Source organism: Micromonospora carbonacea (assembly GCF_014205165.1).
Classification (GTDB): domain Bacteria; phylum Actinomycetota; class Actinomycetes; order Mycobacteriales; family Micromonosporaceae; genus Micromonospora; species Micromonospora carbonacea.
Genome location: NZ_JACHMZ010000001.1, coordinates 2,192,501 through 2,250,171, shown reverse-complemented (window position 1 = coordinate 2,250,171; position 57,671 = coordinate 2,192,501). Strand labels below are relative to the sequence as shown.

The 57,671-nt window shown below is 72.1% G+C and carries 46 protein-coding genes, 1 tRNA gene, 2 rRNA genes and 4 pseudogenes (1 of these 53 cut by a window edge); 17 read left to right on the top strand and 36 right to left on the bottom strand.

The window, feature by feature from the left end:
• Positions 1-97: 97 nt before the first annotated feature.
• Entirely contained in the window at positions 98-1,045 is a 948-nt protein-coding gene (locus HDA31_RS09990) for a DMT family transporter (RefSeq protein ID WP_178064821.1), read from the bottom strand.
• Between the two features lie 34 nt (positions 1,046-1,079).
• The gene (locus HDA31_RS09985; protein ID WP_178064820.1) at positions 1,080-2,417 is read right to left on the bottom strand and encodes a helix-turn-helix transcriptional regulator; all 1,338 of its coding nucleotides are present in this window, start codon (positions 2,415-2,417) and stop codon (positions 1,080-1,082) included.
• A 334-nt stretch (positions 2,418-2,751) separates the two neighbouring features.
• Here HDA31_RS09985 and HDA31_RS09980 point away from each other — a divergent pair, with 334 nt between their 5' ends.
• The 8 genes and pseudogenes from HDA31_RS09980 to HDA31_RS32095 form a co-directional block, all read left to right on the top strand.
• Positions 2,752-4,158, top strand: a complete 1,407-nt coding sequence (locus tag HDA31_RS09980; protein ID WP_178064819.1) for an APC family permease — start codon at positions 2,752-2,754, stop codon at positions 4,156-4,158.
• A complete protein-coding gene (locus HDA31_RS09975) occupies positions 4,155-5,168 on the top strand; it encodes an acetamidase/formamidase family protein (protein WP_178064818.1) in 1,014 nt (337 codons plus the stop codon). Before HDA31_RS09980 ends, HDA31_RS09975 begins: the two co-directional genes overlap by 4 nt.
• A 52-nt stretch (positions 5,169-5,220) precedes the next feature.
• Positions 5,221-5,859: a GOLPH3/VPS74 family protein gene (locus HDA31_RS09970; RefSeq protein WP_178067417.1), complete on the top strand. Its 639-nt coding sequence runs from the start codon at positions 5,221-5,223 to the stop codon at positions 5,857-5,859.
• Positions 5,860-6,064: 205 nt separating this feature from the next.
• Complete coding sequence (locus tag HDA31_RS09965) at positions 6,065-7,276, top strand: FAD-binding oxidoreductase (RefSeq protein ID WP_178064817.1); 1,212 nt, start codon at positions 6,065-6,067, stop codon at positions 7,274-7,276.
• 300 nt (positions 7,277-7,576) lie between these two features.
• Positions 7,577-9,979 carry a DEAD/DEAH box helicase gene (locus HDA31_RS09960; protein ID WP_178064816.1) on the top strand — a complete coding sequence of 801 codons (2,403 nt, stop codon included), beginning with the start codon at positions 7,577-7,579 and terminating at the stop codon, positions 9,977-9,979.
• Positions 9,976-10,980 carry an exonuclease/endonuclease/phosphatase family protein gene (locus HDA31_RS09955; RefSeq protein WP_178064815.1) on the top strand — a complete coding sequence of 335 codons (1,005 nt, stop codon included), beginning with the start codon at positions 9,976-9,978 and terminating at the stop codon, positions 10,978-10,980. The genes HDA31_RS09960 and HDA31_RS09955 overlap by 4 nt, the downstream gene beginning before the upstream one ends.
• A gap of 744 nt (positions 10,981-11,724) precedes the next feature.
• Positions 11,725-12,015, top strand: a complete 291-nt coding sequence (locus HDA31_RS09950; RefSeq protein ID WP_178064814.1) for a hypothetical protein — start codon at positions 11,725-11,727, stop codon at positions 12,013-12,015.
• A 408-nt stretch (positions 12,016-12,423) separates the two neighbouring features.
• Positions 12,424-13,833: pseudogene (locus tag HDA31_RS32095) on the top strand (DUF6244 family protein); the annotation flags it as partial.
• Here HDA31_RS32095 and HDA31_RS09940 read toward each other — a convergent pair.
• The 4 genes and pseudogenes from HDA31_RS09940 to HDA31_RS09925 all read right to left on the bottom strand — a co-directional run bounded on the left by HDA31_RS09940 (position 13,805) and on the right by HDA31_RS09925 (position 16,641).
• Complete coding sequence (locus HDA31_RS09940) at positions 13,805-14,050, bottom strand: hypothetical protein (RefSeq protein WP_178064812.1); 246 nt, start codon at positions 14,048-14,050, stop codon at positions 13,805-13,807. The pseudogene HDA31_RS32095 and the gene HDA31_RS09940 overlap by 29 nt on opposite strands.
• A gap of 469 nt (positions 14,051-14,519) precedes the next feature.
• Positions 14,520-15,218 (bottom strand): annotated as a pseudogene (locus HDA31_RS09935) (transposase); the annotation flags it as partial.
• Between the two features lie 15 nt (positions 15,219-15,233).
• Positions 15,234-15,497, bottom strand: coding sequence for an IS3 family transposase (locus HDA31_RS09930; RefSeq protein ID WP_184871947.1), 264 nt, complete (start codon positions 15,495-15,497; stop codon positions 15,234-15,236).
• 553 nt (positions 15,498-16,050) lie between these two features.
• Positions 16,051-16,641 (bottom strand): TetR/AcrR family transcriptional regulator, encoded by a 591-nt coding sequence (locus tag HDA31_RS09925; protein ID WP_178064809.1) that lies wholly within the window; start codon positions 16,639-16,641, stop codon positions 16,051-16,053.
• 131 nt (positions 16,642-16,772) lie between these two features.
• Here HDA31_RS09925 and HDA31_RS09920 point away from each other — a divergent pair, with 131 nt between their 5' ends.
• From HDA31_RS09920 to HDA31_RS33325, 6 genes and pseudogenes are all read left to right on the top strand, one after another.
• Positions 16,773-17,480, top strand: a complete 708-nt coding sequence (locus HDA31_RS09920) for a DUF998 domain-containing protein (RefSeq protein ID WP_178064808.1) — start codon at positions 16,773-16,775, stop codon at positions 17,478-17,480.
• Positions 17,389-17,949 (top strand): NUDIX hydrolase, encoded by a 561-nt coding sequence (locus HDA31_RS09915; protein ID WP_311774384.1) that lies wholly within the window; start codon positions 17,389-17,391, stop codon positions 17,947-17,949. Before HDA31_RS09920 ends, HDA31_RS09915 begins: the two co-directional genes overlap by 92 nt.
• Positions 17,950-18,084: 135 nt before the next feature.
• Positions 18,085-18,282: pseudogene (locus HDA31_RS09910) on the top strand (transposase); the annotation flags it as partial.
• Between the two features lie 117 nt (positions 18,283-18,399).
• Positions 18,400-19,644, top strand: a complete 1,245-nt coding sequence (locus tag HDA31_RS09905; protein ID WP_178062888.1) for an IS256 family transposase — start codon at positions 18,400-18,402, stop codon at positions 19,642-19,644.
• A 43-nt stretch (positions 19,645-19,687) separates the two neighbouring features.
• Positions 19,688-20,455 (top strand): annotated as a pseudogene (locus HDA31_RS09900) (IS5 family transposase); the annotation flags it as partial.
• Positions 20,395-20,727 (top strand): pentapeptide repeat-containing protein, encoded by a 333-nt coding sequence (locus tag HDA31_RS33325; protein ID WP_178064807.1) that lies wholly within the window; start codon positions 20,395-20,397, stop codon positions 20,725-20,727. The pseudogene HDA31_RS09900 and the gene HDA31_RS33325, both read left to right, overlap by 61 nt.
• Positions 20,728-20,786: 59 nt before the next feature.
• Here HDA31_RS33325 and HDA31_RS32090 read toward each other — a convergent pair whose 3' ends face one another.
• The 3 genes from HDA31_RS32090 to HDA31_RS09875 all read right to left on the bottom strand — a co-directional run bounded on the left by HDA31_RS32090 (position 20,787) and on the right by HDA31_RS09875 (position 24,935).
• Positions 20,787-21,437, bottom strand: coding sequence for a hypothetical protein (locus tag HDA31_RS32090; RefSeq protein ID WP_246384628.1), 651 nt, complete (start codon positions 21,435-21,437; stop codon positions 20,787-20,789).
• A gap of 248 nt (positions 21,438-21,685) precedes the next feature.
• Entirely contained in the window at positions 21,686-24,412 is a 2,727-nt protein-coding gene (locus HDA31_RS09880; RefSeq protein WP_246384627.1) for a M14 family zinc carboxypeptidase, read from the bottom strand.
• 319 nt (positions 24,413-24,731) lie between these two features.
• Positions 24,732-24,935 carry a hypothetical protein gene (locus HDA31_RS09875; protein ID WP_219825061.1) on the bottom strand — a complete coding sequence of 68 codons (204 nt, stop codon included), beginning with the start codon at positions 24,933-24,935 and terminating at the stop codon, positions 24,732-24,734.
• 9 nt (positions 24,936-24,944) lie between these two features.
• On the opposite strand from HDA31_RS09875, the gene HDA31_RS09870 reads away from it, so the two are divergent.
• Positions 24,945-25,502, top strand: coding sequence for a tyrosine-type recombinase/integrase (locus HDA31_RS09870; protein WP_246384626.1), 558 nt, complete (start codon positions 24,945-24,947; stop codon positions 25,500-25,502).
• 114 nt (positions 25,503-25,616) lie between these two features.
• Here HDA31_RS09870 and HDA31_RS09865 read toward each other — a convergent pair.
• From HDA31_RS09865 to ald, 9 genes are all read right to left on the bottom strand, one after another.
• Positions 25,617-25,690 (bottom strand) — tRNA-Pro (locus HDA31_RS09865).
• 713 nt (positions 25,691-26,403) lie between these two features.
• Positions 26,404-27,807, bottom strand: coding sequence for a ribosome biogenesis GTPase Der (der, locus tag HDA31_RS09860; protein WP_178064805.1), 1,404 nt, complete (start codon positions 27,805-27,807; stop codon positions 26,404-26,406).
• Positions 27,804-28,484: a (d)CMP kinase gene (gene cmk / locus HDA31_RS09855; RefSeq protein WP_178064804.1), complete on the bottom strand. Its 681-nt coding sequence runs from the start codon at positions 28,482-28,484 to the stop codon at positions 27,804-27,806. Before cmk ends, der begins: the two co-directional genes overlap by 4 nt.
• 189 nt (positions 28,485-28,673) lie before the next feature.
• On the bottom strand, positions 28,674-29,444 hold the full coding sequence (locus HDA31_RS09850) for a pseudouridine synthase (RefSeq protein ID WP_178064803.1): 771 nt from the start codon (positions 29,442-29,444) through the stop codon (positions 28,674-28,676).
• Positions 29,431-30,384: an SMC-Scp complex subunit ScpB gene (gene scpB / locus HDA31_RS09845; protein WP_178064802.1), complete on the bottom strand. Its 954-nt coding sequence runs from the start codon at positions 30,382-30,384 to the stop codon at positions 29,431-29,433. The genes HDA31_RS09850 and scpB overlap by 14 nt, the downstream gene beginning before the upstream one ends.
• Complete coding sequence (locus HDA31_RS09840; protein WP_376701373.1) at positions 30,377-31,366, bottom strand: segregation and condensation protein A; 990 nt, start codon at positions 31,364-31,366, stop codon at positions 30,377-30,379. The genes scpB and HDA31_RS09840 overlap by 8 nt, the downstream gene beginning before the upstream one ends.
• Before the next feature lie 160 nt (positions 31,367-31,526).
• The gene (locus HDA31_RS09835; RefSeq protein WP_043968099.1) at positions 31,527-32,450 is read right to left on the bottom strand and encodes a ParA family protein; all 924 of its coding nucleotides are present in this window, start codon (positions 32,448-32,450) and stop codon (positions 31,527-31,529) included.
• A 209-nt stretch (positions 32,451-32,659) separates the two neighbouring features.
• Entirely contained in the window at positions 32,660-33,637 is a 978-nt protein-coding gene (locus HDA31_RS09830) for a site-specific tyrosine recombinase XerD (RefSeq protein WP_178064801.1), read from the bottom strand.
• A 29-nt stretch (positions 33,638-33,666) separates the two neighbouring features.
• Positions 33,667-34,782, bottom strand: coding sequence for an alanine dehydrogenase (gene ald, locus HDA31_RS09825; protein WP_178064800.1), 1,116 nt, complete (start codon positions 34,780-34,782; stop codon positions 33,667-33,669).
• A gap of 224 nt (positions 34,783-35,006) precedes the next feature.
• Here ald and HDA31_RS09820 point away from each other — a divergent pair, with 224 nt between their 5' ends.
• Positions 35,007-35,321 carry a TM2 domain-containing protein gene (locus HDA31_RS09820; protein WP_043968096.1) on the top strand — a complete coding sequence of 105 codons (315 nt, stop codon included), beginning with the start codon at positions 35,007-35,009 and terminating at the stop codon, positions 35,319-35,321.
• A gap of 149 nt (positions 35,322-35,470) precedes the next feature.
• Here the strand turns inward: HDA31_RS09820 and HDA31_RS09815 are convergent, their stop codons facing one another.
• The 13 genes from HDA31_RS09815 to HDA31_RS09755 all read right to left on the bottom strand — a co-directional run bounded on the left by HDA31_RS09815 (position 35,471) and on the right by HDA31_RS09755 (position 51,311).
• Positions 35,471-36,076: an NUDIX domain-containing protein gene (locus HDA31_RS09815; protein ID WP_178064799.1), complete on the bottom strand. Its 606-nt coding sequence runs from the start codon at positions 36,074-36,076 to the stop codon at positions 35,471-35,473.
• Positions 36,073-37,833 (bottom strand): CTP synthase, encoded by a 1,761-nt coding sequence (gene pyrG / locus HDA31_RS09810; protein WP_178064798.1) that lies wholly within the window; start codon positions 37,831-37,833, stop codon positions 36,073-36,075. The genes HDA31_RS09815 and pyrG overlap by 4 nt, the downstream gene beginning before the upstream one ends.
• Positions 37,834-38,014: 181 nt before the next feature.
• On the bottom strand, positions 38,015-40,345 hold the full coding sequence (locus HDA31_RS09805) for a hypothetical protein (RefSeq protein WP_246384683.1): 2,331 nt from the start codon (positions 40,343-40,345) through the stop codon (positions 38,015-38,017).
• Positions 40,346-40,368: 23 nt separating this feature from the next.
• Positions 40,369-41,535: a glycosyltransferase family 4 protein gene (locus HDA31_RS09800; RefSeq protein WP_178064797.1), complete on the bottom strand. Its 1,167-nt coding sequence runs from the start codon at positions 41,533-41,535 to the stop codon at positions 40,369-40,371.
• 52 nt (positions 41,536-41,587) lie between these two features.
• The gene (murJ, locus tag HDA31_RS09795; protein ID WP_178064796.1) at positions 41,588-43,285 is read right to left on the bottom strand and encodes a murein biosynthesis integral membrane protein MurJ; all 1,698 of its coding nucleotides are present in this window, start codon (positions 43,283-43,285) and stop codon (positions 41,588-41,590) included.
• Positions 43,286-43,378: 93 nt separating this feature from the next.
• Positions 43,379-44,245 carry a hypothetical protein gene (locus HDA31_RS09790; RefSeq protein ID WP_178064795.1) on the bottom strand — a complete coding sequence of 289 codons (867 nt, stop codon included), beginning with the start codon at positions 44,243-44,245 and terminating at the stop codon, positions 43,379-43,381.
• A gap of 67 nt (positions 44,246-44,312) precedes the next feature.
• A complete protein-coding gene (locus HDA31_RS09785) occupies positions 44,313-45,251 on the bottom strand; it encodes a copper transporter (RefSeq protein ID WP_178064794.1) in 939 nt (312 codons plus the stop codon).
• 28 nt (positions 45,252-45,279) lie between these two features.
• Positions 45,280-46,458, bottom strand: coding sequence for a putative cytokinetic ring protein SteA (gene steA, locus HDA31_RS09780; RefSeq protein WP_178064793.1), 1,179 nt, complete (start codon positions 46,456-46,458; stop codon positions 45,280-45,282).
• A 120-nt stretch (positions 46,459-46,578) separates the two neighbouring features.
• Entirely contained in the window at positions 46,579-48,336 is a 1,758-nt protein-coding gene (recN, locus tag HDA31_RS09775; protein WP_178064792.1) for a DNA repair protein RecN, read from the bottom strand.
• Between the two features lie 152 nt (positions 48,337-48,488).
• Positions 48,489-49,373 (bottom strand): NAD kinase, encoded by an 885-nt coding sequence (locus HDA31_RS09770; RefSeq protein WP_178064791.1) that lies wholly within the window; start codon positions 49,371-49,373, stop codon positions 48,489-48,491.
• Between the two features lie 162 nt (positions 49,374-49,535).
• Entirely contained in the window at positions 49,536-50,396 is an 861-nt protein-coding gene (locus HDA31_RS09765) for a TlyA family RNA methyltransferase (protein WP_178064790.1), read from the bottom strand.
• A 20-nt stretch (positions 50,397-50,416) separates the two neighbouring features.
• Positions 50,417-50,665, bottom strand: a complete 249-nt coding sequence (locus HDA31_RS09760) for a hypothetical protein (RefSeq protein ID WP_074479374.1) — start codon at positions 50,663-50,665, stop codon at positions 50,417-50,419.
• Positions 50,666-50,693: 28 nt separating this feature from the next.
• On the bottom strand, positions 50,694-51,311 hold the full coding sequence (locus tag HDA31_RS09755; RefSeq protein WP_178064789.1) for a phasin family protein: 618 nt from the start codon (positions 51,309-51,311) through the stop codon (positions 50,694-50,696).
• Positions 51,312-51,423: 112 nt separating this feature from the next.
• On the opposite strand from HDA31_RS09755, the gene HDA31_RS09750 reads away from it, so the two are divergent.
• Entirely contained in the window at positions 51,424-51,762 is a 339-nt protein-coding gene (locus HDA31_RS09750; RefSeq protein WP_178064788.1) for an SCP2 sterol-binding domain-containing protein, read from the top strand.
• A gap of 83 nt (positions 51,763-51,845) precedes the next feature.
• On the opposite strand, the gene HDA31_RS09745 is transcribed toward HDA31_RS09750, so the two are convergent.
• From HDA31_RS09745 to HDA31_RS09730, 5 genes are all read right to left on the bottom strand, one after another.
• Positions 51,846-52,865: an HAD-IIA family hydrolase gene (locus HDA31_RS09745; RefSeq protein WP_178064787.1), complete on the bottom strand. Its 1,020-nt coding sequence runs from the start codon at positions 52,863-52,865 to the stop codon at positions 51,846-51,848.
• A complete protein-coding gene (locus HDA31_RS09740) occupies positions 52,862-53,710 on the bottom strand; it encodes a Replicase polyprotein 1ab (RefSeq protein ID WP_178067413.1) in 849 nt (282 codons plus the stop codon). The genes HDA31_RS09745 and HDA31_RS09740 overlap by 4 nt, the downstream gene beginning before the upstream one ends.
• Complete coding sequence (locus tag HDA31_RS31755; protein WP_221487979.1) at positions 53,632-54,948, bottom strand: hypothetical protein; 1,317 nt, start codon at positions 54,946-54,948, stop codon at positions 53,632-53,634. Before HDA31_RS31755 ends, HDA31_RS09740 begins: the two co-directional genes overlap by 79 nt.
• A 351-nt stretch (positions 54,949-55,299) precedes the next feature.
• A 5S ribosomal RNA gene (rrf, locus tag HDA31_RS09735) occupies positions 55,300-55,416 on the bottom strand.
• 76 nt (positions 55,417-55,492) lie between these two features.
• Positions 55,493-57,671: ribosomal RNA gene (locus tag HDA31_RS09730) — 23S ribosomal RNA — on the bottom strand (it continues 931 nt past the right edge of the window).

The window sequence follows — 57,671 nt, the reverse complement described above, 5'->3', positions numbered from 1 at the left end:
CATCTCGCCACGCGTGTCTGGCGTCCCGCCGCCACAATCTTGGGCGGCGGATGGTGGATGCCGGCGGGTCCGGATAGCGCGTGATCTGGCTGCCGGACTACCCAGCGTCGCCGAGTTCGGAGTCGGATTCATGGCCGGTGTCGCCGTGTTCAGCATCCGCCTCCTTGGTCCGCTGAGGAGTCGGCTCGCTGTGGTGCGCGGCGAGCACTGAGCCGACGACGATCGCGCCGAGCCCGAGGATCGCGGCGAGGCTGATCTGCTCGCGGAGGAAGATCACGCCGAAGGCGACGGCGAAGGCGGGTGACAGGTAGAACGCCAGTGCCGCGCGGGCGGGGCCGACGCGGATGATGAGTGCGTAGAACAGGGCGAGTGTCGCGCCGGTGCAGACGATCCCGAGGACGAGCAGGGCAGCTGTCGCGTCCACGCCGGGTAGCCGAATGGGGGCTGTGACGGAGGCGGGTACGACCACGGCTGCGGTGGTGACGAGCATGGCGGAGGTGGCGACGCCGAGAGGTGGAGCCTCGGCGTACCGGCGGTGGATCATCATGGCGCCGGCGGCGTAGCACAGCGCGGCGGCGAGGATGAGCGTGCCGCCGAGCAGCGCCGTCCGGCCTCCGCTCAGGTCGACGCCGAAGAGCATGACCAGCCCGGCCAGGCCGAGGATTATCCCGGTCAGGCCCCGCCAGCCCTGCGGGCGTTCGTCGGGTGCGAACCGGAGGGCGAGGAGCGCGACGAACAGTGGTTGTGCGCCGACAAGGATGCCGGCGACGCTGGCTGAGACGTACTGCTGCCCGTAGGTGAGCAGCAGCAGCGGGGCGGTGGACTGCACGAGCACGGTCTCGATGATCGCCCGGGGGTTTCGCCAGACGGGGCGGAGTGCGTCCCGGCGTACCGCGAGGGGAAGCAGCAGCAGCGCGGCGAGCAGCACGCGTCCGAGGACGACGAGCGCGGGCGGGAGATCGCGCAGGGCGACGGTGATGAGCGGGTATACCGCGCCCCAGAGGGCGGACAGGACGACGAGGTCGATCCAGGAGCGGCGGGTCACAGCGGGTCGTGGCGGGTCGACGTACGCACGCGCTCTAGTTAATCAGGACCTGCCGGTACAGGCTCTGCACGCAGTCGAGACCACTCCAGGGCAGCAGGTCGACGAGGAGTTGGCGTAGCCGCTTGCGGTTGCGCTCGGATCCGGTACGTCGGGCGAGCACGTCGGCCTCGGTGGCGGCATGGCAGGCCTGTTCGATCTGGTTCATCTGCGTGTACGCGATGGCGAGGTCGATGAACGTGCCGGAGCGCTCCCGCACGAAGTCGGCGGGCAGCAGGGTCAGCGCCTCGTAGAGCGACCGGGTCGCGTCGGTGGGGCGGCTCAGCCGGGTCAGGCAGCGGCCCTTGAGACGGGCGGCGTGGCAGTCGGCGTTAAAGAAGCTCAACCAGGCGGGGGTGTTGTCCATGCTGACGCCGTCGAAGGCCCGTTCGGCCCCGGCCAGGGCGGTCATCCCCCGGTGGGGCTCGTCGAGGAGCCCGTACGCCTCCCCGGTGGCCTCGCCAAGCCAGGAGTTGACGGCGGCCGGGACGCCTCGGCCGGCGACGTCCCGGGCGATGCCGAGCAGGCTGAGCGCGGTGCGGCCGTCCCCGTTGTGGAGGTGGATCTGGCTCAGGACGCCCAGGCCGTACGAGTGCAGGGCCCGGTCGTCCGCCTTCTCCGCGAGCGAGATGGTGAGGCGGCAGTACCCGTGCGCCTGCTGGTAGCGCTGGGCATCGATGGCGAGCCAGGCGGCGAGTTGGGCTGCATCGGCGGCAGCGCGTAGCAGCCGGCGGTGGGTGCCAGTGCTCGTCGTGCGGTTGCTGACCTCCAGCATGCGGTACAGGTGGGCGCCGACATCCGCGCTCACCTTGCCGGAGCCCTCCCGATAGTCGAGATGCCGGTAGGTGTCGGTCAGGATCTCCAGATCCTCGACCACCCGCTCGGTGACCCGTGTCAGGACGGCGCCGGAGGGCAGCGGAACGCCGGTGGCACGTTCGCTGGTGGACCGGCTGGCCGGCGCTTCCGGTGTGCCCGCCCGGAGGGCCTCCGCATCGAGGTGGCTGTGGTCCTCGCCGCCGAGCAGGTCGCCGGCGGCGCAGTGGTAGAGGAACGCCAGCTTGTTCAGCGTGTCCAGCGACGGTGCCCGGCCCGCCGGGCCCGGCCAGATCTCCCAGTACGAGATCTGCTTGGCGGTCTTAGGCGCGTCCGCGTCGGGCCACTGCTCGTTCCAGCGGCGCGCCACGTCGGCCTGCGTGAGGCCATGGGCGAGGCGGAACGCCACCCTCGGGTTGATGCGGTACCGCTGCCGCCAGTGCGAGGCGATCCGCCGGTACGTCCATCCGCTGGCCCGCAGCTCGTCGGCCTCCCGCTGGAAACTGCGCGCGCTCCTCGCCATCCCTGCCTCCGAAAGTGACCGCCACCAGGCCGACCGTCGGTAGCACGTTAGCGATCACCGTCGCCGTGACGGAAGCCATCGACACGCTACTCCCCGTGATCCGGGGAGTAACGGTAGGTCGAAGGTCCCCACCAGCTGGGGTCGATCTTCCCCGCTGCGGACGGCACCCTCGAACACGACGCGGAACGCCTGCTCACGGCACCTGCTTCCGACGGTGGCCCCCTCCACAACCTCCGGCGGCAGGCGATGACGGCGGCGCACCACAGACCGCTCGACCATGACCGGCGCACGACGTCGGGCACACGCCAGTTGATCGACATGGAGAGGCTCGCTGATGCATGAGCAGAACGAGTTGGGCCGCTACGGCTATCGGCAGGAACTGGCCAGAGGGCTGAGGTTCCGGGATCTGGTGGCGTACGGGCTGGTGTACATGGTGCCGATCGCGCCGATGGCGATCTTCGGGAGTGTGTACGCGGGGTCGGGTGGGATGGTGGCGTTGGCGTACGTGGTGGGTGTGGTGGCGTTGGTGTTCACCGCGTTCTCGTACGCGCAGATGGTGCGGGCGTTTCCGATGTCGGGCAGCGTCTACAACTACGCGGGGCGTGGGATCGGCGCGCCGGTGGGGTTCCTGGCGGGGTGGGTGATCCTGCTGGACTACGTGCTGGTGCCGGGCCTGTTGTATCTGGTGGCGTCGGTGGCGATGCACGCGAGTGTGCCGTCGGTGCCGGTGTGGTGTTGGCTGCTGGGCTTCGTGGTGGTGAACACGGTGGTCAACTCGGTCGGGATCCGGATGACGGCGTTGGTCACGCGGGTCATGCTGGTCGGTGAGCTGCTGGTGTTGGCGGTGTTCCTGGTCGTCGCGGCCGGTGCCCTCGCCGCGGGCAAGGGCCGGTTGAGCTGGGGGGCGTTCTACGACTCCGACACGTTCGGCTGGTCGGTGGTGGCCGGGGCGGTGTCGATCGCGGTGTTGTCGTTCCTGGGGTTCGACGGCATCTCCATGCTCGCCGAGGAGAGCAGGGGCGGGCCCCGGCAGGTCGGGCGGGCGATGGCGGCGGTCCTGATCCTGGCGGGGGTGTTGTTCGTCGGGCAGACGTGGCTGGCGGCGATGCTCGTCGCCGACCCGGGCCGGCTGTTGGCCGAGGGTGATCCGGCGGGGACGGCGTTCTACGACGTGGCGCGGGTCGCGGGCGAGGGTTGGTTGGCGACGGTGTGCGCGGTGGCGACGGCGGTCGCGTGGGGGTTGCCGAACTCGATGGTGGCTCAGGTCGCGACGAGCCGGCTGCTCTACGCCATGGCGCGGGACCGGCAGTTGCCCGGGTTCCTGGCGCGGGTGTCGCCCCGGCGGGGTGTGCCGGTCAACGCGACCCTGCTCACCGGTGTGGTGTCCCTGGTGCTGGGCTTGTACATGGCGGGTCGGGCGGACGGGGTGACGGTGTTGTCGTCGCTGGTCAACTTCGGGGCGATGGTGGCGTTCCTGGTGTTGCACGTGTCGGTGGTGGTGCACCACCTCGTCCGTCGGCGTAGCCGTAACTGGTGGGCGCACCTGGTCATGCCGGTGCTGGGCTTCACGGTCCTGGCCTACGTGGTGGTGCATGCGAACATCGCCGCCCAGCGGGCCGGGTTGGCGTGGCTCGCGGTGGGGCTGGTGGTCCTCGCCTGCCTGTACGCCACCGGTCGGCGTCCCGTGCTGTCCGGCCTGGTGCCGGCCCGCCCGGCCGGCAGTGACCTGGAGCGGGTGTGACCGGCATGGACCGGATCGTGTACCGGCCGGGCCCGGGGGAACTGGCGCACACCTTCGGCGCGCGTCTGCCCGTCGCCCACGTCCGCTGCGGGGACGTGCTGGAGGTGTTCACGCAGGACTGCTTCGGTGGGCTGGTGCGGGGCCCGGCGGACCTGCCGTCGCGGGTGTGCCGCATGCCGTACCTGAACCCGGTGTCCGGGCCGTTCTTCGTCGAGGACGCCGAGCCCGGCGACACCCTCGCCGTGCACATCGCCGCGATCACCCCCGCCACGGACTGGGGGGTGTCGACGACGTTCCCGCACTTCGGGGCGCTGACCTCGACCTCCCGCACCGCCACCCTGCAACCCCCGCTGCCCGAACGGGTGTGGGTGTACGGGATCGACCAGCAGGCCCGCACCGTACGGTTCCAGGCCACGAGCAGCGACCACACGGTGAATCTGCCACTGGAGCCGATGATCGGCACGATCGGCGTCGCACCCACAGGATTCGAGGCCCGCTCCACGCTCGTGCCCGACTCCCACGGCGGGAACCTCGACACCCCGCAGCTACGCGCCGGTGTCACCCTCTTCCTCGGGGTCAACGTGCACGGGGCGATGCTCGCCCTCGGCGACGGACACGCCCGCCAGGGCGAAGGCGAGGCCTGCGGCGCCGCCGTGGAGATCGCCACCGTCACCACCCTCCTCGTCGAGGTCGTCAAAGGCGTGACGACACCCTGGCCGCGGCTGGAGACCGACACCTCACTCATGTCGGTCGGCTGCGCCCGCCCCCTGGAGGACGCCTACCGCATCGCCCACCACGACCTCGTCGGCTGGACCAGCACCCTGACCGGCCTGGACACCCTCGACGCCTACCAACTCGTGTCCCAGGCCGGCCGCGCACCCGTCGGCAACGTCTGCGACCCCAACTACACGATCCTCGCCGCCATCGACAAAGCCCTGCTCCCCACACCCGCGCACGCCTACCAGGACGCGCACCGCCGGCTACGGCGGCTCGCCGCCGAAACACGGTAGGAGCCGACCAGTGACCACGATCCCCCACCTGCCGCTGCGCGACGAGCTGTTCATGCTCGCCCACGACGACGACACCGGCCGCCTGCACGTACACCGCCGGGCCCTCGCCCTCGGCCTCGCCGGCGCCGTCCTGATCGACCTGCACCTCGCCGCACGGGTCACCGTCGACCCACCCGACCCCACCAGCCCCGTGCCCGGCCAACGGCTGCGCCTGCGCACCGACCGACCCGTCGGCGACCTCATCGCCGACGCCGCCCTCACCTCACTGCACCCCACCCGCACCGCCCCACCCCTGCGGACCTGGCTGCGGCACTTCGCCGTCGACCTCTACGACCGCACCCGCGCCGGACTCGTCGCCACCGGAATCCTGCGCCCACACCGCCAACGACGCCTCGCCGGCATCACCCACCGCCACACCTACCTACCCACCCACTGCAAGTGGTCCGTCGTGCCCCGCGCCCGACTCTGCTACCTCGCCCAGGGTCGCGAACAACCCAACGACCACACCGCCGCACTCGCCGGCCTCGTCGCCGTCCTCGGCCTGACCACCCACCTGTACCTCGACAACGACCCCACCACCCTGACCACACGCCTCACCACCATCGCCAACCAGCACCACCGACCCGTACGGGACATCACCGCCGCGGTCGACGCCAGCATCGGCGACCTCGCCACCGCCACCTACCGCTGACCCGCTCTCTCACCGTCCCCCGGGGAACGGCGGTGATCAGTCCGTCCCGCAGCCGCCGCAACATCACCGGCTGCCGAGCCGCCCTGCCCGCTGGAAGGACCACGACGCGTCACCGCCAGCGACACGCGCCCTTACGGCTACCACGCCACTTACGGCTACCACGCCACCGACCCAGCATTCCGATCAGCGCCAAGGAGCCGGTCTCGTGACACCGCCCGCCGCCTATCCAGCCGACCTCCGCGCATCCTGGGCCGACGTCACACCCCACCTGCGCCGCGCCACCGACCACTTCTCGTCCCTCCTGGCTGACCGACGGATGAGGCTGCTGCCCGAACGTGATGCACAAACGTTCCTGGCCACCGTCGGTCACCTGATCGCCGGTGGTGACAACCACGCGGGGCGCACCGCCCTGCTCGCCGCGTTCGCCCCCACCTACCGGCACCTGGGCCTGCAGCCCTACCACCACCAGACGCTCGTTGACGCCCTCACCGCCACCATCGTCCGCTACGCGCCCACCACTTGGACGTCCACGATCGCCGAACAGTGGCGCCGTCACGGCCACCACGTCCTCAGCCTCATCCACCGCGCCGCCCACCGCCTCACCACCACACTCCCGTGGACCCCCGCGCAGATCATCGGCCGCGACCCGGCAACCGACACCACCACTGTGCTCACCCTGCGTCCCCGCCGCCGCCTGCACTACGAACCCGGCCAGGCCCTCCCCGTCACCACACCCCACCGACCCGGCACTTGGAGGTGGTACTCCCCCGCCAACGCACCCCGCCCCGACGGCACCATCGAGCTCCACGTCCGCGCTGTCCCCGACGGACCCGTCTCACCGCTTCTCACCCACCACGCCGCCGTCGGGGAGTACGTGTGGCTCGGCCCGCCCTACCACGCCGGACTCACCCTCGACCCCGACCACCACGGTGACCTTCTCCTCGCCGCTGGCGGCACCGGCCTGGCGCCCCTTCGCGCCATCGTCGAGCACCTCACCACCACCGGCGCCGCCAACGGCCGGCAGCGGCGGGTCACCCTCATCGTCGGTGCCCGCACCCTCGAAGACCTCTACGACAGCATCACCCTCGACACCCTCCAGACGACTCACCACGAGTGGCTGACCATCAGACCCACCTTCACCGACGACCCCCTCGTCGACCCGGCCGCCCAGGGTGACGTGCTCACCGCCGTCCTCGACCACTACCGGCCCAGCCACCACGTCCACGTCGCCGGCCCACCCGCACTCATCGACCACGCCCGCCACCGACTCCCCCTCGCCGGTATCCCCGCCGACCACCTCCACCTCGCCGAAACCTTCACCCGCCCCACTTCACCCGCCGTAGAACCAACCGGCGGCACCAGGTTCTCCCGACGGGAGGACACCACCACGCGCCGCAAGGCGGCCCCGCTGCGGTGACACCGCGTCCACCTCCTCGCGGCCGCCCGGCCCCGAGGCATTCCGGCCACGCCTCCACCGCCCCTCGACGCGCTCGGGCTCCGCTTCCCCTGTGGGATGTCCAACCCGACACCGGATGACCGGTCTCTCCAGGCGAACGAGTCGACGTCGACAGCCGCCGCCCCACCCACCCTGATCCAGGAGCACACCCTTGCTTTCCCACCCCCGGCGTCTCCACCACGCAGTCCTCCGGTCCGCCTCGGCCTGTGCGCCGTCCGCCGCGCACGGCCGGCTGTCGCGCGTCGACCGGCGTACCCGCTGATGACGCCGATGCCGACGCTGCGCGGCTACCAGCGGGAGGCCGTCGACGCGGTGGTCGCGGCGCTGACGGACGGCGGACGTGGTCAGGTACGGGCGGCCTGCGGCAGCGGGAAGTCGATCGTGGCTGTGCACGCGGGGGTCCGGCTGTGTCCCTCAGGGCTGGTGGTGGTGGCCGTGCCGTCGCTGACCCTGCTGGCCCAGACATTGAACGTGTGGGTCCGGGCGGGTGCGGCCGCCCGGGTGCTGGCGGTGTGCGGCGACGGCGGTGTCGCCGACGAAGCGGTGCGGGTGGTGGACCTGACCTGCCCGGTGACCACCGACGCGGCGCAGATCGCCGGGTGGGCGAGGCAGCACGATGCGGCGTCGGGGTTGAGTCTGGTGCTGGTCACGCACCGGTCGGCGGACACCGTGGGCAGGGGCCTGAACGTCGCCGGGGTGGCCGCCGACCTGCTGATCGTGGACGAGGCGCACCACACGGCCGGTTGGGCGGGCAAGCACGGTGCGCTGGTGCACCGTGACGAGCATCTGCCGGCGCGGCGGCGGCTGTACATGTCGGCCACGCCCCGGCTGCTGCCGGCCAGGCTCCGCACCGGCGGCGACGGTGACGACGTGCTGTCGATGGATGAGACGGCGGTGTTCGGGCCCGTCTGCTACACGTACTCGTTCGCGCAGGCCATCAGTGACGGCTGGCTGGACGACTACCGGGTCCTCGCCATCGGGGTCACGTCCGCGCAGGCGTTGGAGATGCTGCGGGATCTGGACCCGGCCGCGGTGGTCGATGCGCGGGCCGCGCCGTTGCGGACGGTGGTGGTGCAGACCGCCCTGATCCGGGCCGCGGCGGAGTTCGGTCTCCGGCGGATATTGGTGTTCACGCCCCGGGTGCAGGCCAGCCGGGAGTTCGCCCGCACACTGCCGGCCGCCGTGCAGTCGCTGCCTGCCGGCGAACGGCCGAAGGGCCGGCTGACGGTGGGACACGTCGACGGCACCCAGAGCATCACCCAGCGGCGCCTGCACCTGCGACGGCTGGCCGACCCGCCCGAGGACGGATGGACGGTGCTGTCCAACGCGCGGTGCCTGGGCGAGGGCGTGGACGTGCCCGCCGTGGACGCGATCGTGCTCACCGCACCGAAGGAATCCCCCGTGGACGTCGTCCAGGTGGTGGGGCGGGCGGTGCGCCGCAATCCGGCCGGGTCCGGCATCGCCACCATCCTGCTTCCGGTGCTGCTGCCGGACGACCCCGCCGACATGACCTCCGACCTGACCGGGACCATGACCCGCTGGGCGACCCTGCTGCAGACGCTGCGGGCGTTGCGGGCCCACGACAGCGCTCTGGCGGCCGACCTCGACCTCCAACGCGCCCACACCGGCACCGGGGCCGCGGAGTTGCCGCCGCGGCTGCTGGTCCGCCTGCCCGACGGATACGCGTCCGAGCAGTTGCTGCGGCACCTGACGGTGCGGGTGCTGGAGGAGACCACCCCCGACTGGATGGTCGGCTACGGTGCCCTGCGCGACTTCCACGCCGACCACGGCCACACCCGGGTTCCGACCGGTCACCTCCGGCATGGGGTCCGCCTCGACCGGTGGGTCTTCCGGCAGCGCGCCGACCATAAGGCCGGCCGCCTGGCCCAGGACCGCGTCGATTACCTGAACGCGCTCGGCTTCCACTGGGAACCCCGGGAAGGAATCTGGGCCCGCGGGCTCACCTACGCGCGACGGTTCCACGCCGAGCACGGACACCTGCACGTCCCCCACGGCCACGTCCTCGACGGGTTCGACCTCTACACCTGGCTGTGGCAGCAACGCGCGGCCCGCCGCGCCGGCACCCTGCCCACCGACCGGGTCGCCGACCTCGACGCCCTGGGCATCGACTGGAGCATCCGAGCAGCCCACCACGACGGGTACGCCGCCGCCCGCCGGTTCCACGCCGAACACGGCCACCTCGACGTTCCCTTCGGCCACACCGTCAACGGCATCGACCTCTACCGTTGGCTCTCCGCCCGACGCGTCGACCACCAGAAGGGGGCCCTCAGTGCCGAGCGGGCCCGCGCCCTGGAAGCACTGGGCATCCACTGGTCCCTCCGCGAGGCCGCCTGGCAGCGCAACCTCGCAGCGGCCACCGCCTACTACCAGCGCGAAGGCCATCTACATCCCCGCAAGGGCCACGACGGCCCCGGCGTGGACCTGGCGAAATGGCTCAGCAAGCAACGTGCCGCCCGTCGCGCCGGCACCCTGACCGACCGGCAGATCGCCGCGCTCGATGCCATCGGCATGCAGTGGGAGATCCCCTCCGGCGGGGCCCGTACCCGCCAGGTCACCGCCCGTCGCCGGGCTAGCACCCCGGACCCGCCCCCAGCAGGCCCCACGCCTGCCCACCAGAGCACCCCACCCACGGAGCAACCATGATCCCCGTCGCGTTGTTCAACTTCGAAGCCGGCGGCCTCCGCCACGGCCAACGCAACCTACGCCCCCTCGTGGACGCCTTCCACGACGTGCAGGCCCCGCCCGCACTGATCCTGCTCTGCGAGGCCAAGACCTGGCACGAGAACGGCCAACGCCCCCTGCACCACGCCGCAGAACTCCTCGCCGACCGGTTCGACCGCCCCTACGTCGGCGTGCTCGGCCACGACCCACACGGCCCCATGCCACCCGCCATCCTCTACGACCCGACGCTGCTGACCCTGCGCTCCTGGCCCGCCCCCGCCGACCCGCACGTCTTCGCCGACAAGCGCAACATCGCCGTCTTCGCGATCCGCGACACCGGCGCACCCGGCACCCCCGACAGCCGCACCACCTTCGCCGCAGCCGTCGCCCACTGGGACCCCCACTGCGGCATCCGCCGCCGCCAACAGGCCGCCCTGCTCGACCGCTACGGCACCACCGACATGCCCGTCATCGTCGGAGGCGACCTCAACAGCACCGCCTCCGGCCCCCACCTCCCCCAACGCGACTGGGCAGCCGCCGGCCACCGCGCCCGCGCCCAGAAAGCGCGCCGACACCCCGACGGCACCTGGACCGCCGACACCGACGCCGTCGACCACCTCATCGGACGCTGGGACCCCGAAACCCACCACCGCACCGACGGATGCGGCTTCCACGCCCTCGCCGAACTCGCCCGGACCGCCAACCCACAGATGCCTCTGCTCCCCACCGTCAACGACGGCATCGACGTCGGCGGCGGCCTGCTCATCGACTGGCTCCTCGCCAACGACACCATGCGCCCCCACGTCGACCCCGACAGCTACCGAGTCCACGTCCCAGCACGACAGCCCTACCCCTCCGACCACCGACTCGTCACCGCCACCCTGATCTTCGACACCCCACCACCGTCACCACCCCCACGACCGGCTCCCCTCACCCAGCAGCAACCGGAAGCCGGCCGCCACCCGTGCGGTCCCCGCCGCTGAACCGATGTCCGCGCGGGTCGGCCGGCGACGCTCGCAGCCGACCGGGTCAGGCACCGGCGAAATGTTTCCCCAAAATGACACCTACCACCCCCACCTTTCCCACCTTGAGGAATATGACTAGACACCATCAAGGCAAGGTGATAAGAGAAAGGCGAATTAGCCAGATTCGCGCGATTCAGTCCGATTGCATCCTCGCGGGAGCGCCGCAAAGTCGCACACAGTGTGCGACCAGGAATGGAGAAATGGCGGCACGATGATCCACATGTCCACATAGTGATTAATCGGACCACTTTCAATTTCCCTTAACACTCCTCCGTCGAATGCAGCCAAAGGAACCTCCACGCAACCCCTCGGACCCGCCGTCGTTGGTACAGGGGAAGCCCCAGGGAGGAAGACTTTGTCGCGGCCTGACGGATACCCCAACCACCCTTCGATCGAAGTTCAGAAAGTATTGGAAGATCTCTACCTCCGCGGGTTCAGAGGCTGGCGGGGAAAGATGGAACGAGGCGTCGTGTGCCCGTCCCCGTGCGGCCGGCACTCCCGACAGGTGCACCCGAACCCATCCGAGCCTCAGAGGTACGCGAACCAGCTGCTGAAGTGGGCTGAATCCCGCCCATGTCAAGGTGACATCATTAGGGGGATGGCGCAGGAATGGAGGCCAGGGTCGTCTTACGAGTCGCAGCCCGAGGACGGGATGGGTGGCTCCCATCCGCAGCCGAACTGCACGATGAAGCCGAGCGATTCATGGAAGAGATGCTCGCGGCCGAGGACCCACCCCGAGTCACTGACGTCGCGACCTCCAGCGACGCTCAGGGGGGCACCATCGAGGTCGAAGCCTTCGTTGAGGCAGAGAAGGAAGGCAACGCGGTCGACTGGCTCGTAGACGCCTTCACCTCAGCGCGCGCCTCCATCGAGAGCCGGCGACCAACGAACCAGAGGTACCTCGAGTACCGGAAGCAGATCCTGTACATCGAGTACCTCAACGACGGCCAGCCGAGCCCACCGGAGGAGACAGCCGGGGGCCGAGGCGAGTGACACGCGACCTCGGCTGCCCCAAGGCCTCTGACCGCCCTGCCCTCCGGCACGGAGGAGTGACGTCGACCAGCCATCGAGGATGAACGCCGGCCGGGCCACGCCGCCTGTCGGGCATCCTGCCGGCCGATGCACTCGCGCCCGGGCCGATCGAGAGGTCAGACCACATCGGTCGCGCACAAGCGGCGACCGGGTGCCCAGACGCAAGAAGGCCGCTGTGCGTGTGTGGTGGTGGAGCAAGCTCCACCACCACACCGATACCCAGCTATTGGTCGGTAGACCGCGTCCGGTCATCGCCTCGGCTACCGAGGGCACGGACGGTGGTATTGAGCTTGATCGGCAGACCTTCGTCTCCCTTGAGGAAGGGTGCGATCTCGATGGTGCGACGGAGGCTGCGACCGGGACCGTACCATCCAGGGCGGACTCGGCAGCCTCGCCGCCGCTGTCGGGGAGGCGACCACGGCCGCCGCAGCGGTTCCCCGGCAGGCCGCCGCGCAGGAGACCATCGCCGCTCTCGCGCCGGTGCAGCAGCGCATCACCGCCGCCCGCGAGTCCGCCACCGCGACGATCAGCCACCTCAACGACGCCCGACAACTGGTCAGCGTCGTCCTGCAGGGCGGGCAACCGGGTCCGCTCCTACAGGCCCTCGACGGCGCCAAACAGTGCAGGACTGGTGCGAATGATCGACCACGATGCGCTGGCATGATGGCGTCGATGCCCACCGCCCGACGTCTCCGCCATGAGATCACTGCGGCCTCGCTCGCCGGCATCAGCGACGCCGAGTTGGCAGGGCTGCTGCAGGCCGCGCCCACCGGCGTCACGGGAGTGGGCGGCGACTCCTCGGTGCTCCACGTCCACGGCGTTCCGGTCTTCGCCAAGCGGATCCCCATCACCGATCGGGAGCTGGACCATCCGCACAGCACCGCGAACCTGTTCGACCTGCCCACCTACTGCCAGTACGGCATGTACCGCCTCGCCGGCCCGGGCTTCGGCGCCTGGCGCGAACTGGCCGCGAACATGATCGTCACAGAGGGCGTTCTCGCCGGCGAGACGGGGTCGTTCCCGCTGCTGCACCACTGGCGGGTGCTACCCGGCCGCCCGCCCATCGCGGCGGAACACCTCGACATCGACGCCGTCGTCGCCCAGTTCGGCGGTTCCCCCGCTGTGCGCACCCGCTTCGAGGAACTCGCCCGTGCGACATCCAGCCGCGTGCTGTTCTGCGAACACATCCCCACACCGCTACGCGACTGGCTGACCGCACCGGTCGACAGGTCGGAGACCCTCGAGTGGCAACTGTTCGACATCGTGGCGTTCCTGCGCCGCCGCGAGCTGCTGCACATGGACGGACACTTCGGCAACATCCGGGCCGACCGTGACCAGATCTACCTCGTCGACTTCGGACTGGCCACCTCGCCCCGATTCGACCTGTCCGCCGCCGAACGCGACTTCGTCGCACGCCACGTCCACCACGACGCCGACTACGCGGCGATGCGGCTGGTCAACTGGCTGGCCACCACGGCATGCGGAATGACCGTACCGGCCAACGGCCGCCCGACCGCCCGCGACGCGTACGTGCGCCGCTGCGCCACCGGCGACATCCCGCCCGGCGTGCCGCCGGCCGTGGCAGCAATCCTCGCCCGGCGCGCCCCCCGCCGCTACGAGTGCGGTGAGGAGTCTTCGGATCTCCGGTGCCGACTATCGATCGGTGACCAGACTGAGCCGGCAGCCGGACAATACAGGCATTGGCCCGCCTGGCAGCTCCAGAAGCGAGCGAGGCGATCACTTGGGCCGGTTATGGTTTCAAGGTCTCGAGGCACATGATCAGCACTCTGCTGCCCTCGAAGGTCTTCCAGAGGACGTAGTCGGCTGTCGGAGAGCCGGAGCACGTCTCATAGAGAACCTCCTCTGTCACCGGGCTCGGCCTTATCTCGCGGTACACCACTCGCCTGCGCGCAGCCGCATCCTCACAGGAGACGATGCGCGTGTCGTCTACCGCCTCGTCGGCTACGCAGTCCCCAATCTCGGCGTTGAACTGCACTACATCCCGTACGCTTCGGACGAAGCCGAGGACGCAACTGATCACGCCAACGACGGCAAGAATGGCGGCCACGAACGCCCGTAGGCCCGGCGCCCGAGACCCCTGTCCAGTGGGCAACGACATCAGCACTCCAGCGAAGTGGTGGCAGGGTCGATGGCACCCAAGGTAGGGCTTGCCGTCAACCGCTGCCACACGATTCCTGTTGATGCGGGTGCGAACCCGGACATTTTCAGGTCGGTCAATGCACATCCGGCCGCGGTGGCGGTCCCCGAACCACAATCAGGCGAGCGGGCTGCCCGAAACCCGGACGGTGCCTGGAGCCGCCGCTGAACATTGAGCACCGCCAGCGGCCTCCTCGACCTGCCGAACGCGCCCGCACTTGCAGATCAACAACTCTCGACAAGGCATGATCAGACACACGTCGTCTCGGCAGAAGAGGGATACGCGGAGGCGCCTGAACCTTCCTGCATCACGCACCCCCGTGGGACCATCCTTCAATGCACCCAGGGCCATCGGCCTGTTGCGGGGCGGGTGAGACCGCCGGCCCGGCACGTGCTGTTGGCCAATGCGGCCTGTCCGACTCCGACGCAGTGCCCTCTATTGGTTGCGGTGTCGGTGGTTGAGGTTCCCCCCGGTTCGCCGGAGGGGTTGGTGACCTGGTGCCAGTGGGCTCAGGCTGAACGATAGCGGTCTGGTCCTGTCGGGCCTGGTGGGTGTGCCAGGCGGTTTCGTACTCGTCGGTGGATCGCCAGCCGAGGTCTCTCTGGATACGGCGGGTGTTGTGCCAGCCGTCGATGTAGCCGAAGATCGCCTTCTCGGCCTCGTCACGGGTCCGCCACGAGTTGCGGTGGACCAGTTCGATCTTCAACGTCGACCAGAAGCTCTCCATCAGGGCGTTGCCATAGCTGTCCCCAACCGACCCCATCGACGGCAGGATCCCGTTGTCCGCCAGGCGTTGCGCGAAGCGGAACGACGTGTAGTTCGACCCCCTGTCCGAGTGGTGGATCAGTTGGCCGTCGCGGACGTCGCGCGACCAGATGCCGTATTCCGCAGCGCCGAGGATCAGGTCGGTGTCGCAGCGGTCGGAACACCGCCAGCCCACGATGTGGTTGGAGAACACATCCCGGACGGCGGCCAGCCAGAACACGCGTTCGCCGCAGGGGATACGGGTGGCGTCGGCGACTCACAACCGGTTCGGCGCCGCGGCCGTGAACTGCCGGTTGACCAGGTCCGGAGCGGGTGTCGCCTTCGGGTTCGACCGGGTGGACGGGATGCGCCACTTCTTGCGCAGGAACGCGCCTTGCAGGCCGGCGTCACGCAGCAACCGCTCGACCCGCTTGCGACCGACGTGCCGGCCTTGGTGGCGCAGCATCGCGTGCGCTCTCGGGCTGCCGTAGGTGCCGCCGGAGACGTGGTGGATCTCGGCGATCTCCACCGCCAGTTCCACGTCCTAGCGTCGCCGCGGTGACGGGTTGGCGGCCTGGGTGAGCCAGCCGTAGTAGGTGGAGACGGCCACGCCGATGACCGGAGGACGGGCTCGACCCCGAAGCGGTCGCGTAACTCGTCGACGAGCGTCACGACCGTCGCCGGGTCGGGTCGAGTTCCGAGGCGAAGAAGCCGAGGCTGCCTTCAGGATCTCATTGGCCCGCTTCAGCTCCGCGCTCCCGCCGCAGCCGGCGCAACTCCTCCAAATCGTCTGCCGCGACACCTCGGCGCCATACACCTCCGCCAGGTGAGCCTGGATCTCCCCGGCGGTCAGGCCCTTGGCCGACGTGGTGGTCATGGATTCGCTGGGCTGCTGCGTGTCGGCGTACGGGTTCCGGTGCAGAGCCAGGTACGCCAAATGTGCAGAGGTCTGGGCGGGGTGACGTGAGGGAAGTTGCGGCGCCGGCCCCGCGGCGACACATGTCTGGTGCTCACGATGAGTAGTCGGTGGACGTGGCCTGCCCACCCGGATCGCGGCAGATGCGTACGCGGGGCAGTGGCGCCATCGGCGCCGGCTAGTGGAACTGGCGCTGGTAGCGCAGCCAGCCTTCGTCGAGCAGCCGGAAACCTGCGTCGATGGTGGACTCCGGGTTGGCGGCCCGGGTTGCGCTGAGCTGTATCTGGAGGGCGAAGCGGACGTAGAAGCGGATCTCGTCGCTGGGCTCGGGAAGCCCGAACTCCCGCATGATCGCCGCGATCAGGGCGTCTTCGTGGCGGAACCACATGCGTTCGGCGTACTCGACCAGGGCGGGTGTCTGTTCCATCAAGGCGAGGACTGGCCGCTCAAGTTCGGACCCGAGCGCGGTGATCTCCGCAAGGTAGTGCGCCTTGAGCGCGGCGGAGATCGATGTGTCCGGTGGTCGGTCGGCTACTGCCGCGACGAGCCGGTCGTGTCGCACTTCCTCGTCACCGAACGCGAGGGCCTCCTTGTGCGGGAAGTGCGTGAAGACGGTGGTCGGCGACACGTCCGCCCGGTCGGCGATCTCGCGGACGCTCACCGCGTCGAACCCTCGTTCGAGGAACAGTTCTTGGGCGGCCTGCACGATCGATGCCCGGGTCGCTGCCTTCTTGCGCTCCCGTCGCCCGGGTCGCTGCCCCTCGCTCATGCCGACAGAGTAATGGACCCGCTCGCTACATGCATTGACTCCATAACTGGTGTCGGTACAGTATTGATGTCGGACCGGGAATTGATCGACGGGAGCGACACGAGCGGCGGGATGCCGGGAGAGAAGGAACCATGAAGGCGACCCCCGCCCAGGTGGACGCTCAGCAGAGGCAACGCTCCGCTGCAGGCATCGCGCTCATCGCAGGAGGACTGGTCTTCTTCGTCGCGGAGTTCATCGCCGCGGCCGCGTGGACGCATCCCCCCTACAGCTACACCTACAACTACATCAGCAACCTCGGCGTGCACGGCCCCACGCAGGGATTCGGGCAGCTCATGTACTCGCCGCTGGCATGGGTCATGAACACCGGATTCTTCCTGTTCGGGGTCGTCCTGTTCGGCGGCACCGCCATGCTCGCAGGCCTGCATGGCCTACGCCGTTGGGCAGTGCGCACCCTCGCCTTCCTGATCGCGGCCGGCGGCGTGCTGCTGGCCTTCTTCCACGGAACCGGCGAGATGCCCGACAGCGGTGCCATCGACTTTCACTCGGTGGGCGCCCTGGCCAGCATCGTAAGCGGCAACGTACTGATCATCATTCTCGGGCGCGCGCACCGACAGACCGGAATCGCTACCACCACCGGCCGGGCCATGGTCGCCCTCGGGGTCTTCGGTCTTCTCTCGCTGGTCGGCTTCATGGCCATCGCCGGCTCATCAGCCAGCCTGATCGGCCTGGTCGAACGCTGCGCGGTCTATCCCCTCCTGGTCGGCTTCATCTGCGCCGGCAGGTCCATCTGGAAGGGCAATCGGCGGTCGACGGCCAGCAACCGACGACGAACAGTATGATCAATCGGGCCTGCAAGTTCCTGCCGGCACGGTTCGTGACGGCGAGCTACTGGAACAGGCTGTGCTGCGCGAAGCGTTCGAGGAAACCGCCCTGCATGGACTACGCATAGAGCGGTACCTCGGCGTAACGGAGTGGGACGTGCGGCCCTACGCCGATGCGGTACACGTGCGGCGCTTCTTCCACCTGTCCGTCGAGGGCGCCGAGGTTCCGGACCGGTGGATCGCCATGGAGCGCGGCGACGGCGACGGCGAACCGATCCGCTTCGAGCTGTACTGGCTGCCTCTGGCCCAGGGACACGTTCTGGCAGCCGGCCAATTGCCCTGCTCGGCAGGCTGTTTGATTGACCTCCTCAGAGCGCCAGTTTGGAAGAGCGAAGATCCCAGCCTGCGAGGTCCTGGTGGGCCAGATCAAGGCAGGAAACGCGACCGTTCGTGCCCCTTGGTGACCGTCGGTGGTACCCGCTACTGACACGTAGATGGCACGGCAGCCTACGCGGGCTAGGCCGTGTTTCGTAGCGGTTGACGGCGTGGCGGTGGTCGCTAATCGAGGAGGTCTTCGGTAGTTGGTTCAGCGACCAAGCTGGAACTTCACACCGGAGACCTCGTGCCGAGCGTAGCGGCAGCGAGGCGACATGACCTGACCGACGTGCAGTGGGCGGTACTTGAGCCGTTGCTGCCTGCGGGAACGGGTCATGCTCTGCCTCGCAGATGGACCATGAGACTGATCATCGACGGCATCCGGTGGCGGGTCCGGACCGGATCACCGTGGCGAGACGTGCCCGCGCACTACCCGCCCTGGCAGGTTGCGTCCACGGAAGTGGTGTACGACTTGCCCGTGTTGGGCGTGTTGCGTAGATGAGAGACGGCCATCGCGTCGATCCTTCAAGACGACCAAGTCAGAGAAGGAAGAGAGAACGCGATGGCCGCTTCAGAGAGTGTGAACCCCGTTGACCTGCTGCGCGAGCAGATCGAGGGCGCGTCGCCGGACGTGTTGCAGGCGATGATCAAAACGTTCGCGCAGGCGGTGATGTCCGCCGAGGCCGACGCGATCTGCGGCGCCGGTTACGGACAGCGCAGCGACGAGCGGGTCAACTCCCGCAACGGCTACCGGCCTCGGGAGTGGGACACCCGGGCCGGCACGATCGACCTGGCGATCCCGAAGCTGCGGCAGGGCTCCTACTTCCCGGACTGGCTGCTGACGCACCGGCGGCGGGCCGAGCAGGCCCTGGTCTCAGTGGTCGCCACGAGCTATCTGCTCGGGGTGTCGACGCGGCGGGTGGAGAAGCTGGTCGAGCAGCTCGGGATCCGGCAGCTGTCGAAGTCGCAGGTCTCGGAGATGGCCGCCCACCTGGACGCCCAAGTCGAGGCGTTCCGCAACCGGCCCCTCGACGCCGCCCACTACACGTTCGTGTGGACCGACGCGTTGACGATGAAGGTCCGCGAGCACGGCCGCACCGTCAACGTCCACGCTCTGGTCGCCGTCGGGGTCAACGCCGACGGCCAACGTGAAGTCCTCGGCGTCGACGTCGCCTCGGACGAAGACGGGGCCGGATGGCTGGCATTCCTGCGGTCCCTGACGGCCCGCGGACTGTCCGGCGTCCAGCTCGTCATCTCCGACGCCCATCGCGGCCTCGTCGCAGCGATCGGCGCCGCGCTGCCCGGCGCCGCCTGGCAACGATGCCGCACCCACTACTTGCGCAACCTGCTCACGAAGGTCCCCAGATCGGCGCAGCCGTGGATCGCCACCCTCGTCCGCACGATCTTCGACCAGCCCGACGCCGACGCCGTCCACGCCCAGTTCCGGCGGGTCGTCGCCACGATCGAAGCGAAGTTCCCCGCTGCGGCCGAACACCTCGACGCCGCCCGCGACGACCTGCTCGCCTTCACCGGCTTCCCCCGCGAGATCTGGCGCCAGATCTGGTCCAACAATCCCCAGGAGCGGTTGAACAAGGAGATCCGCCGCCGCACCGACGTCGTCGGCATCTTTCCCAACCGGGCGGCGATCATCAGACTCGTCGGCGCGGTCCTGGCCGAGCAGACCGACGAGTGGACCGAAAGACGCCGCTACATGGGCCTGGAACTCCTCGCCAAAGCCCGCCTGATCACCGTCGACACCCGCCAACACGACACCGACCAGCCCAACGCAGCACCAATCGCCGCATAGCATCAGACCGGATCACGCGATGGCCGTCTCTTACACCACCAGCGCGGACGTGACCCCCTGGCAGACCCTGTACCGGTGGTTTCGGCGCTGGCAGCGTGACGGCGTCTGGTCTCGGTTTCTCACCTCGTTGCAGGCCAGCGCGGACGCGGCGGGGTTGATCGGCGCGACGGTGAGTGTGGACTCGACCATCAGCCGCGCCCATCACCACGCCGCTGGGGCCCGCCGCGACGGGCAGGCGCAGAAAGAGCCCCCCGGTGGTGTGCAGACCGAGCCGGCAGACCACGGCCTCGGCCGGTCGAGGGGCGGCTGGACAACCAAGACCCATCTGGCCTGCGAACAAGGCCGCAAACTGATGGCCGTGGTGGTGACCGCCGGACAACGCGGCGACAGCCCACAGTTCATCCCCGTGCTAACCAGGATCCGCGTCCCCCGCGCCGGTGGCGGCCGGCCACGCACCCGCCCCGACACCGTGCTGGCCGACAAGGCGTACACGTCCAAGGCCAACCGATCCCACCTGCGATCCCGCGGCATCCGCGCGTGCATCCCGAGCAAGACCGACCAGGACGCCCACCGCAAAGCCAAAGGCTCCAAAGGCGGACGTCCGCCCGCTTTCGACCCCGACCTCTACCGCCTGCGTCACGCCGTGGAGTGCGGCATCAACCAGCTCAAACAACACCGCGCCATGGCCACCAGGTACGACAAACTCGCCGTGCGCTACGAAGCCACCCTCACCATCGCCGCCATCAACCAATGGCTCCGCGCCCTAGGAAACACGGCCCAGCCGACGCGCACCTGGGCGACGCGGACCTGACCAACGCGGACTTGGACAACGCGAACCTGAGCGGCGCGGACCTGAGCGGCGCAAAGGGCGTGGCCAGTGACATGATGAGGTGTGCGCTGGTGGACGATAAGACGGTGCTACGTGACGGGGTGACCCGACCCGCACCGTGCCGAAAGGTGCCTCTGTTCCCGCAATCGCCCCCACTACAGGATGTCGCGGGTCCGCCCCGCGCGACCTGTCTCGGCTCGTCACGCCGGAGGTCCAGACGGGCGATCCGTTTTGAAGGGCCGCCCGACTGGTAAGACCGCCTATTCAACCGTCGCCAGTTCGTCGTGAAGACACCGTCGGATGGTCATGGCTCTCACTGTCCGGGGTTGCCCGGGGCGTAGCTGGACCAGGTGGTGCCGGCCTCGGTGGCGAGACGGGCGGTGGTGGCATGGTGGTAGCCGAGCGCCGTCGCGACGATCGGGGCGGGCATGTCGAGGACGTGCTGGCGGATCGCGGCGGCGCGGCCGGCGGTGGTCGGGACACCGAGGGAGTGGACCAGCGCGGCGGGGGTGTTGGGGTGCAGTGGCTGACACCATCGCACGGACCAGGTCGTCGAGCCGGTAGCGGGCGTAGACGTCGAGGGTCGCCGGGTGGGCCAGCTCCCGCCAGGTCGGGTCGTCGGCGGCCAGCCGCAGCAGCACGTCCCACGGGCGGGAGGTGGGTCGACGTCGGCCTCCACCCCGGCGATCGGGAACCCCGGCCGGGCGTACATCGGGGCGACCTGCGGGGTCGAACAGGCGACCACGGTGTCCGCCAGGGTCAGCTCCAGACCGGCGGTGGCCGCCACGTTCTTCAGGGTCACCTCGGCGAACCGGTCGGTCTCGGCGGTGTCGAAGACCGGCACCACCACCGAGCGCAGCCCGGCCAGCACGCTGAACCGTTCGATCGCCGCCTCCCGCCGGTGGTAGGGGACCGGGTTGCGGCGGGTGTTCTCGTGGTTGGCCGAGGTGACCGCCCAGACCACCGTCTCCTCGTCGCCGGAGGTGGCAGTCGGCCCGCCGTCGGGGGTGGCGCGGTCGCCGTCCGGCGCGTCGTGGTGACCGGGCGGTGGCGAGCCGGTGCAGACAGTCGGCCTGGAACCGGGTCAGCAGGTGACATCGGCCGGGAAACAGCAGGTAGCAGGGCTCGCACCGTTGCCAGCCGACGCGGCCCGCCCGGCTCCGCAGGGTGGGTGAGGGCGGCACCCGTAGGTGCCGCCCCCACCCGCCGGTGTCAGCCCACCACGGAACGCAGCGGGATCTGTTCGGCCCGCAGGGTCCGCACCAGGTCACCCAGGAACGGGTGCTCGTCGATCTGGAGACCCTCCGGGTTGGGGATCACCAGGTACGCCGAGCCGTCCGCCACCGTGACCCGCGCGGTGTCGGTGTACCGGTCGACGACCGCCTCGGTGCGGGCCAGGTCACCGGCGGCCACCTGGAGGGTGAACGGCCGCCACTCGCCGCCGAGGTTCTCGGCGACCGGGGTGGCCGCCGCGGCGGCGCGGGCCGGGTCGACCTGGACCGGCGAGGCGGTCCGGGCCGCCGTGCCGCCGGCCGGGTACAGCAGCGCGTTGGCCACCAGGTGCAGGCCACTCTCGTTGTACGCCCGGAACAGCGGGTTGAACGCGAACAGCACCGCCCGGCCGGCGCCGGTCGGCTCGTCCACCACCGCGACCGTGCCCTTGAGCGCGTCACCCTGCACCGTGTAGCCGTTGGCCCAGAAGGTATCCCCGCTCGGGTAGCGCAGGACGTTGCGGCCGGTGCTGCTCGGGGTGAGGATCGGGTCGTTGTTGTTGAACTCGAAGTCCTCCGCCGGCCGGCCCAGCCCGACCGGGCTGTCCGGGTCCACGTCGACCCGCAGGTGCGAGCCGATCACCGTGTAGCCGGTCGGCTTCGGCTTCTCGGTGGTCGAGGTGAGACCGGCGGCGCGGGCCATCCGGGTGCCCTCGTTGCGCAGGCCCAGGTAGGTGTGGCCCTGGGCGATCCAGTTGCGCAGGTTGGCCTGCCCGGTCGCGGTCAGCGCGCCGGTCGCGTTGCTGCCGTCCGGCACCAGCAGCACCGTGCGGCCGGTGAAGGCGGGGGTGTTGTCGTTGATGTCGGCGGTGGTGACCGGGGTGAGGTCCAGGCCCCACCGCTTGCCCAGCACGTACCGGGCCTCGCCGTGCGAGCCGGAGGTGGTGGAGATGCCGGTGCCCTGGAACAGGCCGACGTCCGGCCGGCTGATCGGGGTGCCGACGGCCGCCGTGGTGTACGGGGTGAGGGTCACCCCCAACTTCTTGGCCGTGGCGTTCAGCTCCGGCGTCAACGCGCCGGCCGGCATCCCCACCTGGCCGTCGTCGAGGTCCCGGACCAGCTGCACGTCCTTGCCCAGCAGGGTGAAGGTGAACTCGGCCGCGGCGGCGGAGTCCAGCTCGTAGGTGTAGGAGCCCTTCAACGGCGGCGCGGCCTGGATCTTGCCGCCACCGGTGTTCTGGATCTTGTCGATCAGCTCCGCGTTGGGCTTGACGTCCGCGCCGGTGTAGACGGCGTTCACGCCCATCAGCAACGGGTTGCTCCACGACGACACGTCGTAGAAGTACGGGAACGGCGTGTACGGGTCCTCACCCATGATCGCCTGGATCCAGTGCTTCTGCGGCTGGTTCATCGGGATCCAGTACGACCCGACCGGCACGGTCAGGTTGGTCGCCGACCGGCCGCCGAAGAGCTTCGCGGTGGGCAGCTTGACGGCCTTCTTCACCTGGTAGACCTCGACGTCCATCCGGCGCAGCCGCTCGACGAGCTGGCGGGCGTCGGCGAGCTGCCGGTCGGGCAGCAGGAAGTACGACCTGATGGTCTGCGCCGGCACCGGGAACTGCACGGTGTTGGTGGGCTGGACGACCTCGTTGGGCTCCAGCGTGCCGGCCCGGCCCTGGGCGAGGGCGTCCTTCCAGACCTTGAACCAGCCGTTGAGCACCTCCTGCTTGTGCGCCGCCGCCCAGCCCAGCGTCGACCACTGGGTGTGGAACTGCTGCTGCACCCGGTCGGCCACCGCCGACGAGCTGCCCTTCTCGAAGGTCATGCCGGCGGCACCGAACCCGGCGGCCGGCACCGTGTCGCCGTACCCCATGAAGAACAGGTCGTAGGTGGAGTAGTTGAAGTAGCACTCGGTGGTCACCGCGCCGCCGCACGCGCCGTTGTAGCCGAAGCCGGCCTTGTTGGCCTCACCGATCCGGTTGATCCAGTCGACCGCCTCGCCGGAGATCTCGTGGTGGATCGGGTCGGCGTTGGGCGGGAAGAAGTACTGCCTGCCGCCCATCTCGTGCGCGTCGATGAAGACCTGCGGCGGATACCTGCGCATCAGTTCGAGCTTGCCGTCGGTCTCCTGCTGGGTCCGGGCGAACCAGTCCCGGTTCATGTCGAAGCCGTACTCGTTCTGCCGGCGGCTGGCGTCGCGGCCGTCCGGGTTCTGTGTCGGCACGATGATCGTGATCAGGTTGTCGTTGCGCTGCTGGACCTCGCAGGAGAGCCCGGCGGCCAGCTCGTACAGCGTCTTGAGGGCGGCGTCGGTGCCGCTCTTCTCGCCGCCGTGCACGTTGGCGGTGACCCAGACGATCGCCGGCGCCGCCTCGGCGATCTCCCCGGCCTGCTGCTGGTTGACCACCCGGGGGTCGCGCAGCGAGCGGACGTCCTCGGCGATGCCCTTGAGCACCGCCGGCCGCACGTTGCGCTCGTTCGACACGATCGCGTACGGCAGCGGCTGGCCGAGCACGCTGGTGCCCATCACGCCGGTCACCACCCGCTTGGAGGCGGTGTCCACGGCGTCGAGGTAGCCCCGCACCTCCTCGTTGGTGACCACCCGTTCCTGGCCGGTGCCGAGCGGGAAGCCGAGGAAACTCTCCGGGCTGGGCACCGAGGCCAGTCGGTCGGCGGGATCGGTACTACAGGTCGTCGGGGGCGCGGCGGCGGCCGAGGGGCCGGCCACCAGGGGGATCATTCCGGCCAGTAGTACGATTGCGGTGGCGCTCGCCAGCCGTTTACGGGAATGCAGTGTGGAGCGGAGTGGGGCAGTTCGCATGGGTGTCCCGTTTCCCTTCCCGGGAAATTAATCAAGGGTGCCCGGAGCGTATGACCTGCGCTTTCGGGTGGTCAAGATTCACAACCGGCGGCCGGTACACGATTCGTCAACTGCCCCACACCCTGCCTAATGTGGGCGTTTGGTGGCGAGTCTGCACGTCCACCGTGGACCCGGCTTCCCGGTGCCGGCGGTTCCGGCCCACCGACGGCGGGCCGGGACCGGTCGGTCAGCGCACCCGGACGAACACCGGGTTGGAGTAGAACCACAGATCGCTCCACGGGCTCTCCAGCCCGTCGGCCAGCGGCTCGGCCTCGTCGGTGCTGGTGCCACGTTCCCGCAGGTAGCTGTCGGCCCCGACGTCGCGCAGGGTGTGCCGGATGACGTACTGGGCACCCTGCTGCCGCCAGTCGCGCGGACCGAAGCGGGCCACGTCGACCTCATGCTCGCCACCGGAGCCCGCATCGGCGAGATCCTCGCCCTGCGCTGGGCGGACCTGGACCTCGCCACCGCACGCCCCACCCTGACGATCTGCGGCACACTGGTCTTCGTCACAGCCCAGGGCTTCTTCCGACAGCCCTGGACCAAGAGCGACGCCGGCTACCGCATGGTCGTCCTGCCCCGCTTCGCCGTCGGCATGCTCCTGGCCCGCAAGCTCGACGCTGCCGACAACCCCCACGACGCGGTCTTCGCGTCCCGACGCGGCACCTGGCTGTCACCCAACAACGTCCGCCGTCAGTGGCGCCAGGCCCGCGCCGACACCGACCTCGCCTGGGTCACCCCGCACACGTTCCGCAAGACCGTGGCCACCCTCTTCGATGAAGAGACCAGCACCAAGAACGCCGCAGCCCAGCTCGGGCACTCCAGCGAGAAGGTCACCGCCACCTGCTACATCGCCAAGCCCGTCCAAGCACCCGACGTCTCCGAAGTCCTCGAACGTCTCGGCGCCGAGCGGAACGGACGCCCCACGCCCAGGGAGCAGGACGATGACCATGGATGACAAGTCTGGTTGCCGCCCCGGGTAATCGGGGGGTTTTCGGGGGGCGGTTCAGAACTCCATAGACGAAAACAAAAGCCCTGACCAGTGTTTTCGCTGGTCAGGGCTTTTCGTGTGTCGGGACGGCCGGATTCGAACCGACGACCCCTTGACCCCCAGTCAAGTGCGCTACCAAGCTGCGCCACGTCCCGATGCCACCGTCAGGCACTTGCTCCCTGCGACAGCCGGTACAGCTTAACGCACGATCTTCCCCGTGCACGCATTGGCCCCGCCCCGATTGCCGGCCCCACATCCCGAGGGCGTCCTAGGAGGATAGGGGGCAGCTTGCCGGACAGTGGCGTGGTGGCGGCCGGGTCTGCGAGAGCCCCGGGCACGCTCCGCCAGAGTGGCCCAGCCCTGCGGGCAACACACCTCGTCAGGCGGAGGTCACCACCCGATGCGCCTGCCGGCGGCGCTCCGCCACCACCACCGCCCGTTGGTCCGTCGCGCCTGCCGCGTCGCCGGGCCTGGGGAACCTGGACAGTTGCTGTTCGTCAGCGACGACAACCGTCCAAGATCAGGGCGGTGGCGGGCTCGGAAGGGGGCCGCCGGCCGGCGCGATCGGCCAGCGGTCCAGGTCCAAGGGCGGCCGGGCTCACGCCACAACCCGGACGAAGACGTGGAGACGGCACACGGCCGGAGGGACGCGGAACGACACACCCGGCCGACTGGAGACAGGGCAGACAGCGCGCGCCCGGCCCCGCTGGGCGGGGCCGGGCGGCGAGCGGATCAGAGGCAGGGGCAGCGGGCGGCCGAGGCAGCCGGCGGGCCGCCGCAGCGCCCAGGGACCGAGGAGACGCACGGCCCGAGGAGGCAGGAGGCGACAAGCCCCGCCGCCCCTGCCAGGGTGGGCGGGGCGACGACGTCAGCCGTGCGCCTTGCCCCGGCCGCCGGGGCCGAGCTTCTTGCGCGGGCGTACCGAAATCTCCACCGGGCTGCCCTCGAAGCCGAACTCCTCGCGGAGCTTGCGCTCGACGAACCGCTGGTAGCCGGCGTCCAGCGGCGCGGTGGTGAAGAGCACGAACCGCGGCGGGGCGACCCCGGCCTGGGTGGCGAAGAGGATCTTCGGCGCCCGGCCGCCGCGCACCGGGTGCGGGGTGGCCTGCACCAGGGCGGTCAGCCACGAGTTGAGCTGCGCCGTGGGCACCCGGGTCTCCCAGCTCGCCAGGGCCTTGCGCAGCGACGGAGCGAGCCTGTCGACCGCCCGGCCGGTCTTGGCCGACAGGTTGATCCGCAGCGCCCAGGGGATGCGGCGCAGCTCGCGCTCGATCTCCTTGTCCAGGTAGTACCGGCGGTCGCCGTCGACCAGGTCCCACTTGTTGAAGGCGATGACCAGGGCTCGGCCCGCCTCGGTGACCATGGACAGGATCCGCTGGTCCTGCTCGCTGATCGGCTCGCTGGAGTCGAGCAGCACCACGGCCACCTCGGCGGCCTCGATCGCCGAGGCGGTGCGCAGGCTGGCGTAGTATTCGGTGCCGCTGGCCTTGCCGACCCGCTTGCGCAGCCCGGCGGTGTCGACCAGCTGCCAGGTCTCCCCGCCGATCTCCACGAGGCTGTCCACCGGGTCGACGGTGGTGCCGGCGACCGAGTCGACGACCGCCCGTTCCTCGCCGGAGAACCGGTTGAGCAGGCTGGACTTGCCGACGTTGGGCCGGCCGACGAGCGCGACCCGGCGCGGGCCGCGCGGGCGGTTCTCCACGATCGCCGGAGCCTCGGGCAGCGCCTGGAGGATCTTGTCGAGCAGGTCGCCGGAGCCTCGGCCGTGCAACGCCGAGATCGGGAACGGCTCGCCGAGGCCGAGCGACCACAACGACGTCGACTCCATCTCGATGGTGGCGTTGTCGGCCTTGTTGGCCACCAGGATGACCGGCTTGGCGCTGCGCCGCAGCATCTTGACGGCGGCCTCGTCCACGTCGGTGGAGCCGACCATGGCGTCGACCACGAACAGCACCACGTCGGCGGTGGCGACGGCGATCTCGGCCTGCGCGGCGATCGCGGCCGCCCGGTCCTTCGCGTCCGGCTCCCAGCCGCCCGTGTCGACGACCGTGAAGGCGCGGCCGGACCACTGCGCGTCGTAGGGGACCCGGTCCCGGGTCACCCCGGGGATGTCCTCGACGACGGCCTGCCGCCGGCCGATGATGCGGTTGACCAGGGTGGACTTGCCGACGTTGGGGCGGCCGACGACGGCCACCACCGGCACCGGGCCGGTCGGCTCCTCGACGTCGGCATCCGGCTCGCGCAGCTCCACCCAGCCCTCGTCCGTGGTCACGCCACGCCCCGCTCGGTCAGCAGCGCGCGCAGCCGGTCCACGACCTCGTCGATGCCCAGCTCGGTGGTGTCCAGCACCACCGCGTCGGCGGCCTGCTGCAACGGGTCGGCCTTGCGGGTCGAGTCGAGCCGGTCGCGGCGGGCCAGGTCGGCGGCGGTGGCGGCCACGTCGGTGGCGTCCTCGGCGCTGCGCCGCTGGGCGCGCGCGGCCTCGGAGGCGGTCAGGTAGACCTTCAGGTCGGCGTCGGGGGCGACGACCGAGCCGATGTCACGGCCCTCGACGACGATCCGGCCGGCCTTCGCGATCATCTCCCGCTGCCGGGCCACCAGCAGGGCCCGCACCGACGGTACGGCGGCCACGGCGGAGACCGCGCCGGTGACCTCGGTGCCCCGGATCTCGGCGTCGACGCCCACGCCGTCGGCGGTCACGCCGTACCCCTCGGGGTCGGTGCCGATGCGCAGGTCGACCTCGGCGGCGACCTTGCCCACCGACTCGGCGTCGGTCAGGTCGACCCCCGAGCGCAGCACCGCCCAGGTGATCGCCCGGTACATCGCCCCGGTGTCCAGGTAGCGGGCGCCGAGGCCCACGGCGAGCCGCCGGGAGACGGTGGACTTACCCGAACCGGACGGCCCGTCCACAGCGACCACGCAGCGCCCGGCCCGTACGTTTTCCTCCACCGTGATCCTCCTCAGCCCGTGCCTCGCGGGGCCCGGCGGCCCGTCGCGAGCGGTTTGTCGTCGTCGTCAATCATGCCCGCGGCCCGTCGAGGGGCCGCGTGCGACGCCGTCGGTGGCGACCCACGCCACCGTGCGTCCCGTCCGGGACGTCACGGAAGCCTACCCGTTGGGGTACCCCGCCCCACGGGGTCAGTCACCCACCGCCTTGAACAGGGCGGCGACCTCGGCGTTGGTGAGCCGCCGGGTCCGCCCGGCGCGCAGGTCGCCGAGGCGGATCGGCCCGATCGAGGTACGCACGAGGCGCGCCACCGGGTGCCCGACCTCGGCGAGCAGGCGTCGGACGATATGTTTGCGCCCCTCGTGCAGGGTCAGCTCCACCTGGGCGGTCTTGCCCAGGGTGTCCACCACCTTGAAGGAGTCGACGGTGACGGGGCCGTCCTCCAGCTCGATGCCGGCGGCCAGCCGCTTGCCGAGGTTGCGCGGGATCGGCCCGGCCACCTCGCACAGGTAGGTCTTCGGCACCCCGTACGACGGGTGGGTGAGCCGGTGGGCGAGGTTGCCGTCGTTGGTGAGCAGCAGCAGGCCCTCGCTGTCGGCGTCGAGCCGCCCGACGTGGTAGACCCGCTGCTCCACCCGGTGACCGACGAAGTCGGACAGGGCGGTGCGGCCCCTCTCGTCCGCCATCGTGGAGACGACCCCGCGCGGCTTGTTCAGGGCCAGGTAGACCAGCCGGGTGTCGGCCTGGAGGCGCTCGCCGTCGACGAAGATGACGTCGCGGGTCGGGTCGGCGCGGTCGCCGAGCTGGGCCACCTTGCCGTTCACGGTGACCCGGCGGCGGAAGATCAGGTCTTCGCAGGCGCGGCGGGATCCCACGCCGGCGGCGGCCAGCACCTTCTGGAGGCGTTCGGCCCCCTCGAAGACGGGCGCGTCGGTCTTGGGGGCACGGTCATCGCGTCGCATCGGCAAGCTCTTCTACGTCGTCGGGGAGGAACGGGGCGAGCGGGGGCAACTCGTCGACCGAGTTCAGCCCCAGCTTCTCCAGGAACATCGTGGTGGTGCGGTAGAGGAAGGCGCCGCTGTCCGGTTCGGCGCCGCACTCCTCGACCAGTCCGCGGGAGACCAGCGTACGGAGCACCCCGTCGCAGTTGACACCCCGGATGGCCGAGATGCGCGAACGGGTCACCGGCTGCCGGTACGCGACCACGGCAAGGGTCTCCAGCGCCGCCTGGGTCAGCCGGACCGACTGCCCGTCCAGCACGAACCGCTCGACGTAGGTGGCGTATTCCGGGCGGGTGTAGAGCCGCCAGCCGCCAGCCGCCCGGCGCAGCTCGAAGCCGTGCCCGGCGGCGGTGTAGCCGGCCGCGATGTCGTCGAGCAGCGGGCCGATGCGCTCCGGGGACTGTTCGAGGACCTGGGCCAGGGTCAGCTCGCTGACGGGCTCGTCCACCACCAGCAGGATGGCCTCCAGCGCCCCGCGCAGTTCCGCGTCGTCGAGCTCGGGGGCCGGCGGCGGCGCGGGGGCGGCCCGCCGCCGTGGGGCCCGCTGCTTCCGCTCCCCCGCGGTCCCGCTCCCCCCGGCGCTCCCGCGCTTCCCCTGGCCGGGCTTCTCCGCCTCGTCCCCCGACTCGCCGTCGTCCAAGAGCGCGCCGCCGTCTCCAGGTGCGCCGCCGTCCCCCGGCATGCCGTCGTCCCCGGCCCGGCCACCGTCGGCCCGGTCGGCGGCCTCCGCCGCCTCCCCCGCCAGGGAGATCTTGGAAGAATCGGGCCCCTCCGGGGGCCGTTCGTTTCCAAGATCCTCTTGGTCGGCCGGCGACGGGGCGGGGGGACGGGGGCGGTTCCAGGGCGGGACCCAAGCGGCGGCCTGGTCGGCCAGGGAGTCCCGGCGCTCCTCGTCACTCATCGCGCTGCTCCTCGCCGTTCATACCACCGCCACCATCGCCCGCGCCGCCGCCACCATCCGCGCCGCCACCACCCGCGGTCCCGCCGATGCCGTCCGGCTGCTCGGGCGGGGCGCCGGCGTACTCGTCGACGTGCAGCTCGGTGCCGCCGTCGGCGGGGCCGGTCCAACGGACGGTCAACTCCTCCAGCGCCTGCTCCTGCACGAAGGCCACGAGGCCCTCCCGGTACAGCTCCAGCAGCGCCAGGAACCGGGCCACCACCTCCAGCGTGGCCTCGCAGTCGGCGCAGAGCAGGGAGAACGTGGCGACGCCGGCCCGGCGCAGCCGCTCGGCGATGATCCCGGCGTGCTCCCGGACGCTGACCCGGACCAGGTGCACGTGCGCGATGGACACCTCGGGCACCGGCTTCGGCGTCATCGCCCTGACCGCCAGCTTCAGCAGCCGCTCGGGGCCGATGCCGAGCACCAGGTCGGGCAGCGCCTCGGCGTAGCGTGCCTCAAGGGTCACCGCCCGGGGGTAGCGCCGTCCGCCGACCGCCTCCAGCTCGGCGATGTGCGCCGCCGCCTCCTTGAACGCCTTGTACTGCAACAGCCGGGCGAAGAGGAGGTCGCGTGCCTCCAGCAGCGCCAGGTCCTCCTCGTCCTCGACGTCGGCGGCGGGCAGCAGGCGGGCCGCCTTCAGGTCCAGCAGGGTGGCGGCGACCAGCAGGAACTCGCTGGTCTCGTCCAGGTCCCACTGGTCGCCCATGGCCCGCAGGTAGGCGATGAACTCGTCGGTGACCCGGTGCAGGGCGACCTCGGTGACGTCCAGCTTGTGCTTGCTGATGAGCTGGAGCAGCAGGTCGAACGGGCCGGTGAAGTTGTCCAGCCGGACGGTGAACCCGGTGGACTCCCCGCCCGCGCCGTCGCCGGCCGCACCGGCCACGCCGCCGGCGCCGGCCACGGGGGGCGGCGCGGCGGGCGGGTCCAGGGGCGGCGCGGTCACCGGACGACCGTAGTCCACGCCCCGGGCACCGCGACGACAAGGCCGCCCCGGACGACGAGGCCGCCCCGGACGACGACGAGGCAACCCCGGCGGCCCGCGGCAGCCGACCGCTGGTGGGCCGCCGGCCAAGGGCGGGCGCGCCGACGACGGGCCACCCGGCCTACCGCTCCGCCTGCGCGGCGATCACCTCGCGGGCGAGCTGCCGGTAGTTGCGGGCGCCCGACGACGCCGGGTCGAGGGTGGTGATGGGCGCACCGGCCACGGTGGACTCGGGGAACTTCACCGTCTTGGTGATCACCGTCTGGTAGACCTTGTCGCCGAACGCCTCGACCACCCGCTGGAGCACCTGTCGGCAGTGGGTGGTGCGGCTGTCGTACATGGTGGCGAGGATGCCCTCCAGCTCCAGGTCGAAGTTGAGCCGCTCGCGCACCTTGTCGATCGTGTCCAGCAGCAGGGCCACGCCCCGCAGGCTGAAGAACTCGCACTCCAGGGGGATGAGCACGCCGTGCGCGACGGTCAGCGCGTTGATCGCCAGCAGGCCGAGGGAGGGCTGGCAGTCGATGAGGATGTAGTCGTATTCCTTGCGGATGGACCTGAGCACCCGGGCCAGGGCCATCTCGCGGGCGACCTCGTTGACGAGCTGTATCTCGGCGGCGGAGAGGTCGATGTTGGCCGGCAGCAGGTGCAGCCCCGCCACGTCCGTCTTGATCAGGACGTCCTCGGCGGTGACGTCGTCCTGCATGAGCAGGTTGTAGACCGACAGGTCGAGGTTGTGCGGGTTGACGCCGAGGCCCACGGAGAGGGCGCCCTGCGGGTCGAAGTCGACAAGCAGCACCTTGCGGCCGTATTCCGCGAGCGCCGCGCCCAGGTTGATCGTGGTGGTGGTCTTGCCGACGCCGCCCTTCTGGTTGGCCATCGCGATGATCCGGGCCGGCCCGTGCCGGTCGGTGGGCATCGGCTCGGGGATCGGCTTGCGCATCGTGTAGGCCGCCGGGTCCGCCGGCCCGAGGTCCGCGCCGAGCGTGGCCTGCTGCTCGCGGAGCTCCGTCGTCCAGGTCTCGGCACGGTCACCGTTGCCAGCCATGTCCTCGTTGCCCCCTCCCGACGACCACCTGGCGTCGGAGCCGTCCGACGTCCCTCGCGGCGCCGCTGCGCACCCCGGTCCTGTCGCCCCGCAAGGTCCGCGCCATGCCGACTGTACGCCACCGGTCAGCAGGGCGTTCGGCACCGGTACGGCGTGTCGGCCCCGACCGGCCGGTCCCGGCGGGCGGGTCCGGCCGGCGCGTCCCCCGGTCAGCCGCGGGCGCGCGGGTGGGCGGTGGCGTACACCTCGCGCAGCCGCTCCACGGTGACCAGCGTGTAGACCTGGGTGGTGGTCACCGAGGCGTGGCCGAGCAGTTCCTGCACCACCCGCACGTCGGCCCCGCCGTCGAGCAGGTGGGTGGCGTACGAGTGGCGCAGGGTGTGCGGGGAGACGGCGTTCGTCCCGTCCACCGGCAGCCCGGCCCGCTCGGCGGCCCGCCGCAGGATCGTCCACGCCCCCTGCCGGGTCAGCGCGCCCCCGCGCGCGTTGACGAACACCGCCGGGGTGCCCCGGCCGGCGGCGACCAGGGCGGGCCGGCCGCGCACCAGCCAGGCGCGCAGCGCCTCGACGGCGTACCCGCCGACCGGCACGAGGCGGGTCCGGCCGCCCTTGCCCCGCAGCAGCACCGCCGCCTCGCCGCTGTCGAGGCCGTCGAGGTCGTCGATCGCCGCGCCGACGGCCTCGGAGATCCGCGCGCCGGTGGCGTACAGGAACTCCAGCAGCGCCCGGTCGCGCAGCGCGAGGGGCGCGCCGTCGCCGGTGGCGGTCACCGGGCCGGCGGTCTCCAGCAGCCGCACCACGGCGTCGACGGGGAGCGCCCGGGGCAGCCGGCGGGGCGGGGCGGGCGGCCGGACGTCGCGGCTCGGGTCCGCGCCGGTCAGCCCCTCGCGCACGGCGAAGCGGTGCAGCCCGCGCACGGCTGACGCGGCCCGCGCGGCGGAGGAGACCGCCAGGGGCGGGTGGCCGTCGCCGCCGGCGCGCAGCCGGGCCAGATGGGCCTCGACGACGCCGGGCCCGACGGTGGCGAGGTCGGCGATCCCGGCGGCGGCGAGGGTGGCGAGGTAGCGGTCCAGGTCCCGGCGGTACGAGGCGAGGGTGTTCGCGGACAGGCCACGCTCGACGGTGAGGTGGTCGAGGTAGCCGCGCAGGGCCCGGCGCAGGGCCGGCGCGGGTTCCGCGCCGGCCACCTCCGGTGCCCCGGGGTGCCGCTGCCCGGTCAGGCCAGCACCTCGGCCAGCGGCCGGGTCGGCATGCCGTGCGCCTCGGCGACCGGCCCGTAGACGACCTGCCCGTCGTGGGTGTTCAGGCCCAGCGCCAGGGCCGGGTCGCGGCGCAGCGCCTCGCGCCAGCCGTGGTTGGCCAGCTCCAGGGCGTACGGCAGGGTGACGTTGGTCAGCGCGTAGGTGCTGGTGTGCGGCACCGCGCCGGGCATGTTCGCCACGCAGTAGAAGATGGAGTTGTGCACCTGGTAGGTCGGCTCGGCGTGCGTGGTGGGCCGGGAGTCCTCGAAGCAGCCGCCCTGGTCGATGGAGATGTCGACGAGCACGCTGCCCGGCTTCATCCGGGAGACCAGCTCGTTGGAGATCAGCGTGGGGGCCTTGGCCCCGGGGACGAGGACCGCGCCGATGACGAGGTCCGCGTCGAGCACGGCCCGCTCGATCTCGTACGCGTTGGAGGCGACCGTCTGCAGGTGGCCCCGGTAGATGGCGTCGGCCTGGCGCAGCCGGGCCACGTTCTTGTCCAGCAGCAGCACCTCGGCCTGTAGGCCGAGCGCGATCGCGGCGGCGTTCATGCCGGACACGCCCGCGCCGATGACCACGGTCTTGGCCGCGTAGACGCCGGAGACGCCGCCCATCAGGATGCCGCGCCCGCCGCCCTGCCGTTGCAGGTGGTACGCGCCGACCTGCGGGGCGAGCCGGCCGGCCACCTCGGACATCGGGGCGAGCAGCGGCAGCGACCGGTCCGGCAGCTCCACGGTCTCGTACGCGATGCCGGTGACCCCCCGGTCGACCAGCGCGTCGGTGCACGCCCGGGACGCGGCCAGGTGCAGGTAGGTGAAGAGCACCTGCCCGGCGCGCATCCGGTGGTGTTCCTCGGCGACCGGCTCCTTGACCTTGAGCACCAGGTCGGCGGTGTCCCACACCTCGTCGGCGGTGGCCAGGATCTTCGCGCCGGCCGCGGCGAACTCCTCGTCGGTGATGCTCGACCCGACGCCGGCGCCGGACTCGACGAAGATCTGGTGGCCGCTGCGGGTGAACTCGTTGACGCCCGCGGGCGTGATGGCCACGCGGTATTCGTGGTTCTTGACCTCGCGAGGGATTCCGACCTTCACGATGCAGACACCTCTCTCCGGGGCCGTCCCGCCCCGACCGCCCGGTGCGCGGGGCTCCGTTGCCGCCGCGGTCCACCGTCCCGCCGGCGGCAGTCTAGGCGGGCCGCCCGTTTCGCGGCGCCGACACTGTGCCATCCCGTGCCCGGGGGTGCTGACGATGTGTCAGGCATCGATGGGGCCGGCGGTGGAGAGCGGATCAGCCGTTCCGCCAGTGTTGGCCTCCCATCGTCCCACCGGTGGGGTGCCGCTGCGGACAGGACGCGAGTCGATCACTATGGTTTCGCCCCATGACCACTCCTTACCAGCAGTACCCGCAGGGCGTCTCCGACAAGAGCAAGGTCGTCGCGGGTGTACTCGGCATCCTCCTCGGCGGCTTCGGCGTCGGGCGGTTCTACATGGGCGACACCAAGACCGGCGTGCTCCAGCTCGTCGTGACCCTGGTCACCTGCGGCTTCGGCGCCCTCTGGGGCACCATCGACGGGATCCTGATCCTGGTCAACGGCGGCGTCGACGGGCAGGGTCGCCCGCTGCGCGACTGATCTCCGCCTCGTCTCGAAGGGGCCGTGCGGCACGCCGCACGGCCCCTTCCCCACGTCACGTTCCCCTCCTGGCCGGCGTGGGCCTCGCCGACCTGCGGGACGCCCGGCCCGACCCGGCGCACGAGCCGCCGCCGGGACGCCCGCTCGGCTCAGCGCGGCAGCGGCGCGTCCGGGCGGCGCAGCGCCGACCAGCCGGCGTCGCGGGCGCGGGCGGCGGCGAGCAGCCCCGCCACGGCGGAGGCGTTGGTGATCTCCCCGGCCAGCACCATCCGCACCGCCTCGTCGAGGTCGACCCGGACGACCTGGAGGTCGGCCTCCTCCTCGCTGCGCTCGTGGCGCTGCCCGGCGGGCACCTCGGCGAGGTCGCGGGCCAGGAAGACCCGGATGACCTCGTTGGAGAAGCCCGGCGAGCTGTGCAGGTCGACCAGCACGTCGATGGTGCCGGCGGTGAGGTCGGCCTCCTCGGCGAGCTCCCGGGCCGCCGTGTCGGCCAGGTCCTCGCCGGAGACGTCGATCAGCCCGGCGGGCAGCTCCCACAGGTGCCGGCCGACCGGGTGCCGGTACTGCCGGATGAGCACCACCTGGCCGGCGTCGTCGAGGGCCACGACGGCGACCGCGCCGACGTGCCGGACGTAGTCGCGGACGGCGGCGCCCCCGCCGGGCATGGTGACCTCGTCGGTGACCACGGAGAAGATCCGCCCGGCGTAGCGTTCCCGCCGGCCGGTCACCTCGTAGCGGTGCTCGACGGCGCTCACGACGCCGACGCCGTCTCGCGCCCGGCGGCCGCGCCGCCGTTGTGACCGGCCCGGCCCGCCGCCTCCGCCGCGCCGACGGCGTCCAGGTCGACCGGGAGCTGGTCGGCCTCGGAGTAGGCGACGGCGGCCTTCACGAACGCCGCGAACAGCGGGTGCGGCCGGGTCGGGCGGCTCTTCAGCTCGGGGTGCGCCTGGGTGGCCACGAAGAACGGGTGCAGGTCGCGGTCCAGCTCGACGAACTCGACGAGCCGGCCGTCCGGGGAGGTGCCGGAGATGTGCAGCCCCGCCTTGCTGAGCTGGTCGCGGTAGGCGTTGTTCACCTCGTAGCGGTGCCGGTGCCGCTCGCTGACCTCGGTGGTGCCGTACGCCTCGGCGACGATCGACCCCGCGGCCAGCTTCGCCGGGTACGCGCCCAGCCGCATGGTGCCGCCCAGGTCGCCCCGGCCGGCGACGATGTCCTCCTGGTCGGCCATGGTGGCGATGACCGGGTGCGTGGCCTCCTCGTCGAACTCCAGGGAGTTGGCCCCGTGCAGGCCGGCCAGGTGCCGGGCCGCCTCGATGGTCATGCACTGCAGGCCGAGGCAGAGGCCGAGCAGCGGCACGCCGTTCTCCCGGGCGTACCGGGCGGTGCCGATCTTGCCCTCGATGCCGCGCACGCCGAAGCCGCCGGGGATGACGATGCCGTCCACGCCGGCCAGGGCCGCCGCCGCGCCGGCCGGGGTGACGCAGTCGTCGCTGGGCACCCAGCGCAGCTGCACCCGGGCCCGGTGGCCGAACCCGGCGGCCCGGATCGCCTCGCTGACCGACAGGTAGGCGTCGGGCAGGTCGACGTACTTGCCGACCACCGCCACGGTGACGGTGTGCCGGGGCTGGTGGACCCGGTCGAGCAGGTCGTCCCAGCTGGCCCAGTCCACGTCGCGGAAGGACAGGCCGAGCCGGCGCACCACGTACGCGTCGAGGCCCTCGCGATGCAGCACCTTCGGGATGTCGTAGATGCTCGGCGCGTCCGGGGCGGCGACGACCGCCTCGGTGTCGACGTCGCAGTAGAGCGACAGCTTGACCTTGACCTTCTCCGGGATCTCCCGGTCGCAGCGCAGCACCAGCGCGTCGGGCTGGATGCCGATGCTGCGCAGCTGCGCCACCGAGTGCTGGGTGGGCTTGGTCTTCAGCTCGCCCGACGGGGCCAGGTAGGGCACCAGGGAGACGTGCAGGTAGAAGCAGTTGTCCCGGCCCAGGTCGTGACGGACCTGACGGATCGCCTCCAGGAACGGCAGCGACTCGATGTCGCCGACGGTGCCGCCGACCTCGGTGATCACCACGTCGGGGATCTGGCCCTCGGCGTCCGGGTCGGCCATGCCGAGGATGCGGGCCTTGATCTCGTTGGTGATGTGCGGGATCACCTGGACGGTGTCGCCCAGGTATTCACCGCGCCGCTCCTTCGCGATCACGTCCGAGTAGATCTGGCCGGTGGTGACGTTCGCCTTGCCGGACAGGTCCCGGTCGAGGAAACGCTCGTAGTGCCCGACGTCGAGGTCGGTCTCGGCGCCGTCCTCGGTGATGAAGACCTCGCCGTGCTGGAACGGGTTCATCGTCCCCGGGTCGACGTTGAGGTACGGGTCCAGCTTCTGCATCACCACGCGCAGCCCGCGGGCCGAGAGGAGGTTGCCGAGGCTGGAGGCGGTGAGGCCCTTACCCAACGAGGAGGCGACGCCCCCGGTGACGAAAATGTGCCTGGTCGTCCGTGCTGAAGGGGCCAAGGCCTGCTCCCGTGTCGTCCGTCGCGGTCGTGCAGACCGTCGTGCCGATCAGTGCCGAGAAACCGGGCGTGCCGGCTGCGGGACAAGTGATCACGCGATCCACGGGATTCCACGGTAACACCTCCCCGGGGCGGGTCCGCAGGCCGCACCCGAGGTCGCCCGGCCGGGGCGGCGCGCCGGGTCAGGCCGTCGCGGCCCCCGTCGATGCGCGGGCGGCCCGCCCGGTCGCCCGCTCCGGCGCGTCCCCGCCGCCGTCCGTGCCCGCGTCGGCGGGCGGCGCCGGGGGCGGCTCGGCGGGCGACGCGGTCCCGTCTCCGGCCCCGTCGCCTGCCCCGGCCCCGTCGGCGGCGGCGGGGCGGTCCGGGCCGCCCGGCGGGGCGACGCCGAGCCGGCCGTTGGCGGGGCCCCCGTCGCCCGGCTGGGTCCGGTCGGTGGAGTGGTCGAGCACCCGCAGCGCCGCGAGCGCCGCCATCGGCACCACCAGCGCGCCGGCCGCACCGGCCACGTCGAGCGCGGAGCCGCCGAGCAGCCCGCCGAGGCCGGCGGCCACCCCCGTGCCCGCCATCGCGGCCCGCATCGCGGGGTAGATGCCGAACAGGCGCATCAGCCCGCCCCACGGCTGGAGCAGCGCGAACCAGACCAGCAGGGCGCCGGCCAGGGCCAGCACCGTGAGCGGGCTGTTGACCAGGGTCTCGAAGTTGGCCGTGCTGGACCGGTGGACGGTCAGCCCGCCGGTGCCGTCGCCGAGGGCGGCCAGGAAGCGGCCGAGGCTGCCCCGTTCGGTCGCCGGCCGGCGCAGGTCGACCACCGCGAAGCCGATCATGACCGCCAGGCCCGCCATGCCCGCCCAGACCAGCCGGCTGACCGTCAGCCAGCCGCCGGTGCTGATCGCGGCGGCCACGCTCACCCCGGCCGTCAGCGCGATCGCGCCGATGGAGTCCGCGCCGAGGTAGGGGCTGCCGACCACCACCACGGCGGCCCCGCCGACGGCGACGACCACCATGGGCCGCCACCGGCGGTGGACCCGCTGGGCCAGCCAGCCGGCGCACAGCAGCGACCCGGCGGCGAACACGCCGAGCCCGACGGTGCCCAGGCCGGAGAACCGGCCGCCCTCCAGCGCCGAATAGCCGGTCACCCCGTTGAGCTGCAACCGGGCGCCGGTGAGCACGTCGGCGGCGACCACGAGGGTGGCCAGGCCGGCGACCGCGCCCAGCGGCCCGAGCGTCGCGTCGTGCCCGGGGGCGAACCGGACGGCGGCGGTCGCGCCGGCCAGCAGCAGCACGGTGGTCGCCGCGAACCACCAGCCGGCGTGGTCGCCGCGCCACCACGGCACCACGTCGGCGAGCAGGGCCGCCGGCACCGCGAGGGCGGCGGCGATCAGCAGCAGCTCGACCGTCGCCACCACCCGCCGGGGCACCGGCGCCGGGCCGACGGGCCCGGCGTGGCGGCGGGCGCGGCGCAACAGCGGCAGCACCGCCACGGCCAGCAGCACCTGCGCGCCGGCGAGCAGGGCGAAGAACCAGCCGGCGACCCGCCGCTGGGCGGCGGCCTCCCGGTCGGCGTCGGCCGGCGCGGCGATCGCGGCGGGCAGGTCCGCCGGGCGGCCGCCGACGGAGAGGGCAGGCCGGCCGAGGAACAGCCGTTCCGGCATCGGCCGCCCGAGCGCGGCGAGCGCGGTCGGCGCGAGGTCGACCAGTTGCAGGTAACCCTCCCGGCCGGTGGTCGGCGAGGTGAGCCAGCCCCGTTCCCAGCCCGGCCCGTCGGCGACGGCGACGTGCAGCCGCGCCGGCAGGTCGGTGTCGGAGATCCCGGCGACCAGCACCAGGGAACGCGGGGGCCGGCCGGCGAGGACCCGGGCCAGGTCGGCGTCGGCCCGGCGGGCCTGCTCGGCCCGGGCCGCCCGGTCCTCGCCGGTGACGGTGCCGAGGTCGACGATGCTCAGCACGCACGAGCCGAGCAGCGGAGCCGGGTCGTCGGGCAGCGCGGCGGCGTAGCGGTCGACCCGGCCGAAGGGGCGGGCGGCGGCCACCGCCGCGCCGGGACCGACGGCGACGGAGCAGCGCACCGACTCCGCCAGCGCGCCGGGCACCGCGCCCCAGGGCAGGCGCTGCTGGTTGTGCTGCACGACGCTCTCCTGGTCGGGCAGGTTCGCGCCGATGCCGTCGGGCTGCTCGACGGTCACCCCGGCCGGCGGGCACACGCTGCCGCCCCGGCTGCCGTTCCAGGCGGCGAAGTTGCCCGCGCCCAGGGTCAGCCAGCCGTCGACGGGGCAGGTGGGCCGGTGGGCGGACCGCACCGACAGCGAGCCGATCGAGCCCTGCTGGGCCATCCGCCACAGCGTCGGGGTGGTCTGCGCGTCGACGTCGTCCCAGCGCAGGCCGGCCACGCCGACGAGCACCACGAAGTCGGCGGTGCGCCGGGGCGTCTCGGTGGCGGGCCGGGCGGCGAGCGCGGTCACCCCCAGCACCACCACCAGCAGGGTGAGCAGGACCGGCGGCAGCCGGCGCAGCAGCACCGGTCTCAGCGCGCGCAGCATCACCGGCGTCCCGTCGACGGGGTGTCCGCGCCGGGGGCGGCCGGGCCGCTGGTGTCGCCGGCCAGCTCCGCGTAGAGCGCGGCAAGCTGGGCGACGGTGTCCGCCTCGGTGGGCCACGTCGCCGCCCGCGCGGCGCCGCGCCGGCCCAGCTCGGCCCGCCGGTCGTCGTCGTCGAGGAGCGCGCGCACGGCCGCGTCGACCGCGTCGACGTCACCCGGGGGCACCAGCGCCGCGGCGTCGCCGACCAGCTCCGGCAGGCCGCCGACGGCGGTCGCCACCAGCGGTACGCCGGCCCGCAGCGCCTCCTGCGCGAACAGCTGGCGGGCCTCCCAGTCGCTGGTCACCACGGCCAGGTCCGCCCCGGCGAGCAGGTCGGCCACGTCGGTGCGGTGCCCGAGCAGGGTGACCGGGGCGCGGGCGGCGGAGATCCGGGCGGCGAGGGGCAGGTATGCCGGGCCGCTGCCGGCGATCACCACGACCGGCGGCGGGGTCCGGCCGCGCCACCGGGCGGCGGCGTCGACCAGCACGTCGTACCGCTTCTGGGGGTGCAGCCGGCCCACGGAGAGGATCAGCGGCTGGCCGGCGGCGACCGCGAACTCGGCGCGGACGGCGGCCCGGCGGCGACGCGGCGCGGGCAGCGCCGGCGCAGCGACCGGGGCCAGCCGGGCGTCGGCGGCCCCGAGGGCGGCGGCGCGCTCGACCAGGTCGGCGCTGGCGCCGAGGGCGACCCGCGCGCCCCGGGCGACGACCCGCTCGGCGAGTCGGGACAACCCGCCGCGCAACCCCCGGGCGAGCACCGCGTTGTGCCAGGTGACCACGAGCGGGGCCGCCGGCCGGGCCAGGACGGCGACGAGCCCGGCGCGCAGGCCGTGCGCGTGCACGACGGCGACCGGTTCGGCGGCCAGCGCGCGGCGCAGCGCGGCGACGGCCCGGGCGTCGGCGGGTGTCGGGCTGGCCGGGATCTCGACCGGCTGGAAGCGGGCCCCCGCGCCGGTGAAGTCGAACTGCTCCTCGGTGGCCGCCGGCCCGCAGACCAGCACCGGCGCGCCCGCGGCGGCGAGGCCCCGGGCGACGGAGCGGACGTGCTGACCGACGCCGCCGGTGCTGGAGGCGAGCAGCAGCGCCACGGTGCCGTGCCCGCCGACGGCCGGTGTCGCGCCCGTCACCGCGACCACCCCCGGTCCACCGCCACCCCCGGTCGGCCGCCCGTCGTCCCGCTCACCCGGACACCGTCTCCTTCCCGTCGCCCCGTTCCGGACCGACCACGTCCCCCTGCCGAGGCCCGCCGGGGCGTCCGCCGCGCCGGAGCGCACCGGGCAGCCGGCGGCCCACGGCGGCGAGCAGCGGCCGCACGTCCCGCCGGTCGGCCAGGTACGCCACGGCGAGGAACGCCACCCCGACCACGGCTGCTGACAGCATGCCCTGCACGAGGGCCGCGAGTGTCGTCGGGGTGCCGGCCCCGGCCCCGGCCAGGGCATGCGCGGTGGCCGCCCCGGCGAGCGCGGCGAGTGCCCCGCCGAGCAGCCCCGCCGCGCCCGCGCGGGCCGTCCCGGCCAGCGCGGCGGGCCCGGCCGCGCGGCGCGCCGCGACGAGCAGCAGGACGCCGAGCAGCAGCATGCCGGCGGAGTTGGCCAGGGTCACCGCGAGCACCCGGTCGGCGCGGGGCAGCAGCGCGGCGAGGGGGGCGACGGCCAGCGGCACGGCCAGCCAGCCGGCGGTGATGGCCACCGTGGCCGGCCGGGTGTCGCCCCGGGCGTAGAGGGCGCGGGAGAGCACCGCGAACAGCCCGTAGCCGAGCAGGCCGGGGGCGAAGCCGGCGATCGCGGCGGCCACCGGGGCCGGGTCGTCGGGGTAGAAGAAGGCGGCGACGGGGGCGGCGGTGCCGGCGAGGGCCGCCGCGCCGAGGCAGCTGAACAGCAGCACCCCCCGGGTCGTGGCGGCGAGGGTGCCCCGGTACGCCCGTTCGTCGCCGGCCGCCGACGCGGCCGCGAGGGTCGGGTACGCGGCGACGGCGAGCGGCACGGCGAGCACCGCCCAGGGCAGCAGGTACATCGTCTGGGCGAGGTTGAACACCTGCGGGGAGCCGGTGGGGCCGCCGGAGGCGCTCTTGACGACCACGGCGAGGGCGAGCTGCTGGGCGGCGACGGTGACCGCCCCGGCCGCCGCGAGCCCGCCGACCCGGGCGCGGGCGTCGGCGTCGAACGCGTACCCGAAACGCAGCCGCAGGCCGAGCCGGCGCAGCGGGATCAGCAGCGACAGCGACAGCACGACCACGCCGAGGGTGGTGCCGCCGGTGAGGATCAGCTCGCCGCCCCGGCTCACCCCGGCGATGCTGGCCCCCCGGCCCTCGACGCCGGCGAAGGTCAGGTAGACCACGATCACGGTGAGGCTGGACAGCAGCGGGGCGATCACGGGCCAGGCGAACCGGCGGTGCGCCTGGAGGACGCCGGTGAGCACGATCCCGATGCCGTAGAGCGGCAGCTGGGGGGCGAAGATCCGCAGCATGCGCGCCCCGGCGGCCAGCTCGGCGGGGCTGCGGCCGGAGCTGAGCGCCTCGACGATCGGCCCGGCCAGCAGCGCAACCAGCGCCGCGAGGGGCACCAGCAGGGTCAGCGTCCAGGTCAGCAGGGCGCCGGTGGTCGCGCCGACGGCCCGCCGGTCGCCCGCCGCGACCGGACCGGCCAGCAGCGGCACCACCAGGCTGGCCAGCGCCCCACCGGCCACGATCTCGAAGATGATGTTCGGCGCGATGTTGGCGACCACGTACATGCCGCCGAGGTCGCTGCGCTCCACCACCCAGGTGAACACGGCGGTGCGGCCGAAGCCGGCGAGCCGGGCGACCACGGTGAGCACCGCGATGAGGGCGGCCGCCCCGGCCACCCGGCCGGCGCCGGCGAGGGGTGCCGGGGTCTTCACGTCAGCAGGTGGCCTTCCCGTCGGTCGCGGCGGCCCGCACGTCGGCCGGTGGCCGCGTCGGCAGCGCCGGGCTCATGAGGGCCGGGCGTCACGTCAGTCGGTGCGCCGGCCCAGCGCGTCCAGCTCACGCAGGCCCGGGGTGGCCTGGATGACCTGGGTGAAGCTGACCTTCTCGCTGGCGGCGGTGAGCCCGGCGAGCACGGCGAGCAGGCCGGCCCGGCCCAGCGGCCCGGTGCGGGCGGCGAGGGCCACCCCGAGCACCGCGCCGATCGCGTTGGCCCCGCCGTCGCCGACCATCACCTGCTCGTCGAGGTCGTCGGGGAGCAGGCCGGCGGCGGCGCCCACCGCCCCGGCGGCGATCCCGCCGTGCGGGCCCCCGGTCAGCGGCACGCCGAGCAGCAGCGCGGACTTCAGCGCCCGCCCGGGCCGCAGGTCCAGCAGGTTGAGCAGGTTGGCGGTGCCGGCGATCACCCCCGCGCCGAGGAGCACGTCGGCGGTGCGGCCCACCGCGCCGAGCCGCCCGCGGCGGGGGTGGGCGGCGACGGACCGGTCGGCGGCGAGCAGCGCCGACGCGGCCAGGCCCGCCGCGCCCACCCCGACGATCTTGACCAGCCCGGCGGTGACCCGGCCCTCGCGCAGCGCGGCGAGGTGCCCGGCGAAGCCCTTGGCGGCCTTCTGCTCGGGCCGGGCCCCCACCACGTCGTCGTAGACCCCGACCGCTCCCCCGCCCACGCCGGCCACCAGCGCGGCGACGCCGGCGGGGGCGCTGGCCGCGCCGAACGCCCCGGCCGCGGCGGCGCCGGCGGCGAGCGCCGGCCCGGCGGCGAGGGTGACGGCGCGGCCCCGGAAGTTGGTGCGCTCCAGCGCCGGGGCGGCCGGGGAGGTGCGCACCTCGCGCAGCGCGTAGCGGGCGGCGGCGGCACCGGCGCCGGCGATCAGCAGGCGGCCCAGCAGGCTCACGCGGTCACCCCGTTCGGTACGCCGCACGCACGGCGGGAAGGGTCGGACACCCGGGTACGTCGTTCGCTCACTGGGGCAGTCTAGGCAGCAGCGCGGACGCGTTGTCGCCCACGCCGTACTGGCCGGCCTTCTTCTCCACGAGCTGCTGCACCAGGGCGAGGGTGGTGACCAGCTGCCCCTGGGTGGTGTTGGCGTCGTCGACGGTGGAGATGGTCTGCGACAGCACCGGGTCGCCCCGGACGACCGAGACGACGTTGCCGCCGGCCGAGCCGTTGCCGGCCACCACGATCGCCCCCGTCCGGTCGAACTGCTCGGCGACCTTGACCACCGACTCGTCCTTCTTCGCGGAGTCCTTGTCCACGTACGGCTGGCCGCTGACCAGCACCACCGCCTCGGCGGGCCCGGTCACCTTCTCGTCGGTCGTCAGGTATCCGGCGTTGCTGTACGACGCCAGCACCGCCCGGCGGTCGGCCTCCGTGGCCGGGGACGCGCCGTCGGCGCGGTCGAGCAGCACGCTGGCCAGCAGGGCGCTGGACGTCTCCACCCCGTGCCCGTTGCCGGGCAGCCCCGAGGCGGGGGCGCTCGGCCGGGCCGCGGTGACGGCCAGCTCCATCAGGTTGTTGTTGTTGTCCGGGTTGATGAACTTGTCCTGCAGGTCGACCCGACCGGTGACCTGGGCACCGCCGAGCTGGAGCATCTTGAGCACGCCCTCGGTGTGCTCGCGGCCGCTGGGCAGGGTGAGCAGCAGCACGCGACGCCCGGTGAGCTTGCCCGGCAGGAGGACCTGGGCGACCTCGGCGGCGAACTGCTCCTCCAGCTCGATCTCCTTCTGCATGTTGTTGACCGCCTGGCGCATCTGCTGGTTGTCCTTGCTCAGCCCGTTGACCCGCTCCTTGAGCGAGTCGGCGACGGGGCCGTTGAGGGCGGCCGTGCCGACGACCAGGCCGATGGCCAGCGCCAGGAAGACCGCGGTCAGGGACACCACGTGGTAGCGGAAGTTGATCACGCTTGCAGCCTCTTGATCGGTCGGGGAGCTAGAAGAGCTGGCCGAGTTGGAACACGAAATTGTTCCACCATTCGCTGACCACGCCCAGGTACGCCTTGCCGACGGTGGAGACCGCCACAGCCGAGGCCATCGCCGCCACCGCCGACAGGACCAGCAGCAGCAGCGACGAACCGGAGATGCTCTGCCGGTAGAGCCGGCTCACGCCCTTGGCGTCCACCAGCTTCCCGCCGACCTTGAGCCGGGTGAGGAACGTCGAGGCCATCCCGCCCCGGCCCTTGTCCAGGAACTCGACCAGGGTGGCGTGGGTGCCGACCGCCACCAGCAGCGAGGCGCCCTTCTCGTCGGCCAGCAGCATCGCCAGGTCCTCGCTGGTGGCCGCCGCCGGGAACGTGATCGCCTCGACGCCCAGCCCGGCGACCCGGGGCAGCCCCGGGGCCCGGCCGTCGGGGTAGGCGTGCACGATCACCTCGGCGCCGCAGCGCAGCACGTCGTCGGTCACCGAGTCCATGTCCCCGATGATCATGTCGGGGGTGTAGCCGGCCTCGACCAGCGCGTCCGCCCCGCCGTCCACGCCGATCAGCACCGGCTTGAACTCCCGGATGTACGGGCGCAGCACGTCCAGGTCTGCCTTGTAGTCGTAGCCACGCACCACGATCAGGCAGTGCCGGCCCTGGATCTGGGTCTGGATCTCCGGCACGCCCACGCCGTCGAGGAGCAGGTCGCGCTCCTGCTTGAGATAGTCCATCGTGTTGGCGGCGAACGCCTCCAACTGCACCGACAACCCCTCGCGGGCGTCGGCCATCGCCTTCGCCACCGACTCGGCGTCCTGCAACGCGCCGTGCGCGACCGGCTCGCTGCCGACGAACACGGTGTTGCCCTCGATCCGGACGGTGTCGCCCTCCCGGACCCGCTCGAAGATCCCCTCGCCGAGGTCGTCCAGGAGCGGGATGCCGGCGGTCACCAGCACCTCCGGGCCGAGGTTCGGATACCGGCCGGAGACCGACGGCTTCGCGTTGAGCACGGCGGCGACGCCGACCGCCACCAGCGAGTCGGCCGCCACCCGGTCCAGGTCGACGTGGTCGATCACCGCGACATCGCCCGGACGCAGCCGCCCGACCAGGCGCTTCGTCCGGCGGTCGAGGCGCGCGGTGCCGAGGACTGTGTCCGGCTCGGTGTTACGGGTCCGGCGCAACGTGGGTAGACGCATCGTGACCATCCTGGCATGTGAGGCAGGCTTTTCTGTCGCGACATGCCTGAGCAGGGCCGCCTACCCAGGGAAGCACACCGGAGCGCGCGCCGGTGTGCGTGCGCTCACAATAACGCGCCGTCAGGGCCGCCTTTCGCGCGCCGCCACGGCCAGCAGCTCCTCGGCGTGAGCGATACCCAGATCCGAATCCGGCAAACCCGCCAGCATCCGGGCCAGCTCCCGGGCCCGCTCGGTGTCCTCCACCACCCGCACCCCGCTGGTGGTCACCGCGCCACCCGTGTCCTTCGCCACCACCAGGTGCCGGTCGGCGAACGCCGCCACCTGCGGCAGGTGGGTGACCACCAGCACCTGGTGGCTGCGCGCCAGCCGGGCCAGCCGCCGGCCGATCTCCACCGCCGCCTGACCGCCCACGCCCGCGTCGACCTCGTCGAAGACCAGGGTCGGCGGGCCGCCCGAGCCCGCGAACACCACCTCGATCGCGAGCATCACCCGGGACAGCTCACCGCCGGACGCGCCCCGCTGCAACGGCAGCGACGGGGCACCCGGGTGCGCCAGCAGGCGCAGCTCCACCTCGTCGCCGCCGTCCGGGCCGACGCCCACCTCCACGCCGTTGACCGCCAGGCTCGGCTCCGACCGGCCCGCCGGCCGGGGCAGCACCGCCACCTCGATGCGCGCGTGCGGCATCGCCAACCCGGCCAGCTCGACCGTCACCTGCTCGGCGAACCGCGACGCCGCCTCCTGCCGGGACGCCGACACCCGCCCCGCCAGGTCGGCCACCTCACCGGCCAGCCGGGCGGCCTCCCGGTCCAGCTCGTCCAGCACGTCGTCGGAGGTGTCCAGATCGGACAGCCGCGCCCGGGCCCGCTCCGCCCACGCCACCACCCCGTCGACGTCGTCGGCGTACTTGCGGGTCAACGCCCGCAGCGCCGCCCGCCGCTCGTAGACGACCTGCAACCGGGCCGGATCCGCGTCCAACGCCGCCAGGTACGTCGACAGCTCCGCCGACACGTCCGCGACCAGCGTCGCCGCCTCCTCCAACCGGGCCGCCAGGTCACCCAGGGCCGGATCGGTGCCCGCCTGCGCCTCCAGGGTGCGCCGGGCCAACCCCAGCAGCGCCGTGGCGTCCGGCGTCTCGTCGGTCGGCTCGGTGCCGCCCGCGACGCAGTGGTGCGCCGTCTGCGCCGCCGTGCGCAGCCCCTCCGCGTGCTCCAGTCGCTGCGCCTCGGCCCGCAACTCGTCGTCCTCGCCCGGCTGCGGATCCACCCGGCTGATCTCGTCGAGCCCCAGCCGGAGCAGGTCGGCCTCCTGATGGCGCGCCCGGGCGTTGCGCCGCCGGTCGGCCAGATCGTCGACCACCGCCCGCCACCGGGCGTACGCCTCCCGCAGCGCGTCGAGCAGCTTCTCGTGCTCGGGGCCGGCGAACCGGTCCAGCGCCGCCCGCTGCTCGGCCGGGCGCAGCAGGCGCAACTGGTCGGACTGGCCGTGCACCGCCACCACCTGCTCGCCGACCTCGCCGAGCATCGCCACCGGCATGCCCCGCCCGCCCAGGTGCGCCCGCGAGCGACCCTCCACGGTGACCGTGCGGCTCAGCAGCAGCGAACCGTCGTCGTCCGGCTCCCCACCGGCGTCGGTGACCCGGGCGTGCACGGCGGCGGCCACCCGGCCGCCGAGCCGCAGCCGCCCCTCGACCACCGCCCGACCCGGCTGGGCCCGCACCCGGCCCGCGTCGGCCCGGCCGCCGAAGAGCAGGCCCAGGCCGGTCACCACCATCGTCTTGCCCGCACCGGTCTCGCCGGTGATGACGTTCATCCCGCCGGCCAACGGCAGCGTGGTGTCCTCGATGACGCCCAGTCCGGTGATGCGCAGCTCTTCCAGCACAGCAACCGACAGTAGACGCGGGCCCCGACAGTTGACCAGCCGACACGGCCGGGACGCGGTGACCGCCCACCGGCCGCCGCCCCGTCACCCCCGCCGGGACGCCGGCCGACCAGCGGCCCACCAGCGCCGCCGGGCCGCCCCGGAGACGTCGCTCACCTGCGGTTGCCCCGCCAGCCGTGCACCGGCAACCCGAACTTCGCCACCAGCCGGTCGGTGAACGACCGGGCCTGCAGCCGCACCACCCGCACCGGCAGCGCGCCGCGCCGCACCGTCACCTGCGCCCCCGGCGGCAGGTCGTAGACGCGCCGGCCGTCGCAGCACAGCACGGCGAGGGTGGTGAACGGGTCCACCGTGATCGAGAACGTCGACGTCGGCGCGGTCACCAACGGCCGGCTGAACAGCGCGTGCGCGCTGATCGGGACCAGCAGCAACGCCTCCACCTCCGGCCACACCACCGGCCCGCCGCCCGAGAACGCGTACGCCGTCGAGCCCGTGGGGGTCGCGCAGACCACGCCGTCGCAGCCGTACCGGGACAGCGGGCGGCCGTCCACGTCGACCAGCAGCTCCAGCATCTGGGCCCGCTCGCCCTTCTCGACGCTGATCTCGTTGAGCGCCCAGGACTCGATCGTCGGGCCGCCGTCGAACTCCGCCGTCACGTCGAGGGTGAGCCGCTCGTCCACCGTGTAGTTGCGGTCCACCACGTCGCGCACGGCCACGTCCAGGTCGTCGATCTCCGCCTCGGCGAGGAACCCGACCTTGCCCAGGTTGATGCCGAGCAGCGGCACCTTCGCCGGCCGGGCCAGCTCCGCCGCGCGCAGGAACGTGCCGTCGCCGCCCAGGGCGAAGACGATCTCCGCCCCCTCGGCGGCCTCCAGCCCCGTCATCGGCACCACGCCCGGCAGGTCCAGGTCGTCGGCCTCCTCGGCCACCACCCGCACCTCGAACCCCGCGGCGATCAGGTCCGCCGCGACCGCCCGGGCGTGCTCCGTGCTGCGACGCCGGCCGGTGTGCGTCACCAACAGCGCGGTACGACTCAACGGAACCACCTTCCGCTCACGACCGCAGCGCCCGCAAGCTCACTCCTCGCGCTCACCCCATACCGCCTTTGTTCGCGACTGCGGGGCTCGCAAGCTCACTCCTCGCGCTCACCCTGCCACCTCCGCTCGCGACTGCGGGGCTCGCAAGCTCACTCCTCGCGCTCACCCTGCCACCTCCTCCGGGGCCGCGTCCGGCGCGTCACCGGACGGGCTCGGGCCCTGCGGGCCGGCCGCCACGACGGCCCGCACCCGCTCCGGGTCCGCCGCCGGCGCTCCCCGGCGTAACCATACGAAGAACTCGACGTTGCCGCTGGGCCCCGGCAGCGGGCTGGCGGTCACGCCCGCGAGCCCCAGGCCGAGTTGGGCGGCCGCCGTCGACACGTCCAGGACCGCCTCGGCGCGCAGCGCCGGATCGCGCACGACCCCGCCCGCGCCGACGCGCTCCCTGCCGACCTCGAACTGGGGCTTCACCATCAACGCCAGGTCGCCGTCGGCCCGGGTGCAGGCGGTCAGCGCCGGCAGCACCAGCCGCAGCGAGATGAACGACAGGTCCGCCACCGTCAGGTCGACCTCCCCGCCGATCGCCTCCGGGGTCAGCGTGCGGACGTTGGTCCGCTCGAACACCCGTACCCGGTCGTCGGTGCGCAGCGCCCACGCGAGCTGCCCGTAGCCGACGTCCACGGCGACGACCTCGGCCGCGTCGGCGCGCAGCAGGACGTCGGTGAAGCCGCCGGTCGACGCGCCGGCGTCGAGGCAGCGCCGGCCCGCCACCCGAAGCCCGTCCGGGGTGAACGCGGCCAGCGCGCCGGCCAGCTTGTGACCGCCCCGGGAGACGTACTCCGAGGTGGGGTCGGCACCGGTGACCAGCAGCGGATCGGCGGGGTCGACCAGCGCGGCGGCCTTGCGGGCCGGCACCCCGCGCAGCTGGACCCGCCCGGCCTCGACCAACGCGGCGGCCTGCTCGCGGGACCGGGCCAGACCGCGGCGGACGAGTTCGGCGTCGAGCCGGTTGCGACGTGCCATGAGGGTGGATCTCCGGTCGGTCAGGCCTGGTCGATGGTGGCGAGGGTCTCCCGCAGCGTCTGGTACGCCGCCTCGTACTGCGGGATCTGGTCGGCCGGGGAGAGCGACGCGGCGTTCGCCATCGCCTGCACGGCGGCGTCCACGGCAGGGTGCCGGGCGTCGCCGTCGTCGGCGTCGGCCACCGGGCGAGGCGGCGGGCCCGGTCGGGGCCCCGGCGGCGGCACGGGCCGGCCGCCGGGCGGTGGGCCCGGCCGGAACGGTCCGCTCACCGTCGGCACCGGCCAGACAGGGGTGCGCTCACGCCGCACCGCCCGGCTGCCGCTTGCGGGCCGGCGTCTTCTTCGCGGGGCGGGCCGGCTCCGCCGTGTCCCCCGCCGGCTCGGCGTTGCCCACCGCGGCGGGCGCCTTGCGGGCGACGGCCTTCGTGGCGACCGCCTTCTTCGCCACAGCCTTCGTGGCGACGGCCTTCTTCGCGACCGTCTTCTTCGCCACGGCCTTCGTGGCGACGGGGGCAGGTGCCCCGGACGTCGTCGCCCCGGACGGATCCGCCCCGGGCGACTGCGGGGCCGGCCCCTGCGGGCCGGGCGACGGCGGGGCAGATTCGGCGAGGCCGGCCCGGGCGTCCCGCAGCTGGCGTTCCAGCTCGTGCACCCGGCGGGTCAGCTCGGCCACCTCGTCAGCGGTCGCCAGCCCGACCGCGCCGAGCGCGCGGTCCACCTCGAAGCGCACCAGCTTCGTCAGCGCCTCCCGGTTCGCCGCGCCGGTGGAGACCAGTTCCTCGGCGAGGGCCTGGAGCTGGGTCGCCGTCGCCTCGCCGGAGCCGACGACCCGGCGCACCACGTCCTGCGCCTTCTTCCGGGGCGCCTCCGTCAGGCCCATGGCCAGTCCGAGGTAGGCGCGCCACGCGTCCTGCATGCCTGAGTCCTTCCACGGGGGTGGGGTTGCGGGTCTCACGCTACCGGGCGCCGGGCGACGCCCATTGCGGTACGGTGCCGGGAAACGGACGTGGCGCGCGTGAGGAGACGAAGTGGCCAGCGTGGACGAGTGCCGGCAGGCGTTGCAGGATCTGGCCGCCCGGCTGGACCGCAACGCCGACGCCGTGCGGGAACGGGTCGACCTGGACCGCACCCTGGCCTGCCGGGTCACCGACCTGGGCACCGCCTTCCACGCCCGGCTCGCCGACGGGCGGCTGCTCGACCTCACCGACGGCGACGACCCCAAGGCGAAGATCGCGCTGAGCACCAGCAGCGACGACCTGCTCGCCCTGGTACGCGGCGAGCTCGACGTGACCAAGGCGGTCGCGTCGCGCCGCGTGTCGATCAAGGCGAACCCGTTCGACCTGATGAAGCTCCGCAAGCTGCTCTGACGACCGGAAACGGGCGCAGCCCGCCCCTGCGGCCCCGGACCGGCCGGTGCCGCGGGAGCGGGCTGCGCACACCGCGCGGTGGGTCAGCCAGCCAGGCCGAGGGCGGCCAGGGCTGCCTCGCCCTCCGGCGAACCCGCCCGGGTCTGCGGGCCCACGCCGGTCGCCCAGGCGACGGCGCAGAGCGCGGCCAACGCGTCCAGCGGCCGGCCGCCGCCGGCCAGTTCCAGGCCACCGTCGGTCGCGCGCACCGACCAGCCGCCCGTCTCGGCGGCGCCCGGCACCCGGACCACGGCCGCCGGGTCGAACAGCCCGGCGAGGTCGACCGAGACGTACGTCGGCCGGCGCGCCGCCGGGGCGGCCAGCAGCTCGGGCACGTCGCTGACGCCCGTCAGCACGAGCAGGCTGTCCAGGCCGGCACGCCGGGCGCCCTCGATGTCGGTGTCGAGGCGGTCGCCCACCACGAGGGTGCGTCCCTGCCCCGCCCGGCGGGCGGCGGTGGCGAACAGCGCCGGCTCGGGCTTGCCCACGACCACGTCGGGGTCCCGGTCCAGCGCGGTCCGCAGCACGGCCACCAGTGACCCGTTGCCCGGCAGCGGCCCCCGCCCGCTGGGCAGGGTCCGGTCGGTGTTCGTGGCGATCCACTGCGCCCCGGCCCGCACGGCCAGGGACGCCTCGGCCAGGTCCGCCCAGCCGACCTGCGGGCCGTACCCCTGCACGACGGCGACGGGCGACTCGTCGAGGCGGGACACCGGGCGCAGCCCGACGGCGGTGATCTCGGCGCGCAGCGCCTCCGCCCCCACCACCAGCACGGGCGAGCCGGCGGGCAACCGCTCCGCCAGCAGCTCGGCAGCGGCGCCCGCGGAGGTGAGCACCTCCTCCGGCCCGGCGGGCACCCCCATGCCGGTGAGCAGGTCGGCGACCTCGCTGGCCCGCCGCGACGCGTTGTTGGTGGCGTACGCGACCGTCCGCCCCTCGGCGTGTAGCCGCCCCACCGCCTCGACCGCGCCGGGGATCGGCCGGTCGATCAGGTAGATGACCCCGTCCAGGTCGAAGACGACCAGCGAGTAGCCGTCGACCAGCCGGTCCCCGGTGTCCGTCGTCACCGCAGGTCCGCACCCGGCTCGGGCGAGTCCACGGGCTTCGCGCCCCGCTCGGTCTCCGTCGGTGCCGACCCGGCCCGGTCCGCAGCCACCGGGGCGACGTCGTCCTCGTCGTCGTCCTCCTGGTCGGCGTCTTCGTCGTCCTCGGCGTCCTCGTGGTCGGCGTCCTCGTGGTCGGCGGCGGCGTCGACGCCCTCCTCGGCCGGCTCGTCGTCCTCGTCGTCGCCCTCGATCAGCACCCCGTCGAGTTCGAGCAGCCGCTCGGCGGCGTCGGTGTCGCCCTCGGCGTCGACGTCGGCCGCCCGGGAGAACCACTCCCGGGCCTCCTCACGGCGGTCCACGGCGAGCAGCGCGTCGGCGTACGCGTACCGGAGCCGGGCGGCCCACGGCTCGGTCGCATCGTTGGTCAGCTCGCGGACCTGGAGCATGGCCACGGCCGCGTCCTTCTGGCCGAGGTCACCCCGGGCCCCGGCGGCGACGATCAGCAGCTCGACCGCGACGGCCTGGTCGAGCTTCTCCCGGTCGGCCCCCCGGAACAGGTCGATCGCCCGCTCCGGACGCCCGAGCGCCCGCTCGCAGTCGGCGAGCACGGCCAGGTGGCTCTGCAGGCCCGTCATCCGGTGGTACGTGCGCAGCTCGGCGATCGCCGTCTGCCACTCCCCCGCGTGGTACGCGGCCAACCCGACCGCCTCGCGCACCGCCGAGATACGCGACGCGAGCCGACGGGCGGCGAGCGTGTGCGCCAGCGCCTCCGCCGGGGCCTCGTCGATCAGCTGACCGGCCGCGACCAGGTGCCGGGCGACGGTGTCGGCCACCGGCTTGGCCAGTGACAGCAGCTCCGCGCGCACGGCCTGGTCCAGGTCGGACGCGACGATCTCGTCGGGCAACGCCGGTGCGCCGGCCCCCTGCGGCTCGGCCCGGTCACGCCGGTCGTCCCGGCGGTCGCGTGGCCCGTCCCCGGCACCGTCCCGACGCCGGTCCTCGAATCCCGGCCGGTCGTCCCGGCGCGGACGGTCGCCGTAGCCACCGGTCCGGTCGCCACTGCGGAAGCCGCCGTCGCGGGGCGGACCCGAACGGAAACCACCCTCACGCGGCGGGCCGGAACGGAAACCACCCTCACGCGAACCACCGTCGCGTCGGTCACCACCGCGGAAACCGCCCTCGCGGTCACCGCCTCGGAAGCCGCCCTCACGCGGCGGCCCGGAACGGAAACCACCCTCACGACGGTCCCCGCCGAAACCGCCCTCACGGCGATCCCCGCTGCGGAAGGTGCCCTCGCGGTCGCCGCCGCGGAAACCGCGCTCGCGGCTCTCACCGTCGCGGCGGAAGCCGCCCTCGCGCGGACCGCCCTCACGACGGTCCCCACCCCGGAAACCACCCTCACGCGGGGGGCCGGAACGGAAACCGCCCTCCGACCGGTCGCCGCCACGGAAACCACCCTCACGACGGTCCCCACCACGGAAGCCACCCTCACGGGCGTCACCGTCACGACGGATGCCGCCCTCACGGCGGTCTCCACCGAAGCCACCCTCGCGGCGATCCCCACCTCGGAAGCCGCCCTCACGCGGCGGCCCGGAACGGAAACCACCCTCACGCGAACCACCGTCGCGCCGGTCACCACCGCGGAAACCGCCCTCGCGGTCACCACCACGGAAGCCACCCTGGCGGCCATCGCCGTCACGGCGGAAGCCGCCTTCACGGCGATCCCCGCCGAAACCACCCTCGCGGCGATCCCCACCTCGGAAGCCGCCCTCACGACGGTCGCCGCCGCGGAAACCACCCTCACGCGGACCACCCTCACGACGGTCCCCACCACGGAAGCCACCCTCACGGGCGTCACCGTCACGGCGGAAGCCGCCCTCACGACGGTCCCCGCCGAAACCACCCTCGCGGCGATCCCCGCCCCGGAAACCACCCTCACGCGGCGGACCAGAACGGAAACCACCCTCACGCGAACCACCGTCGCGCCGGTCACCGCCACGGAAGCCACCCTCGCGGTCACCACCGCGGAACCCACCCTGGCGGCCATCGCCGTCACGACGGAAACCGCCCTCGCGGCGATCCCCGCCCCGGAAACCACCCTCACGCGAACCACCGCCGCGGAAGTCCCGGCCCTCGCCGCGTGGCGGGCCCTGGTGACCACCGTCCCGGCCACCACCGGTGGACCGTGAATCGTCGCGCGAGCGGAAACCGCCCTCGCGGCGGTCGCCATAGCCGCCGCGCTGGTCGCGCGAGCGGTCGTCCCGATCCCGGTACGACGGGCGGTCATCGCGGCGGGGCGCGTCACCACGTCGGTCGGAACGGTCTTCGTAACGTCGAGGACGGTCGCCGTCCTGCGGTCCTGAACTCACAGGTACATCCTTCCTGATTGCGCCGCACTCGACGCTACGCAGTTGAGGGCCGACCCATATTGGGGCGGCCCTCGACTGGAAAGAATGTCCGGCGGTGTCCTACTCTCCCACACCCTCCCGAGTGCAGTACCATCGGCGCTGGAGGGCTTAGCTTCCGGGTTCGGAATGTAACCGGGCGTTTCCCCTCCGCCATGACCGCCGTAACTCTATGAACATATCAAACAACCACCCAGGGCCGCCTGTTTGTTCAGAGTTGCACAGTGGACGCGTAGCAGCTTCGTAGTCAAGTCCTCGGCCTATTAGTACCGGTCAACTCAACCCGTTACCGAGCTTACATCTCCGGCCTATCAACCCAGTCGTCTAGCTGGGGGCCTTACCCCACCAAAGGTGGGTGGGATACCTCATCTTGAAGCAGGCTTCCCGCTTAGATGCTTTCAGCGGTTATCCCTTCCGAACGTAGCCAACCAGCCGTGCCCCTGGCGGGACAACTGGCACACCAGAGGTTCGTCCGTCCCGGTCCTCTCGTACTAGGGACAGCCCTTCTCAAGTATCCTACGCGCACGGCGGATAGGGACCGAACTGTCTCACGACGTTCTAAACCCAGCTCGCGTACCGCTTTAATGGGCGAACAGCCCAACCCTTGGGACCTGCTACAGCCCCAGGATGCGACGAGCCGACATCGAGGTGCCAAACCATCCCGTCGATATGGACTCTTGGGGAAGATCAGCCTGTTATCCCCGGGGTACCTTTTATCCGTTGAGCGACACCGCTTCCACACGCAAGTGCCGGATCACTAGTCCCGACTTTCGTCCCTGCTCGACCTGTCAGTCTCACAGTCAAGCCCCCTTGTGCACTTGCACTCAACACCTGATTGCCAACCAGGCTGAGGGAACCTTTGGGCGCCTCCGTTACCCTTTAGGAGGCAACCGCCCCAGTTAAACTACCCACCAGACACTGTCCCTGAACCGGATAACGGCCCGAAGTTAGATACCCGAATCAACCAGAGTGGTATTTCAAGATTGCCTCCACCCATACTGGCGTATAGGCTTCACCGGCTCCCACCTATCCTACACAAGCTAACTCAGATACCAATGTCAAGCTATAGTAAAGGTCCCGGGGTCTTTCCGTCCTGCCGCGCGTAACGAGCATCTTTACTCGTAATGCAATTTCGCCGGGCCTGTGGTTGAGACAGTGGGGAAGTCGTTACGCCATTCGTGCAGGTCGGAACTTACCCGACAAGGAATTTCGCTACCTTAGGATGGTTATAGTTACCACCGCCGTTTACTGGCGCTTAAGTTCTCCGCTTCGCCCCCCGAAAGGAGCTAACAGGTCCCCTTAACGTTCCAGCACCGGGCAGGCGTCAGTCCATATACATCGAATTACTTCTTCGCATGGACCTGTGTTTTTAGTAAACAGTCGCTTCCCCCTGCTCTCTGCGGCCATACAACGCTCCACCCGCAAGGGGCTTCACGTCTCCGGCCCCCCTTCTCCCTAAGTTACGGGGGCAATTTGCCGAGTTCCTTAACCACAGTTCGCCCGATCGCCTCGGTATTCTCTACCTGACCACCTGTGTCGGTTTGGGGTACGGGCCGCTCGGAACTCGCTAGAGGCTTTTCTCGGCAGCATAGGATCACTGACTTCACCTGAATCGGCTCGGCATCACGTCTCAGCCACATGTGTTGCGGATTTGCCTACAACACGGCCTACACGCTTACCCCGGCACAACCACCGGCCGGGATCAGCTACCTTCCTGCGTCACCCCATCGCTTGACTACTACCCGCCAGGTTCCCACGCTCCCCAACCTTGACCCGAAGGCCTCAGCGGTTTGGGTGGTTAGCACAACGAGGTTCATCACGGGCGCTCCTTCGCGGGTACGGGAATATCAACCCGTTGTCCATCGACTACGCCTCTCGGCCTCGCCTTAGGTCCCGACTCACCCAGGGCGGATTAGCCTGGCCCTGGAACCCTTGGTCATCCGGCGGAAGGGTTTCTCACCCTTCTTTCGCTACTCATGCCTGCATTCTCACTCGTGCCGCGTCCACAACTAGGTCACCCCGCTGCTTCACCCCCGGCACGACGCTCCCCTACCCACCCACACACCTGCACCAGACATCAAGGCCTGGCGAAGTATCATGTGAGTGCCACAGCTTCGGCGGTGTGCTTGAGCCCCGCTACATTGTCGGCGCGGAACCACTTGACCAGTGAGCTATTACGCACTCTTTAAAGGGTGGCTGCTTCTAAGCCAACCTCCTGGTTGTCTATGCGACCCCACATCCTTTTCCACTTAGCACACGCTTAGGGGCCTTAGCTGGTGATCTGGGCTGTTTCCCTCTCGACTACGAAGCTTATCCCCCGCAGTCTCACTGCCGCGCTCTCACTTACCGGCATTCGGAGTTTGGCTGATTTCAGTAAGCTTGTGGGCCCCCTAGACCATCCAGTGCTCTACCTCCGGCAAGA

Excerpts from the sequence above, each read along its gene's own strand:
- HDA31_RS09950 (WP_178064814.1), top strand. The coding sequence starts at position 11,725 with ATGGAAGAGATGCTCGCGGCCGAGGACCCACCCCGAGTCACTGACGTC.
- scpB (WP_178064802.1), bottom strand. The coding sequence starts at position 30,384 with ATGAGTGACGAGGAGCGCCGGGACTCCCTGGCCGACCAGGCCGCCGCT.
- HDA31_RS09980 (WP_178064819.1), top strand. The coding sequence starts at position 2,752 with ATGCATGAGCAGAACGAGTTGGGCCGCTACGGCTATCGGCAGGAACTG.
- HDA31_RS09925 (WP_178064809.1), bottom strand. The coding sequence starts at position 16,641 with ATGAGCGAGGGGCAGCGACCCGGGCGACGGGAGCGCAAGAAGGCAGCG.
- HDA31_RS09870 (WP_246384626.1), top strand. The coding sequence starts at position 24,945 with ATGCTCGCCACCGGAGCCCGCATCGGCGAGATCCTCGCCCTGCGCTGG.
- HDA31_RS09960 (WP_178064816.1), top strand. The coding sequence starts at position 7,577 with ATGACGCCGATGCCGACGCTGCGCGGCTACCAGCGGGAGGCCGTCGAC.
- HDA31_RS09905 (WP_178062888.1), top strand. The coding sequence starts at position 18,400 with ATGGCCGCTTCAGAGAGTGTGAACCCCGTTGACCTGCTGCGCGAGCAG.
- steA (WP_178064793.1), bottom strand. The coding sequence starts at position 46,458 with ATGCGTCTACCCACGTTGCGCCGGACCCGTAACACCGAGCCGGACACA.
- HDA31_RS09850 (WP_178064803.1), bottom strand. The coding sequence starts at position 29,444 with ATGCGACGCGATGACCGTGCCCCCAAGACCGACGCGCCCGTCTTCGAG.
- HDA31_RS09970 (WP_178067417.1), top strand. The coding sequence starts at position 5,221 with ATGCTCGCCCACGACGACGACACCGGCCGCCTGCACGTACACCGCCGG.
- HDA31_RS09985 (WP_178064820.1), bottom strand. The coding sequence starts at position 2,417 with ATGGCGAGGAGCGCGCGCAGTTTCCAGCGGGAGGCCGACGAGCTGCGG.
- HDA31_RS09765 (WP_178064790.1), bottom strand. The coding sequence starts at position 50,396 with ATGGCACGTCGCAACCGGCTCGACGCCGAACTCGTCCGCCGCGGTCTG.
- HDA31_RS09920 (WP_178064808.1), top strand. The coding sequence starts at position 16,773 with ATGAAGGCGACCCCCGCCCAGGTGGACGCTCAGCAGAGGCAACGCTCC.
- HDA31_RS09955 (WP_178064815.1), top strand. The coding sequence starts at position 9,976 with ATGATCCCCGTCGCGTTGTTCAACTTCGAAGCCGGCGGCCTCCGCCAC.
- HDA31_RS09835 (WP_043968099.1), bottom strand. The coding sequence starts at position 32,450 with ATGGCTGGCAACGGTGACCGTGCCGAGACCTGGACGACGGAGCTCCGC.
- HDA31_RS33325 (WP_178064807.1), top strand. The coding sequence starts at position 20,395 with ATGGCTCCGCGCCCTAGGAAACACGGCCCAGCCGACGCGCACCTGGGC.
- HDA31_RS09755 (WP_178064789.1), bottom strand. The coding sequence starts at position 51,311 with ATGCAGGACGCGTGGCGCGCCTACCTCGGACTGGCCATGGGCCTGACG.